Annotated in this window: 43 protein-coding genes and 2 pseudogenes (2 of these 45 cut by a window edge); 31 read left to right on the plus strand and 14 right to left on the minus strand. The window is 72.6% G+C overall.

Features of this window, described 5'->3' with window-relative positions:
* The 3 genes from ACZ4UB_RS26180 to ACZ4UB_RS26190 form a co-directional block, all read right to left on the minus strand.
* Positions 1–1,148, minus strand: the 5' portion of a protein-coding gene (locus ACZ4UB_RS26180; RefSeq protein WP_468073665.1) for a sensor histidine kinase. Its footprint begins 85 nt before the window's first position; the window shows 1,148 of its 1,233 coding nt (coding positions 1–1,148); the start codon lies at positions 1,146–1,148; the stop codon falls past the left edge of the window.
* Positions 1,149–1,153: 5 nt separating this feature from the next.
* Positions 1,154–3,031, minus strand: coding sequence for a sensor histidine kinase (locus ACZ4UB_RS26185; protein ID WP_468073667.1), 1,878 nt, complete (start codon positions 3,029–3,031; stop codon positions 1,154–1,156).
* Positions 3,032–3,391: 360 nt separating this feature from the next.
* Positions 3,392–4,021 (minus strand): response regulator transcription factor, encoded by a 630-nt coding sequence (locus tag ACZ4UB_RS26190; protein WP_468073669.1) that lies wholly within the window; start codon positions 4,019–4,021, stop codon positions 3,392–3,394.
* Between the two features lie 125 nt (positions 4,022–4,146).
* On the opposite strand from ACZ4UB_RS26190, the gene ACZ4UB_RS26195 reads away from it, so the two are divergent.
* On the plus strand, positions 4,147–4,788 hold the full coding sequence (locus ACZ4UB_RS26195; protein ID WP_468073807.1) for a response regulator: 642 nt from the start codon (positions 4,147–4,149) through the stop codon (positions 4,786–4,788).
* 51 nt (positions 4,789–4,839) lie between these two features.
* Here ACZ4UB_RS26195 and ACZ4UB_RS26200 read toward each other — a convergent pair.
* A pseudogene (locus tag ACZ4UB_RS26200) lies at positions 4,840–5,979 on the minus strand (sensor histidine kinase); the annotation flags it as partial.
* A gap of 523 nt (positions 5,980–6,502) precedes the next feature.
* Between ACZ4UB_RS26200 and ACZ4UB_RS26205 the strand changes: the two are divergent.
* The 4 genes from ACZ4UB_RS26205 (at position 6,503) to ACZ4UB_RS26220 (ending at position 10,812) form a co-directional block, all read left to right on the plus strand.
* A complete protein-coding gene (locus ACZ4UB_RS26205) occupies positions 6,503–7,123 on the plus strand; it encodes a peptidoglycan-binding domain-containing protein (protein WP_468073671.1) in 621 nt (206 codons plus the stop codon).
* Positions 7,124–7,232: 109 nt separating this feature from the next.
* A complete protein-coding gene (locus tag ACZ4UB_RS26210; protein WP_468073673.1) occupies positions 7,233–8,342 on the plus strand; it encodes an alpha/beta hydrolase in 1,110 nt (369 codons plus the stop codon).
* Positions 8,343–8,368: 26 nt separating this feature from the next.
* Positions 8,369–9,670 (plus strand): D-alanyl-D-alanine carboxypeptidase family protein, encoded by a 1,302-nt coding sequence (locus tag ACZ4UB_RS26215; RefSeq protein ID WP_468073809.1) that lies wholly within the window; start codon positions 8,369–8,371, stop codon positions 9,668–9,670.
* A 272-nt stretch (positions 9,671–9,942) separates the two neighbouring features.
* Entirely contained in the window at positions 9,943–10,812 is an 870-nt protein-coding gene (locus ACZ4UB_RS26220; protein ID WP_468073675.1) for a ParA family protein, read from the plus strand.
* Here the strand turns inward: ACZ4UB_RS26220 and ACZ4UB_RS26225 are convergent.
* From ACZ4UB_RS26225 to ACZ4UB_RS26255, 7 genes are all read right to left on the minus strand, one after another.
* The gene (locus tag ACZ4UB_RS26225; RefSeq protein ID WP_468073677.1) at positions 10,802–11,521 is read right to left on the minus strand and encodes a hypothetical protein; all 720 of its coding nucleotides are present in this window, start codon (positions 11,519–11,521) and stop codon (positions 10,802–10,804) included. The two genes, ACZ4UB_RS26220 and ACZ4UB_RS26225, sit on opposite strands and share 11 nt — an antisense overlap.
* A 162-nt stretch (positions 11,522–11,683) precedes the next feature.
* Positions 11,684–12,247 carry an ALF repeat-containing protein gene (locus ACZ4UB_RS26230; protein ID WP_468073679.1) on the minus strand — a complete coding sequence of 188 codons (564 nt, stop codon included), beginning with the start codon at positions 12,245–12,247 and terminating at the stop codon, positions 11,684–11,686.
* Between the two features lie 188 nt (positions 12,248–12,435).
* Complete coding sequence (locus ACZ4UB_RS26235) at positions 12,436–12,879, minus strand: roadblock/LC7 domain-containing protein (RefSeq protein WP_468073681.1); 444 nt, start codon at positions 12,877–12,879, stop codon at positions 12,436–12,438.
* Positions 12,880–12,947: 68 nt separating this feature from the next.
* Positions 12,948–13,583: a GTP-binding protein gene (locus ACZ4UB_RS26240; RefSeq protein WP_468073683.1), complete on the minus strand. Its 636-nt coding sequence runs from the start codon at positions 13,581–13,583 to the stop codon at positions 12,948–12,950.
* Positions 13,564–13,842, minus strand: coding sequence for a DUF742 domain-containing protein (locus tag ACZ4UB_RS26245; protein ID WP_468073685.1), 279 nt, complete (start codon positions 13,840–13,842; stop codon positions 13,564–13,566). The genes ACZ4UB_RS26240 and ACZ4UB_RS26245 overlap by 20 nt, the downstream gene beginning before the upstream one ends.
* A gap of 82 nt (positions 13,843–13,924) precedes the next feature.
* On the minus strand, positions 13,925–14,398 hold the full coding sequence (locus ACZ4UB_RS26250; RefSeq protein ID WP_468073687.1) for a roadblock/LC7 domain-containing protein: 474 nt from the start codon (positions 14,396–14,398) through the stop codon (positions 13,925–13,927).
* Positions 14,395–17,088 (minus strand): sensor histidine kinase, encoded by a 2,694-nt coding sequence (locus ACZ4UB_RS26255; RefSeq protein WP_468073689.1) that lies wholly within the window; start codon positions 17,086–17,088, stop codon positions 14,395–14,397. Before ACZ4UB_RS26255 ends, ACZ4UB_RS26250 begins: the two co-directional genes overlap by 4 nt.
* Before the next feature lie 284 nt (positions 17,089–17,372).
* On the opposite strand from ACZ4UB_RS26255, the gene ACZ4UB_RS26260 reads away from it, so the two are divergent.
* Positions 17,373–18,104, plus strand: a complete 732-nt coding sequence (locus ACZ4UB_RS26260; RefSeq protein ID WP_468073691.1) for a response regulator transcription factor — start codon at positions 17,373–17,375, stop codon at positions 18,102–18,104.
* A 42-nt stretch (positions 18,105–18,146) separates the two neighbouring features.
* Positions 18,147–18,842, plus strand: coding sequence for a peptidoglycan-binding domain-containing protein (locus ACZ4UB_RS26265; RefSeq protein WP_468073693.1), 696 nt, complete (start codon positions 18,147–18,149; stop codon positions 18,840–18,842).
* 35 nt (positions 18,843–18,877) lie between these two features.
* Here ACZ4UB_RS26265 and ACZ4UB_RS26270 read toward each other — a convergent pair whose 3' ends face one another.
* Positions 18,878–19,546, minus strand: a complete 669-nt coding sequence (locus ACZ4UB_RS26270) for a response regulator transcription factor (RefSeq protein WP_468073695.1) — start codon at positions 19,544–19,546, stop codon at positions 18,878–18,880.
* A 245-nt stretch (positions 19,547–19,791) separates the two neighbouring features.
* Here ACZ4UB_RS26270 and ACZ4UB_RS26275 point away from each other — a divergent pair, with 245 nt between their 5' ends.
* The 5 genes from ACZ4UB_RS26275 (at position 19,792) to ACZ4UB_RS26295 (ending at position 29,220) form a co-directional block, all read left to right on the plus strand.
* Entirely contained in the window at positions 19,792–21,150 is a 1,359-nt protein-coding gene (locus tag ACZ4UB_RS26275) for a choice-of-anchor A family protein (RefSeq protein ID WP_468073697.1), read from the plus strand.
* 138 nt (positions 21,151–21,288) lie between these two features.
* Complete coding sequence (locus ACZ4UB_RS26280; RefSeq protein ID WP_468073699.1) at positions 21,289–23,106, plus strand: chitinase; 1,818 nt, start codon at positions 21,289–21,291, stop codon at positions 23,104–23,106.
* A gap of 149 nt (positions 23,107–23,255) precedes the next feature.
* The gene (locus ACZ4UB_RS26285; RefSeq protein WP_468073701.1) at positions 23,256–23,447 is read left to right on the plus strand and encodes a PAAR domain-containing protein; all 192 of its coding nucleotides are present in this window, start codon (positions 23,256–23,258) and stop codon (positions 23,445–23,447) included.
* 178 nt (positions 23,448–23,625) lie between these two features.
* Complete coding sequence (locus tag ACZ4UB_RS26290) at positions 23,626–25,662, plus strand: ATP-binding protein (RefSeq protein WP_468073703.1); 2,037 nt, start codon at positions 23,626–23,628, stop codon at positions 25,660–25,662.
* 234 nt (positions 25,663–25,896) lie between these two features.
* Complete coding sequence (locus tag ACZ4UB_RS26295; protein WP_468073705.1) at positions 25,897–29,220, plus strand: alpha/beta hydrolase; 3,324 nt, start codon at positions 25,897–25,899, stop codon at positions 29,218–29,220.
* A gap of 164 nt (positions 29,221–29,384) precedes the next feature.
* Here the strand turns inward: ACZ4UB_RS26295 and lepB are convergent, their stop codons facing one another.
* On the minus strand, positions 29,385–30,092 hold the full coding sequence (lepB, locus tag ACZ4UB_RS26300) for a signal peptidase I (RefSeq protein ID WP_468073707.1): 708 nt from the start codon (positions 30,090–30,092) through the stop codon (positions 29,385–29,387).
* 316 nt (positions 30,093–30,408) lie between these two features.
* On the opposite strand from lepB, the gene ACZ4UB_RS26305 reads away from it, so the two are divergent.
* From ACZ4UB_RS26305 to ACZ4UB_RS26320, 4 genes are all read left to right on the plus strand, one after another.
* Positions 30,409–30,570: a hypothetical protein gene (locus ACZ4UB_RS26305; RefSeq protein WP_468073709.1), complete on the plus strand. Its 162-nt coding sequence runs from the start codon at positions 30,409–30,411 to the stop codon at positions 30,568–30,570.
* Positions 30,571–30,738: 168 nt separating this feature from the next.
* Positions 30,739–32,109: a fibronectin type III domain-containing protein gene (locus ACZ4UB_RS26310; RefSeq protein WP_468073711.1), complete on the plus strand. Its 1,371-nt coding sequence runs from the start codon at positions 30,739–30,741 to the stop codon at positions 32,107–32,109.
* Positions 32,110–32,182: 73 nt separating this feature from the next.
* The gene (locus ACZ4UB_RS26315; protein ID WP_468073713.1) at positions 32,183–32,932 is read left to right on the plus strand and encodes a lytic polysaccharide monooxygenase; all 750 of its coding nucleotides are present in this window, start codon (positions 32,183–32,185) and stop codon (positions 32,930–32,932) included.
* 232 nt (positions 32,933–33,164) lie between these two features.
* Entirely contained in the window at positions 33,165–34,790 is a 1,626-nt protein-coding gene (locus tag ACZ4UB_RS26320) for a hypothetical protein (RefSeq protein ID WP_468073715.1), read from the plus strand.
* Positions 34,791–34,830: 40 nt separating this feature from the next.
* Here the strand turns inward: ACZ4UB_RS26320 and ACZ4UB_RS26325 are convergent.
* Positions 34,831–37,017, minus strand: a pseudogene (locus ACZ4UB_RS26325) (ATP-dependent Clp protease ATP-binding subunit); the annotation flags it as partial.
* Between the two features lie 453 nt (positions 37,018–37,470).
* On the opposite strand from ACZ4UB_RS26325, the gene ACZ4UB_RS26330 reads away from it, so the two are divergent.
* From ACZ4UB_RS26330 to ACZ4UB_RS26400, 15 genes are all read left to right on the plus strand, one after another.
* Positions 37,471–39,084 (plus strand): phage tail sheath family protein, encoded by a 1,614-nt coding sequence (locus ACZ4UB_RS26330; protein ID WP_468073717.1) that lies wholly within the window; start codon positions 37,471–37,473, stop codon positions 39,082–39,084.
* 53 nt (positions 39,085–39,137) lie between these two features.
* On the plus strand, positions 39,138–39,539 hold the full coding sequence (locus ACZ4UB_RS26335) for a hypothetical protein (RefSeq protein ID WP_468073719.1): 402 nt from the start codon (positions 39,138–39,140) through the stop codon (positions 39,537–39,539).
* A gap of 188 nt (positions 39,540–39,727) precedes the next feature.
* A complete protein-coding gene (locus tag ACZ4UB_RS26340; protein WP_468073721.1) occupies positions 39,728–40,015 on the plus strand; it encodes a hypothetical protein in 288 nt (95 codons plus the stop codon).
* Positions 40,012–40,173 (plus strand): DUF6760 family protein, encoded by a 162-nt coding sequence (locus tag ACZ4UB_RS26345; protein ID WP_385776911.1) that lies wholly within the window; start codon positions 40,012–40,014, stop codon positions 40,171–40,173. Before ACZ4UB_RS26340 ends, ACZ4UB_RS26345 begins: the two co-directional genes overlap by 4 nt.
* Positions 40,174–44,903: 4,730 nt before the next feature.
* A complete protein-coding gene (locus tag ACZ4UB_RS26350; RefSeq protein WP_468073723.1) occupies positions 44,904–45,368 on the plus strand; it encodes a phage tail protein in 465 nt (154 codons plus the stop codon).
* Between the two features lie 10 nt (positions 45,369–45,378).
* Positions 45,379–45,885, plus strand: coding sequence for a CIS tube protein (locus tag ACZ4UB_RS26355; RefSeq protein WP_385776904.1), 507 nt, complete (start codon positions 45,379–45,381; stop codon positions 45,883–45,885).
* 71 nt (positions 45,886–45,956) lie between these two features.
* On the plus strand, positions 45,957–46,106 hold the full coding sequence (locus ACZ4UB_RS26360; RefSeq protein ID WP_468073726.1) for a LysM peptidoglycan-binding domain-containing protein: 150 nt from the start codon (positions 45,957–45,959) through the stop codon (positions 46,104–46,106).
* Positions 46,107–46,191: 85 nt separating this feature from the next.
* Positions 46,192–47,976, plus strand: coding sequence for a VgrG-related protein (locus tag ACZ4UB_RS26365; RefSeq protein WP_468073728.1), 1,785 nt, complete (start codon positions 46,192–46,194; stop codon positions 47,974–47,976).
* A gap of 185 nt (positions 47,977–48,161) precedes the next feature.
* The gene (locus ACZ4UB_RS26370) at positions 48,162–48,572 is read left to right on the plus strand and encodes a GPW/gp25 family protein (protein ID WP_468073730.1); all 411 of its coding nucleotides are present in this window, start codon (positions 48,162–48,164) and stop codon (positions 48,570–48,572) included.
* Between the two features lie 25 nt (positions 48,573–48,597).
* Positions 48,598–50,577, plus strand: coding sequence for a putative baseplate assembly protein (locus tag ACZ4UB_RS26375; protein ID WP_468073732.1), 1,980 nt, complete (start codon positions 48,598–48,600; stop codon positions 50,575–50,577).
* 26 nt (positions 50,578–50,603) lie between these two features.
* Positions 50,604–51,251 carry a hypothetical protein gene (locus ACZ4UB_RS26380; RefSeq protein WP_468073734.1) on the plus strand — a complete coding sequence of 216 codons (648 nt, stop codon included), beginning with the start codon at positions 50,604–50,606 and terminating at the stop codon, positions 51,249–51,251.
* A 35-nt stretch (positions 51,252–51,286) separates the two neighbouring features.
* Positions 51,287–52,897: an NADase-type glycan-binding domain-containing protein gene (locus ACZ4UB_RS26385; RefSeq protein ID WP_468073736.1), complete on the plus strand. Its 1,611-nt coding sequence runs from the start codon at positions 51,287–51,289 to the stop codon at positions 52,895–52,897.
* Entirely contained in the window at positions 52,894–54,207 is a 1,314-nt protein-coding gene (locus tag ACZ4UB_RS26390) for a COG1470 family protein (protein ID WP_468073738.1), read from the plus strand. Before ACZ4UB_RS26385 ends, ACZ4UB_RS26390 begins: the two co-directional genes overlap by 4 nt.
* Before the next feature lie 55 nt (positions 54,208–54,262).
* Complete coding sequence (locus ACZ4UB_RS26395) at positions 54,263–54,994, plus strand: Pvc16 family protein (RefSeq protein ID WP_468073740.1); 732 nt, start codon at positions 54,263–54,265, stop codon at positions 54,992–54,994.
* A 54-nt stretch (positions 54,995–55,048) separates the two neighbouring features.
* On the plus strand, positions 55,049–57,671 hold the 5' portion of the coding sequence (locus ACZ4UB_RS26400) for a lantibiotic dehydratase (protein ID WP_468073742.1). 422 nt of this gene lie beyond the right edge of the window; 2,623 of the gene's 3,045 nt are visible here — the first part of the coding sequence; its start codon is at positions 55,049–55,051; its stop codon lies off the right edge, out of view.

Raw genomic sequence — 57,671 nt, forward strand, 5'->3', positions numbered from 1 at the left:
ACCGGCCCCGCGTCGAAGGCGCCGCCGACCGCGACGAGCGCGTCGGTCAGCCCGCGCAGCCCCAGCCCGGCCGAGCCGTACCCGGCGCCCGGACCCGGGTGTTCGCAGGTCCGCCCGTTGACGACCTGGAGGGAGACGGTGCCGGGCCCGTACACCAGCCGGACCCGGACCGGCGCCCCCGGCGCGTACTTCGCCGCGTTGGTCAGGGCTTCCCGGCTGACCCGGTAGAGCAGGGACTCGCACCGCTGACCGAGGTCGCGCGGGCGGCCCTCGACCGCGTGCGAGGCGTCCATGCCGATGGCCCGCATGTTGCGGGTCAGGCCCTCCAGGAACTCGTTGCAGCTCAGGTGGCCGCGCAGCGGCTCGTCCGGATCGTCCGGCTCGCGCAGGACGTTGATCACCCCGCGCAACTCCTGCATCACGGTGATGGCGCCGTCCTGGATCGCCCCGAACTCCGCCGCCACCTCGGGCGTGAGCCCCTTGCGGCGCTGCGCGGCCCCCGCCCGCATCACCAAGTAGGTCGCGTGGTGGCCGACCGTGTCGTGGATCTCGAAGGCGAGCTGGGTGCGCTTCTCCAGGATGGCGAAGCGGGCCGCGCTGTCGATCGCGGACTCCGCGCTCGACAACCGCTCCCGCAGCCGCTCCCGCAACTCCCGCTGGCGGCGCACGAGGAGGCCCAGCATCGCCGGCACCACGAAGTTGACGACGGCGACGTACACCTGCCAGCGCGGGTCGTCCACGAAGTCCCCGATCAGCGGACGCGTGCCCAGGTAGCCGAGGACGGCCGCGCCGACGACGGCGCAGGGGCGGCGCCGCCCGTACGCCGCCGTCGCGTAGACGGCGGCGATCAGCGCGGTGCCCTCGTCCGACGCCAGGGTCGAGGCGAGGGCGACGGCCACGCACAGCTCGGGACGGGTGCGCCGCCACATCAGGCTCCCGGCCGCCACCAGCGCACAAGCCGCGCTGGCGGCGTACCCGAGGAGCAGGCCGGTCCCGTGGACGGTGGCCAGGGCCAGGCAGCTCGCCGCCCCCACCAAGACCGCCAGGACGGCGTCCTGGAGGACCCGCTGGCGCGGGGAGAGGGGCGTCTCGCAGCGGCCGAGCGCGCGCAGTTTCCGCTGGGCGAGGCGGTAGACGTGAGTGGGCATGCGGGTCACTCCAGGGGACGTTCTGCCGGTGCGGTCGCCGGCGGCCCGGCCGGCAGGTGGACGACTACGGTGGTGCCCCGCCACGACGAGTCGAGGCAGACGCGGGCGCCGAGGTGGGCGGCGAGCCTGCCGATGACGTGCAGCCCGATCTGCTCCGACTCCATCCAGTCGGCGGACGGGGCGCCCTGGAGCAGCACGTTGAGGGCGTCGAGCCGCTCGCGGGGGATGCCGGACCCCTCGTCGTGGACCCGGACGACGAGCTGCCGCTCGGGCAGCAGCTCGGCGGACACCTCGACCGGTCGCTCCGGCGGGGAGAAGCGGACGGCGTTGTCGATGACCTCGGCCAGCAGGTGCGTCAGCGCGCTGACGGCTTCGGCCGGGACGGTGACGGCGGGCACCGGCTGGCGCACGCCGGCCCGGGTGTACTCGTCGACCTCCGAGGCCGCCGCGCGCAGTACGTCGATCAGCGGCTCGGCGCGCGGGTGGGCGCGGGCCGGCGCGGCGCCGGTCAGCAGCAGCATGTTCTCCCCGTGCCGCCGCATCCGGTTGGCGAGGTGGTCGAGGCGGAAGAAGGAGTCCAGCGCGTCCGGGTCCGCCTCGGTCATCTGGAGCCGGCCGAGCAGGTCCAGCTGTTCGTGGACCAGTACGTGCGAGCGCAACGACATGGCGGCGAGCCGCTCGTGGACCACGGCGCGCAGCACCACCTGGCGACAGGTCTGCGTGACGGCCTCCCGCACCACGGCGTCGAAGGCCCGGGTCACGTCCCCGACCTCGTCGGTGGCGCCGAGGTCCACCGGGGTCACGTCGAGGGCCAGGCCCCCGGGGTCGGGGGCGCGCGACACCCGGGCGACGAGGGCGGGCAGTTCGTGCTGGGCCTTGAGCGCCGCCCGGCGCAGCCGCTGGAGGCGGCGCACCAGGCGCCGCGCGACGAACACCGCCACGCCCGCGGAGACCAGTACGGCGCAGGCCACCAGCGCCACGTGGGCGAGCAGCGCCTCCCAGGCGCGCGCCCGGGCGCTGGAGGCCGCGTGCAGCGACTGCTCCTGCAGGGACGAGGAGACCTCGTGCATCCGGTCCAGGACCCGGGTGGCGCAGCCGCCCCACTCGGCCCGGGCGGGCCGTTTGCCCGTGGCCGCGCGGGCGAGCGGCGCGGCCAGACAGCCGTCGTCGATCGCGGTGGCGTCCTGCCCGGGCGCGCCGAGCGCGTCGGCGGCGGCCCGGAACTCCCGCGCCGCGTAGCGCCGCTGCCCGTCCTGCTGGGCGAGGAAGGCGGTGTCCTTGTCGGACAGGGCCGTGCTGTCGGGTGCTACGTCGATCAGGGCGCGCTGCGCGGACAGCGCGGCGGTGCCCGCGGCCAGCGCGCGCACGGCCCGGGCCGTGTCGGTGGCGCGGGGGGCGGGGCCGGTGCCGGGGGCGAAGGAGAGGGCGCCGAGCGCCTCGATGGCGTCGTGGTAGGCGGACACCGCGGTCGGGAGGTCCCCGGAGCGGGTGAGGTCGGCCGCGCGGGCCCGGTCCAGCCCGTCCAGCGCGGTGCGCGCGCGGTCCAGGCGGGGCGCGAGGGCGGCGTCGGTGGCGCCGGGGCCGGCGTCCTCGCGGAACTTCCCGACGGCCCGGTCGGTCTCCAGTCGGCGCTGCTCGACCTGGTCGGTGACCTTGCCCCCGGCCAGGGCGAGCGCGCCCCGCTCGTTCTCCAGGCCGCGGGTGACGGCCGTGGCCGCCAGCGCGACGAACGCGCGGCGTTCGGTGACGACCGTGTCGTGGTGGTGCTCCGCCGCGTCCCGCACGACGGTCACCGCGAGCCCGAGCGCCAGGCAGAGCGGCAGCAGCAGGACGAGTCCGACCTGGGTGCCCAGCCGCCTGTGGTGCAGTGCGTAGGTGCTCATGGGTCCCAACGTCTTCCGGCGCGGGCTTGGTCCGGCCGTGGTGTGGTGCGGGGGCGCGTCCCACGGTGGCAGCCGATCGGACCGACGTCCGGCGCCGAACGGCGTCAACCCCGCTCCGATGGTGGACACTCCGGTGCGGTGGGAGTGAACTCCGTATCAGCGTATGCACCGCTGGATGGACCATCGGCCGACTAAAGGCCTAGGAGCCTCGGCCGAAGGTCGCGGGTCGGGGCGGGCGTGGCGGGCGTAAGGGGCGTGGGTGGTGGCCGGGCCTCACGGGCGGCCGAGCCTGATGGCCGACGCGTCACGGGTCACGGGTCACGGGCCATGGGTCACGCGCCATGGGTCACGGGTCACGGGTCACGGGAAGAGCATGCGGGCCGCCTCGACCCGGTTGTGCGCGCCGAGGCGGGTGAGGATCTCGCTGACGTGCGTCTTCACCGTGGCCACCCGCAGGTGCAGCCGGTCGGCGATCGCCGCGTTGGACAGACCGGTGGAGAGCAGCTCCAGCACCTCGCGCTGACGGTCGGTCAAGGCCTCCGACACGGCCGTCGACGGCCGCCGCGCCGCCCGCGGCCGGTGGGCGACGAGGGAGAGGACGTACGAGGTCACCTCCGCGGAGAAGAACGCCTGGCCCGCCGCCACGTACCGCACCGCCCGCCCGAGGTCCTTGCGCAGCGCGTCCACGGCCAGCACCCCCGACGCGCCGGCCGCCACCGCGTCCGCCACGATGCGCGGGCCCGGCGGGCCGACGAGCACCACCTCCGGCCCGCCCGGCCCCCGCCGCAACTCCCGGGTGAGGGCGAACCCGTCGACGCGCGCGTCGGCGTACACCACGACGACGTCCGGCAGCAGCACCCGGATCCGCTCGCGCGCGCTCGCCTCGTCCCAGGCCTCCCCGATCGGGTTGACGTCGGCGGCCCGGCGCAGCTCGTCGCGCAGCGCCGCGCGCAGTTCGTGATCGCCGCTGACCGGTAGGACCGTGATCATCGCGTGCTGCTCCGAACGGGGGGAGGGGCGGGGGAGGGGTGCGGGGAGGGGAGCCGGGACGAGCGGGCCGGAGGTTACGTTTGCCGTACGCCGTGACCGTCGGGAGCCCGCTGTTGCTGATCAAAGTGCTGGTCATCGAGGACAACGTCATCACCGCGGCGGGTCTGGAGCAGATCATCGGCTCCGCCGGGGACATGGAGGTGGTGGGAGTCGCCCGCGATGCGGCACAGGCCGTGGTCGAAGCGGCACGGACCCGGCCGGACGTCGCCCTCGTCGACCTGGTCCTGCCCGACGAGGACGGACTCGTGGTCGCCCGGAGGCTGCTGGAGGCGCCCCGGCCGCCGCGGGTGCTCGTCATGACGGCCTTCCACGACGAGTCCCGGGTGCGCGAGGCACTCGACCTCGGGGTCTCCGGCTTCCTGCTGAAGGACCTCGCGGTCGACGACCTGTTGGAAGCCGTCCGCGCGGCCCGCGCCGGGCACTCGGTGCTGCACCCGGTGGTCACCCGGAGCCTGCTCGACTCCCTGCGCGCGGACACCTCCGCCTCGGCCGAGGACCTCGACCTCCTCGCCACCCTCACCGACCGCGAGCGTTCCGTGCTGCGCCTGCTCGCGCTCGGGCTGACCAACGCGGCCATCGGCGAACGGCTCGGCGTCACCGAGGCGACGGTCAAGAACCACGTGGCCCAGCTCTTCGGCAAGCTCGGCCTGACCGGCCGGGTGCAGCTCGCCCGCTTCGTCAACCGGCTCGGGCCGCAGGAGATGTGAGCCCGCCGCCCCGGCCGGCGTCCGCGCCGCCGGGCGGTGCGGTACGGACGCGCTCACCGCGAAGCCGTCGCCGGCCGGCCCCGCCGTGAAGGTGCCGCCCAGCAACCGCAGCCGCTCGGCGAGCCCGGCCAGCCCGTTGCCACCGCCGGGCAGGGTACGGGCGGGCAGCCGCACGCCGCCGCTGTCGCGCACCTCGACCCGGATCCCCTCGACGTCACAGCCGACCCGGACCGTCACCGCCGCGCCCACCGCGTGCTTCGTCGCGTTCGTCAGCGACTCCTGGATCACGCGGTACGCCGCCAGCTGGAGCGGGGTGGGCAGCACTTCGGCGTGCCCCTCCTGATGCAGCGTCACGTCGAGGCCGCCCCGCCGGGCATGGGCGATCAGCTCGGGGATCCGCTCGGCCGGACAGGCCAGGTTGGCGGCCGTGACGAGGTGCAGCGCCTCGCGCAGCTCCTCCAGGGCCCGCTGCCCGCTCTCCCGGATCCGGTCGACGGTCCGCACGGCCACGGGGGGCAGGACGGAGCGGGAGGTGGCGTCGAGCGCGTTCGCGGCCAGCACGATGTCGCTGACCCGGTGGGCGACGATGTCGTGCAGGTCGCGGGCGACCCGGGACCGCTCCCGCGCCTCCGCCCGCTCCACCAGCCGGGCCTGGGCCCGCTCCAGCTCCGCGGTGCGCTCGCGGTCCGCCGCGGCGGCCCGCTCGCGCCGACCCCACGCGCGTCCCGCCCACAGCGGGCCCAGCGAGAGGGCGAGGGCCACGACGGCCTGCCGCGCGTCGAAGGAGCCGGGGTCGAGCGGGCCCGAGGAGCCGGAAGGAGGATGCCCGTAGACCGCGACGGCGACCGCGACCGCCACCAGGGAGCCCGTCGCGGCGAGGGCGGCCAGTACGCGTCGATCGCGGACCCGGACGCCGGCCGCGTACAGGGCCACGGCGAGGACCAGCGGGGTGTCGGCCAGCAGGTGCCCCAGCATGGCGAGCACGGCGTAGAGGACCGGGCGGGCCGCGTGGCGGACCATCGCGACGACGAGCAGGACGCACAGCACGACCACGACGGCAGGCCGGTCGGAGAGCACGAGCCCGCCGGGCATGTGGCCCAGCCAGTTCCATGCGCTCCAGAGGGCCACCGCGGGCGCTACGCACCGGCACGCGTGCGGCAGGGACCGTATTTCGGCCGGGCTCTTGAGCATTGTCAGAATTAGAGCAGACCGGACCTGTTCACAAAGGGGCCATTGGCCTCTTCAGGGCGGGACGAAAGTCCTTGAGGGGCGGTCTTTCGAGTTTCGCGCGCAGGGCCTACGGCTGCATCGGGAGATAGCCGAGGTGTTCTTCCCAGGTGAGCAGCAGCTCCCCGGGGGTGATCGAATCCATCGTGGGATCGCCCAGGTCAGCGACGGTCCGGTCGTACACGGGGGTGTCGCCCGGCCAGCTGGACGGGTAAGGACTGGCGGAATGAGAACGGCGCTGGTGTTCCACGGTGGGTGGCCCTCTCGTCTTCCCGGCGGCAGTGGAGTGACGGGAATTCACCCGCCGGGCCCGCACGGGCTGAAGCGTGTCTTCGGTCCGTACGATACCGCTGATTCGCCGGGCAAATGGCTGTTGCGGGTGGTCCGATATTGACATTCCGTCACATGTGCTTTTCCTGCCGTCGATTTAAGGAGTTTTAAGGTTCTATTCGATCACCGATAAGGGTGGGCCGGTGAGACTGGACGCATGGACAAAGGGGGCGCGGCCCGGGACCAACGGGCCGGGGAGACGACGCTGGTGCTCGACACCGTCCGACTGCGCAGCCGCCGGCGGCCCCCCGGGTCGCGGCTCCCGCGGCGGGCGCTCGCCCTCGCGGCCGCGGTCGTCGTGGCCCTCGTCCTCCTCGCGATCGCCGTCGGCAGCGACGGCTTCCGCGTGCTCACCGACCCGGCCCGCCCGGGCACCGGCGCCCCGCGCGCCGCCGCCGGGAGCGCGGAGAGCGCCGGGTCCGCGGCCCCGTCGTCCCCGCAGCCCGATCCCGCCGCGCACCCGGACCGGTCCGCCGCGCCGGCGCGCTCGCCCGGACCGGGAACGCCGCCGCCCTCCGGGGAGGCGTCCGCGGGTCCGGGCTCGGGAGCGGACACCCTCGGCCCGGGCGACGCGGGGGAGCCGGTGACGCGGATGCAGCGCATGCTCTACTCGATCGGCATGTACCACGGCCACCGGTTCGGGTCCTACGACGAGGACACCGCGGCGGCGGTGCGCGCGTTCCAGCGGTGGTCCACCGTCGCGGCGGCCGTCGCCGCCGATCCCCCTGGCCGCTACGGCCCGGCCACCCGCACCGCTTTGGAGCGGGTCGCGCCCTGACGAACCTCATGCCGCTTCGATGGAACCGATTTGTCGCTGTATCGATCTCTACCTGCGAGATCCGTTCGAGTCCGCGTTCGAGATCCTTCAGTCTGCACCGGAGATCCGAGTGAAACACCGTTCCGCCACGCTCTGCGCGGCCCTCGTCCTGTCCGCCGTCGCCGCGCTGTCCGGCTGCTCCAGCGACGGAGATCCCGTGTCCTTCGCCCCGAAGGAGTCGGCGGCGAAGCCGGGGGAGACCAAGGCCGCCAGCGACGTGCGGATGCCGACCAACCCGCGCGAGTGGACGACGCAGCGGGAACTGCCCGACGGGACCCGCGTGGTGCGCACCGACCTGACCGGGCCGAAGTCCGGCTTCACCGGTCGGGTGTGGGCCTGGGTGCCGAAGCAGTACGGCAAGCCCGAGTACAAGGACAGCGCCTTCCCGGTGCTGATGGCGCTGCCCGGCGCCGTGGGGTACCCGACGAACTACTTCTTCTCCAAGGAGTTCCGCCTCCAGGAGCGGATCGGGGAAGCCGCCGACAAGGGCGAGAGCCTGCCCTTCATCGTGGTCATGCCGGTGCTGAACGCCAACAAGGACACCTACTACGACGGCAGCGACATACCGGGGCAGCCCAAGATGGGCACCTGGATCTCGGACGACGTCCCGGACCTGGTGCGGGAGAACTTCCGCACCTACGCCGACCCCAAGGGCTGGGGCTTCTTCGGCTCCTCCTCCGGCGGCTACGTCGGCATGAAGATGGTGCTCCAGTACCCCGAGCGGTTCAGCGTGGCGATCGCAGGCGGGCCCGACGCGGCCCCCGACTCGCCGCTGTGGAACGGCCATCCGAAGGAGAAGCAGGAGAACAGCCCGGCCTGGCTGGCCGAGCAGCTGATCAAGAAGAGCGGCGGCGCGGGCGGCCCGTCGAGCAGCCCGTCGAGCAGCGCCAAGGCGGGCTCGAAGGCCAGCCCCAAGAGCACGCCCAAGAGCAGCCCCTCGCCCTCCGCCCCGGCGACCGGCCACAAGGTGTCGATCTCCTTCCTCATGGGCACGAAGGAGCCCAAGTCGGAGGTCGCGGCGCTCGACAAGCTCCGCGCGGACATCACCAAGGGCCCGATCGAGACCAAGGTGACGTCCTTCGAGGGCGGCCACGACGGCTACAAGTACACGGACACCCTGTTCACCGGTGACCTGAAGTGGATGAGCGACCGGATGCGCGGCCCGGTCGCCGCGAAGTGACCGTGCGCAGGGGAGGGGACGTGCCGATGCCGCCTACGACCACCATCACGGCCACGGCCACGGCCACGCCCACGCCCGTCGACCGGGGGTTCGTGAAGCCCCGGCGCGCCCTGGTGGCGCTGGCGGCGACCGCACTCGTCGCGTGCGCGGGCGTCGCCCCCGCGCACGCGAGCACCCCGCAGGCGCCGCGGACCCCCGCGCCGTCGACGACACCCACGCCCGGGGCATCCGGTGCACCCGGCGGGGCGGCGGCGCGCAAGGAGCCGCCGGCGCAGATGTCGAAGGTGGGCGGTGAGCGGCTCGGCAGTCCCGGGGACCAGGTGGGCGCGGGCGCCCCGAACCTGCCGGCAGGGCTCTCCGCGCTGTCCTGGGTGGTGGCCGACGCGGACACCGGCCAGGTGCTCGGGGCGCGCAACGCCCACTGGCAGCTCCCCCCGGCCAGCACCTTGAAGATGCTCTTCGCGGACACGGTGCTGCCGGCGGTGCCGCACACCGGCAGCCGCCTGGTGACGCCCGAGGACCTCAAGGGGATGGGCGACGGCAGCAGCGCGGTCGGCATCGTGCCCGGGGGCACCTACCAAGTGCCGGACCTGTGGCGCGGGGTGTTCCTGCGCTCGGGCAACGACGCCGTGCACGTGCTCGCGGCGATGAACGGCGGCGTCGAGAAGACCGTCGCCGACATGCAGCGGCGCGCCAAGGAACTGGGCGCCGGCGACACGACCGTGCGCAGCCCCGACGGTTACGACGCCCCGGGCCAGGTCTCCTCGGCGTACGACCTCACGCTCTTCCTGCGGCAGGGCCTGAAGGACAAGGACTTCAAGGAGTACTGCTCGACCGCCTCGGCGCAGTTCCCGGGCGGGCCCGCCGGGCCCGGCAAGGACAAGCCCTTCGGGATCAGCAACACCAACCGCATGCTGTCCGGCGCCGACGGCGTGGCCCCGTACCCGGGCCTGATCGGCGGCAAGAACGGCTACACCACGAACGCGGGGAACACCCTGGCCGAAGCGGCCCAGCGGGACGGGCACACGATCGTGGTGACCGTGATGAACCCCCAGGACAACAAGCGCGACCAGGTCTACACCGAGATGCGCGCCCTCCTGGACTGGGGCTTCGCGGCGGCCGGCAAGGCCACCCCGGTCGGCACCCTCGACCAGGCCGCGGCGGGCGGCGCCGCGGCGAAGGGCGGGGCGGCGGCCGCCGGCTCCGCCACCGGTTCCGGTTCCGGTCCGGGCGCGCTCGGTTGGGGCGCGATCGGGGTCGGGGCGGCGGCCGCGGCGGGGGGCGCGGGCTGGTTGCTGGTGCGCCGGCGCCGCCGCGCGCAGGGCTGACGGCATCGCTGACGGCATCGCTGACGGCATCGGGGAGTCAAGAGGAAAAGGGCCCGTCGGTGGCGCCCGCGGAAGAAGAGTGGCCATAAGGCCGATATTCCGTGTGATTCGTTCCAGCGGCGGGCCGCCCGGCCCCGTGTTTTCGTACGAATGCAGGGCGCTGGGCAGCGGAAAGAGGAATTCGAACCGGAAATCCGCCCTCCCCGATCATCGGAGGGTCGCTGTTATGGTCCTGCTTGACATTCCCGCGTCACGTACCCGAGGGCTCCGCTGTGAAGATCATTGCCATTGCGACGCAGAAGGGGGGCGTCGGCAAGACCAGTTCCACCGTCAACATCGGTGCCGCGCTGGCCTTGGCGGGGCAACGCGTGCTCGTCGTGGACCTGGACCCCCAGGCCCAGGCGGGGTCCGCGCTGGGGCTCAACCTCTCCAGCCAGGACCAACTCGCCCGCTCGCTCGGCTGGGTGATCCAGGCCGGGCTGCAGGGCATGCGCACGGACCTGCCGGCCGTCTGGTTCGACCGCAGCGAACTCGTCGCCGGTTTCGAGGGCGCCGGCACGCTGCACCTGCTGGCCAGCGAGGAATCGACGATGACCGCCGCCCAGGACCTGATCCACAAGGCCGGCTACCCGGCCACGCCGGTGCTCCGGCGGATGCTGATGGACGTGGCGGACGCCTTCGACTTCGTGGTCATCGACACCCCGCCCGCGGTGTCCTCCATGGCAGCGACCGCGCTGGCGGCGGCCGACTACGTGCTGACCGTGTGCGTGCCCGAGTACCCCGCGCTCAAGGGCGCGGCGGCCACGCGGGGCACGGTGCGCTACGTCAAGGGGCGCACCGACGGGGAGTGCGACCCCGTGTACCTCGGGGCGATCGTCAACCGGTCGAACCCGCCGTCCAAGTGGCGGGCCCAGGAGGTCGACACCCGCAACGGCATGCTGGACGCCGACCTCGCGCCCTTCCCGGCCGACATACGGCTGGACAACCGCATCAGCGACTCCTTCGCCTTCGGGGTCCCGGCGGTGCTCCGCTTCGCCGGCCACGCCCCGGGCCGCATGTACGGCGAGCTGATGTGCCAGGTCCTCACCCGCATGCGCCAGCCCCGGGCGGACTGGGACACCCCGGCGCGCATCAGGGCTTGAAGTCCATCGGGCGGAAGTTGAAGAGCTGGTTCCATCCGTTGTTCCACGGATAGACGATCATCTTCTCGTTGGTGCGACCGCCCGGGACGTCGAGGACCCCGTGGTGCTCGCCGGTGTGGGAGAAGTTGTCGACCACCCAGGCGCCCCAGCCGTTGCCCTGTTGGTACTTCAGGCTCCAACGGTCGCTGAACTTGTCGCACGTGGTGGCGACGAGGCCGTACTTGTCCGCGGCCCAATAGGAATTCAGGCACTTCCCCGCCTGCGAACCGGTGGTGATCGTCAAGAGGTACCGGTTCCCCTCGTCGGTGGGGAGGAACATCATCCCGTCCGGCCGCTGGTCCCGGTAGAGCCTCGACATCGGGTCGTAGCCGTTGAAGGCGACCGCGGGGCGATCGGCGGGCACGGGATTGCCCTGTACGTGGAGCGCGCCCTCGTGGCCCTGGGTCGGATCCACGTGGTAGGCCGGGGTGTTGACGAAATCGCAGCCCAGGCTCTTCGCCTCGGCGTAGAGGACGACGTACGCGAGGCTGCCGCCGAGGCTGGGATTGATCGGAAGCCCGATCCGGTCCATCGCCTTCTTCAAATAAGCGCAGCGCTCCGAATTCCCCGGGTTCTCCCGGGGTTGCGCCGCCGCCTGCGCGGTGCCGGCGAGGGGAACGGCGAGCGCGATCGCCGCCGCCGTCGCCAGGGACATGATGCCGTTCTTCATTGCGCCTCCGATTCGGTGCCTACCGAAAAGGCTATGGCGCGAATTTACCTGTCTCTTAGGGCCGCTGGTCCCGGTGTGCCCCTCCCACAGGTCCCGATGCCGGTGCCCGGGAGCCCCCCGAACGAGCGGCGGCCCCCGGTGCCGGGGGCCGCCGCAAGCGCGTCAGTGCTGGTACTGGCCGACGGTGATGAAGTACCGCAGCTCCTCCGGCGTGCCGCCCAGGGCCGTCTCGGCCGCGGCGCGCAGTCCGGCGCTGATGCCCGGTCGGGCCAGGATCCGCGCGACCGCGACGCGGTCGTCCTCGGCCCGTGCGAGGCGCAGGCCGGTCTTCAGGAAGGCGGCCCGGTCGGCGGGGGTGCCGTCCATGGCCTTGATGGCTTCGCGCTTGACGCCCTTGCCGCTGGTCGGGTCGGCGAGGAGCTTGGCGATGGCGACGCTGTTGTCCTCGTCCTGGGCCTTGGCGAGGCCGGTTTCCAGGAAGGCGGCCCGGTCGGCGGGGGTGCCGTCGAGGGCCTTGTTGGCTTCGCGCTTGACGCCCTTGCCGCTGGTCGGGTCGGCGAGGAGCTTGGCGATGGCGGCCGCGTTCTCGGTATCGGAGCCGACCACCGCGCTCGCGGAAGCCTGCGCGGTGACCGGCGCGGCAGCGGCGAGGGCCGGGGTGGCGAGCAGGAGGGCCGGAGCCAGGGCGGCGACGGACAGGGCGAGTGCGGGTCGAGTCAGTTTCATGGTTCCCCCAAAATCGGATGCCGCCGATGAGCTGGCGGCGTAGATGATCTTGGCGAGTCGATCCACTGCGCACAACTCCGAGATCCGGCAAGCAACCGGCCTCGAACGTGCCGAGGTCTGCACAATGCGCCGCACCGCGGTCCGGCGCTACGGAGCTGAGCGAGGGGGTGTACTCGCCCGGACGCGCCCTACCCCGGCAGCAGGAAGAAGCGGCCCAGGTGGTCGCGGGCGGTGTCGTCCAGGAGGGGGGCGACCTCGGCGGCCAGGACGGCGGTGGCGTAGGTGATCCGGCCGGTGTCGAGGGCGGCGTCGGCGAGGACCACCAGCGAGGTCTGCTCGTCGACCGGGGCCATGCAGAGGTGGTGGTCGCGCATGGTGATCACGGAGGCGGCCACCCAGCCGCTGTCGTAGGCGTGCGAGGCGGCCTTGGTCAGGGACATCAGGCTCGCGGCGAGGGCGGCGAGCCGCTCGGCGTCCGCCTTGTCGGTCGCCGCGTCCGTGCACAGCACGAGCCCGCCCGCGGACAGCAGCACGGCCCGCTCGACGCCGGGGGTGCCGGCACACCGCTCGTGGACGGCGCGGGTGATGGCGGCGGCCCGCTGGTCGGCCGACCGCACGGGAGGCGACTGCATGGGGGCTGGCTGCATGGGGGCTGACTGCATGGGAGGTGCTCCTGGAACGGGGAGGGTACGGGCGGTCGTCAGCCGGCGGCGGCCAGGGCGGGGGTCGCGGGGGTGGCGAGCCTGCGTTCCAGGGCGTGTTCCACCATCCGGATCAGCAGTTCCTTCACCGCGTCGCGTCGCCGCGCGTCGGTCAGCAGCACCGGCACGTCGTCGCGGATCCGCAGGGCCCCGCGCACCTGCGCCGGGCTGAAGGGCTGGTGCCCGCCGAAGCCGTTGAGCGCCACGATGAAGGGGACCCCGTTCTCCTCGAAGTAGTCCACCGCGGGGAAGGAGTCGGCCAGTCGACGGCTGTCGACCAGCACGATCGCCCCGATCGCGCCGGTCACCACGTCGTCCCACAGGAACCAGAACCGGTCCTGGCCGGGCGTGCCGAACAGGTACAGGGCGAGGGAGTCCTCCAGGGTGACCCGGCCGAAGTCCATGGCCACCGTGGTGGTCCGCTTGTCGGGGGCGCCGCTGAGGTCGTCCACGCCCTCCGAGGCGGCCGTCAGGACGGCCTCCGTGCGCAGCGGCACGATCTCGGAGATGCTGCCGATCAGGGTGGTCTTGCCGACGCCGAAGCCACCGGCCACGACGATCTTCGCGGACGACCGGGCGCCGGACGGGGCCGCCGTCGCGGGCGGCCGGTGCTGGTCAGATGCTGTGAAGTCCACTGAGGACCCTTTCGATCAACGTGGTGGACGGTGCGTCACCCGTGGGCTCGGTGACGGAGACCAGCCCCATGCCGGACAGGTCCGACACCAGGACGCGGGCCACCCCGATCGGCACGTGCAGCAGGGCGGACACCTCGGCCACCGAGGTGGGCCGGACGCACAGCGCCAGGATGCGGTCGTGCTCCGGGTGCCCGGTGCCCGGCCACGGGCTGGGCACGGTCTGCACCAGGGCCTCCAGCGGCAACGCCAGCAGGGTCACGGTCCGGCCCGCCGTGATGGCGTACGGGCGGGGGGCGATCGGCGCGGGAACGGGCGCCGGGGGAGCGGATGGTCTGAGGGGATCAGTCGGCGACGGCGGCATGGTCCCTCAAGGTGGAGCGGAGTTCGGGCGTCAGGACGTGGCCGACGCGGCGCACCAGACGGGTCATCTCGTAGCCGAGGACGGCGCGGTCGGTGCCCGCGTGGGCCGCCACCGCCAGCAGCGAACCGTCCGAGACGGTGACCACGGCCAGCACGCCGTGCTGCATCTCCAGCACGGTCCGGCTCACCGGCCCCGAGCCGTGCAGCCCCGACGCCGCGCCCGCGAGCGCGGCCAGCCCGCTGGCGATGGGCGCGACCAGCGCCGGAGCCGGCGACCGCACGGAGGTCGACCGGGCGAGCAGCAGCCCGTCGGCCGACACCACCGCGACGTCGAAGACACCGGGCAGGTCGCTCAGGAACTTCTGGAGCACCCACTGGAACTCCCGTACCCGCTCGGTGCCCGTGGGTGCGAGCAGGTCCCCGGCCGGGGCCGCCTCGATCGCGAACGGACTCATCTGTTCTCCTCCTGCTGCTGCGGACCGGCGTCGGCGGAACGCTCCGCCCCGGCCGGACCGGCGTGGGCGATGCCCTCGTACAGCCCGCTCATCCGGCGCCGGATCTCCTCCGGGTCGGGCAGCGAACCGGCGCCCGCGCCGCTGGTGCCCGCGGTGGCCGGGCGGGCGACCGGGGCGGGGACGGGGACCGGGTTGCCGGGCGCGGTGATGCTCCCGGCGCGCGGTCGGCGCTGGCGCACGGGCAGTCCCGCACTGGTCGACTCGTGGGCCGGACCGCCCTGCGCGCCGCGTTCCAGGTACTGGGCGGGTGAGGGGACCTGAGCCTGGGCCTGGGCCTGGTCCTGGGCCGGGTGGGCGGTCGTCGGCAGCGGACCGCCCACGCCCGGACCGCCCACTCCGGGGCCGCCCACCCCCGGACCGCCCAGCGCGCGGAACGTCAGGGTCGGGTGGTCGGTGCCCGGGCGCCGCACGTCGGCGGCCTTCGCGGCTCGGGCGCCGGACGGCCGGTTCGAGGACGGGGAGGGGGACGGAGACGGAGACGGGGCCTGGACCGGGGACGGGGGCGCGGGCACGGCCCGGCCGCGGATCACGGGTCGCGCGGCGGGTGCCTGCGCGGCGGGCGACGCCGGGGCGCGCCGCTGACCGGCGGGCAACCGCCCGGTGTGCGACCGGCCACCAGGGATCGGACCGGTCGGCAGCTGCCCGGTGTGCACCTGCCCGGTGTGCACCTGCCCGGGGGACGGCTGCGCCCCCGCCGGCTGGTCCTGTCGTACGAGCAGGGACTCGGGCAGCACCAGGGCGGCGACCAGCCCGGCCGGGGTGTTGGCGTACAGCCGGACGTCCACCGCGTGCTTGCGGGCCAGGGCGCCGACGACGTACAGGCCCATCGACTCGCTCAGGTTGTTCCGCCGGCCGGCCGGCTGGCGCAGCACGTCGTCCGCCGTGGCCAGCTGCTCGGGGCTCATGCCGATGCCCTGGTCGCGGATCTCCAGCAGCAGCCGGCCGTCGGGCATCCGCTGGCCGCTGACCACGACCCAGGTGTCGGGGCTGGAGAAGGAGGCCGCGTTGTCCAGCAGTTCGGCGACGAGGTGGACGAGGTCGTCGGCCGCGTAGCCGACCACGCCGAGCGGCGGGACCGCCCGGTAGGTCACCCGCTGGTACTCCTCGATCTCCGAGGCCGCGGTCCGTACGACGGCCAGCAGTTCGGTCGTCTCGCGCCGCTCGGCGGTGATCTCCGCGCCCGCGAGCACCAGCAGGTTCTCGCTGTTGCGGCGGATCTGGGTCGCCAGGTGGTCCAGGTGGAACAGCCGGGCCAGCCCGTCGGGGGAGTGCTCCGCGCCCTCCAGCTCGGTGATCACGGCCAGTTGCCGCTGGACCAGGCCCTGGTTGCGCCGGGAGAGGTTCTGGAAGAGCTGGTTGACCTCCTCGCGCATCGCGGCCTGCTGCCGGGCGAGGCCGACCGCCTCCAGGTAGACGCGGTCGAAGGCGCGGCCGACGTCACCGATCTCGTCGCGGGTCCGCGGCGCCAGCACCTTGCCCTCCAGGGCGGCCGGCAGCTCGCTGCCCGCGTTCAGGTGGCGGGTCACCTCCGGCAGGTGCTCGTCGGCCACCGAGACCGCGGAGCGGCGCAGCCAGCCCAGGCCGCGCACCAGGTGCCGGGAGGTGGCGAGCACCAGCAGGGTGGCCAGCAGCAGGACCACCACGGCGATCACGAGGTCGGTCACGACCTGGTCGTGCGCGGTGTCCTTCTGCGCCGACGCCTCCGCCAGCACCCGCTGCTCGACCTCGTCCTGGAGCTGCGTCAGCTCGTCGCTGATCCGGGTCAGGTCCTCGTACCAGGTCTTGGGCAGGGCCTTGGAGACGGTCATCTGGCCGGTCGCGGAGCTGCTGCTCAGCTTCTCCAGGGCGGCGGTCAGCGCGCGGGCCCGGTCCGTGCCGAGGACCTGCTGGAACGCGGCGGCCTCCGCCGGCTTCGCGTAGAGGCCGAACTCCATCCCGGTGATGTCGCGCACGAGCTGCGCGGCGACGATGTTGCCCTGCTGACCGGTGCTCAGCGCGCCGGCCTGCCCGGAGCTGGCCAGCACCGACCGCTGGCTGGTCGTCATCGCCTTGTTCAGGGCGATCGTGTAGAGGGTCCAGCCCGCGCCGCGGGCCTGCTCGCCGATCCCGCCGACCTGGTTGTAGAGGCTGGCGATCGAGACGATGACCCGGCCGTAGCCGTGTTCGACTTCGGCCGGGTCACTGGTGGACGCGTCGGCGAGCTTGCGCAGCGCCACCAGGGACTCGACGCCCGAGGCGGTCACCTTGCGCTGGCGTTCCATGCCGGAATGCGCGGGCAGCGCGTCGAGTTCCGCCAGGAACTGCCGGGCCCGGGCGTCGGTCTCGCCGCGCCCCTTCTCGTCCGCCTTGTCGCCGGCCGCGGCCGCTTTCGCCTGCGGGTCGACGGCCAGGTCCCGTTCGCGGGCGAGCGCCGTGATCAGGGAGGTGCCGGTGCGGCTGGTCTTCGCGATCCGCTCGGTGCCCGCGTACGTGTCGGCGACGTCGAGCGCGTCCTTGATGCGCAGCCCGGCGAAGCCCATGGCCGCCAGCAGCGGAACGAGGACGACGATCAGCATGCGGGTCGGGACGCGGAGGTCGGCGAGCACGCGCTTGCGCCAGGGCAGCGGCGGCCGGGTGCCTGCTGGGATCACGGGAGACCTGTCTTCGGAGTTCTGGATGCGGAGTTCGTGATGTCGGAGTGCGGCGCACGCGCGTCGTGTCGAGGCTTGCGCATGCAACGGCACAGAACACCTGCCTTTGGCCCCCTTGTCGAAGGACCAAAGTCCCCAATATGAAGAAAGTTGGAACCGATCTCCATTTCGAGTGATTCACCGATCATCATCAATTCGTGCCACCGAAAGCAATCTGACGAGGCTTAAGTCAATTTAAGAATTCGTTACGTCGATCCTAAGTCGTAACAGGTGACAATGTGATCATGAACTCGACGGCGGAACTTCACGCGGCACCGGTGGACGCAATGCAGGAGGAGAATCGACGAACCGTCCTCATCGCGGACGCCGAACCCGCCTTCCGCGCCGGGCTGCGCCGCGTCCTGGAAGAGGAACTGGGCCGCTACGAGGTGGTCGCCGAAGCCGGCACCCCGGCCGAAGTGGCGCGACTGCTGCGCAGCACCGAGCCCGAACTCGTCGTCATGGACCTCGCCCTGGCCCGCTCCCTGGGCCTGCGCGCGGACCGGCTCGGCGGACTCCTGCCGCGCCCGCCCAAGGTCGTCCTGCTCACCGGGGGCGGCCACGAGGGGCTCGACGAGGCGCTGGACGCGGGCGCTCGCGGCTTCGTCACGCGCGACCTGGACGCCGGGCTGCTGGGCGCGGTGCTGTGCCACGTCCTCGCCGACGGCTGCGCCATCGCCCCCGAGGTGTTCGGCGGGCTCATGGACCGACCGTCCGCCTGTCAGGCGCAGTTCGCCCGCGCCCACCACCGGGTCCGGCTGCTCAACGACAGCGAACGGCACGTACTGCGGCTGCTGGGCCACGGTTTCGAGAACGCGCAGATCGCCGAGGAACTCCACCTCTCCCGGGCCAGCGTGAAGACGTACGTCTCCCGACTGCTCGGCAAACTGCACCTGGACAACCGGACGCAGGCCGCCCTGGTGGCCAACGAGACCGGGTTGGCAGGGCGGTCGGAGTCCGCGAGTATCCTGTCCTAATAGCATGTATCCATATATGTAGGACAAGGGCGGTGGTGGGCGATGGCCGACCGGTCCGAGGAATCCGCGACGATGGTCCTGGACGTCGGCGGGCTCGCCAGTCGTCGACGCCGCTCCCGGGCGGCCCGCTGGCGCGCCCCGCTCTGCGCGGCCGGCGCCCTGGTGGTGCTCGGTGGCGGTGCGCTCTTCCTGGCGAGCGGGGGCGGCGGGCTGACGGCCTCGGCGGACCGGGGCGCGGGCGCCCCCGATGGACCCCTGCGCCAGGACCTGGGCCCCGCCGCCGCGACGGGATCGACCGGCGGCCGGAGCGCGGATTCCGCCTCCCCCGGCGCCGGTTCGCCCTCGACGGGACCCGACGGCAGCCCGGTCCCGCAGGGCAGTTCCGGCGCGGCGGGTGCATCCGGTGCATCCGGTTCCGTGTCGCCGCAGGGCCCGGGCCAGGACGGCCACCGCCCGGGCACCGACCCGGACCCGCACTCCCCGAACCCGCCCGTGCCGCCCGTACCGCCGCCCCCGTCACCCTCCGACGGCACCCTGCGCCCGGGCGACAGCGGCCCCGAGGTGCGCACGCTCCAGCAGCGGCTGTACGGCCAGGGGTTCACGTACGTCGGCGTCAACGGCGTGTACGACGACCAGACCCGGCGCGGTGTCGCACAGCTGCAGAGCGACCGCGGGCTGACGGGCGACCCGTCGGGCGTCTACGGGCCGCACACCAGGGCGGCGTTCGGCCTGGGCTGACGGCCGCCGCGCCGCACGCCACCCGCCCCGCGCCGTCACTCGCCCAGCAGGTCCAGCTCGTGCGCGAGGACCGCGGCCTGGGTGCGGTTGTCGAGCTCCAACTTCTGCAACAGGCGCGAGACGCGCGCCTTGATGCTGGAGACGGACAGGAAGAGCCGGTCCGCGATCTGAGCGTTGCTCAGGCCCGCCCCGACGAGCGTGAGGACGTGCTGCTCGGCGTCGTTCAGCCGGCCCAGCAGTTCCGCACGGCGCTGCGCGGGCACGGCCGCGCCAGTGCTCCGCGTCGCCTTGGTCATCAAGTAGCCGAGCAGGTCGGGCGAGACGAGCGTGCCGCCGTGCATGACCGAGTCCATGGCGCGGTGCAGCTCGCCGCGGCAGATGTCCTTGGTCACGAAGGCGCTCGCGCCCGCCTCCAACGCCTCCAACGCCTGGTCGTCCACGCCGAAGGTGGTCATGACGATGACCCGCGGCGGATTGTCCGCGCGCATCAGCCGCCGGGTCGCCTCCACGCCGTCGACCCGTGGCATGCGCAGGTCCACCAGGGCCAGCGCGACCTCGTGTTCGCGGGCCCGGGCGACCGCCTCCATGCCGTCCTCGGCCTCGGCCACGACCGTGTATCCCGGCAGGGAGTCGACGATGCAGGTGAGTCCCGACCGGGTGATCGGCTGATCGTCGACGATGAGGACGCCTACGTCTGGACCCATGGGAGCCGTTCCTTCTGTTGAGCGGATGTGTGGACATTCCGACCAACTGTTATCAGGCCGGGGCGTATTCGGCGAGACCAGTCAGTAATATCATGTGACCTCCGTCACGCTTTAGGTCCACTTAAGGAACTTAAGGACTGAAAGTCGGGAATGTCGGAAACGTACGCTTTTGACGTCAAGATCGCGTGTGATGGATGGTCGATCCGTCCCCCTCCCATGCCGCCCGTTCGAACGGGAGTTCCTTCATGCGCGCCTCCACCGCCCTCGCCACCGCCGTCGCCGCGGTCGCCACCGGCACCCTCGTCCTCCTCCCCGCCGCCACGGCCACCGCGGCCGTCGCGGCCCCACCGGTCTGTGCGCAGGGCGCCGCCGGACCGCTCGGAGTGGCGGGCACCTTCGCGGAGTTCGTCGAGGGCGACGCCGTCCGCTACGCCGACTCCGAGGGAGCCGTGGCCGTCGGCGGCAACGCCACCTTCGGCGACGCCGCGACCGGCCAGGGCTTCTCGGTGGGCGCCAAGCTCTCCGCCGCCGACCTGGCGGCCCTGCCCGGCGGCAAGTCCCTCGTCGTCGGCGGCGAACTGACGGCCAACCAGGTCGTCATCGGCAAGGGCGCGGGCGTCTACCGCTCGCTGAAGGACGCCAGCCGCCCGGGCGGCTTCGCCATCGACGGCAAGCACGCCAAGGGCTCCTCGCCCGTGGACTTCGGCAAGGCCTTCGCCCAGCTGCGCGCGGGCTCGACCTCCTGGGCGGCGCTGAAGGGGACCGGGTCGGTGACCCGGCCCGAGGGCTCCACGTCCCTGCTGCTGACCGGCGCGGACGCGAAGCTGAACGTCTTCAGCGTGGACGCCGCCGAGCTCCAGAAGGCCGACCGGATCGCCCTGAAGGTGCCCGCCGGATCGAGCACGATCGTCAACGTGCTCGGCGCCGGCTACGACATGTCGGCGGGCTCCCTGTACGGGGTCGAGCTGTGGGACCCGCAGGCCGGGAAGTTCGTCATGGACGACTACGCCGCCGGCTCCCAGCAGTTCAAGGACATCCGCTCCCGACTGCTGTGGAACTTCCCGCAGGCCACCTCGGTGAAGAAGAACCACACCTCCTGGCCCGGCACCATCCTGGCCCCGAACGCCGCCGTCCAGCTCGGCTCCAAAGGCTCCGGGGGCGCCGGGCAGACGGGCCCGGGCCACGTCAACGGCTCGGTCATCGCCAAGCGGCTCACCTCCGTCCCCGGCGCCGAGACGCACCAGATGACCTTCCGCGGCTGCCTGCCGGGCACGGGCGGCGGTGGCGGCGGCACCGGCCAGCCGATCCCGCCCGCCCCGAAGCCGAGCCCGACGAACACCACCCTGCCGCCCGCCCCCAAGCCGACCCCCTCCAAGCCCGCCACCACGAAGCCGGGCGCGGAGCCCTCCGCGAAGCCCTCGGGCGCCACCCCGTCCGGCTCCGCCTCGTCGTCGGCCCAGCCGTCCGGCAAGCCCGACGGCTCGCTCGCCACCACCGGCGGCGGCGTCGACTCCACGATCGTTTTCGGTGCGGTCGGCGCGCTCCTCGTCGGCGGCGCCTGCCTGACCACGGCCGCCCTGCGCCGCCGCGCGGGCCGCCGCTGACCCGGCAGACCCCCGGCCGGCCCCGAACCACCTCCCCCCCCACACCCCGGGTGCCCGCCCCCACGCACGGGCACCCGGGCCCGTACCCCCACGCGGGCCACACCCCCCCCACACACACATCCGAAAGCGAACCCGTCCATGCGCAAGCGCACCCTGATAGGCCTGGCCACCGGCGTTGCCGCCGCGGGACTCCTCGTCCCCGTGACCGTCTACGCCACCGACGCCTTCACCAACACCGCGTCCTCCGCCCAGGCGGTCAAGGTCGGTTACGAACCCACCAGCAACGCCTGGTGGCTCAGCGGCCACGTCACGATCCCCGTCACCGGGCCCGGCTGGACGCTGGAGTTCGAGGCCCCCGAGGGCCTGGCCCCGCAGGTCTACAACGGCAAGACCACCGTGACCGGTACCCACGTCAAGGTCGTCGCCGACGCCTACCAGGGCGGCGAGTTCACCTTCGGCGTCGACCTGGCCAACAAGCACACCTCCTACGAGCTGAAGGACTTCAAGCTCAACGGCGAGCGCATCGACGTACAGGGCGGCTCCTGGAAGCTCGGCGACGGCGGCTCCAAGCCGCCGGTCCCGCCCACCCCGACGCCGCCCACCCCCGGCCCCACCGATCCGACCAAGCCGCCGACGCCGCCCACCCCGGACCCGGGCGGCGAGCTGAAGCCCGGCGAGAGCTCGGTCTCGGACAAGGCGCTGAAGCTGAGCGCCGAGTTCAAGGACTGGGGCACCTCCGGCCAGCTCGACTTCACGATCACCAACACCGGGACCAAGGACATCGCCTCCTGGTCCGCCCTCTACGGCCTGGAGGCGTGGCTGCTGCCGGGCGACTCGTGGGGCGACGGGAACGTCGCCGTCCAGAAGGAGCTGAAGCGGCTCCAGATCACCGGCAAGGGCGCCCTGAAGGCCGGCGCCTCGGCGAAGATCTCCGTGGCCACCAGCCAGCCCGGCCCCGACGGTCGCCCCCCGGTCGACGCGGGCAAGCCCGCCGCCGCCTGGCGCGGCGCGAGCCCCTTCATCGACGCCGCCGCCTACCCGGTGCCCGACCTCGCGCAGATCTCCAAGGACACCGGCGTCAAGCAGTTCGTCCTCGGCTTCATCGTGGGCGACAGCCAGGGCAAGGGGCTGCCGCGCTGGGGCAGCGACGCGATCACCCCGAGCCAGCACCTGGCCAAGTCGATCGCCGAACTGCGCGCCGCGGGCGGCGACGTGGCGATCTCCTTCGGCGGCGAGAACGGCCACGAGCTCGCGGTGGACCACAAGTCCGCCCAGGAGCTCGCCAAGACCTACCAGGGCGTCATCGACCGCTACCGCATCAACAAGATCGACTTCGACGTCGAGGGTTCGATCCAGACCAACGCGGCCGCCAACAAGCGGCGCGCCGAGGCGCTGAAGATCCTCCAGGACAACGCCCGCAAGAAGGGCGCCCCGCTGCACGTGTCGCTGACGCTGCCGAGCCTGGCGACCGGACTGGTCCAGGACGGCAAGAACGTCCTGAAGTCCTTCACGGACGCCGGCGCGCAGCCCGACGTGGTCAACGTGATGGCCATGATGATGGGTCAGTCCGTACCCGACATGGGCAAGTACGGCGACGCCGTCATCACGGCCGGCGAGGGCCTGCACAAGCAGCTGAAGGAGTTCTTCCCGAACAAGTCCGAGGCCGAGCTGTGGCGGATGGTCGGCATCACGCCGAACATCGGCAAGAACAACGGCGACGGCGGCCAGGGCGTCGGGGACAAGGGCGTCGTCACGGTCGCCGACATGAACAAGATCCAGAAGTTCGCCGCCGAGAAGAACATCGGCATGCTCTCGATGTGGTCCGTCGGCCGCGACCAGCAGTGCGCGAACGGCGCCGTCCAGTTCGACAGCGGGTGCAGCGGAGCCAAGCAGCAGAAGTACGACTTCTCCAAGGCCGTCTCCCAGTACAAGAAGGAGTGGCAGATCGGCAAGTGAGCACCTGCCGCGGCGGGCCGGCTGTCACCCATCGATGACAGCCGGTCCACCGAGGTCCACGGCGGCGCCCCCCGGCCCGCCGTACGGTCGCCCTGAAGCCCCCTCAGGAAGGAGCCGACCCAAGCCCTCCCGCAGCGCGGGTGGGTGACATGCACACCTGCCCCATGCAGTCGCCCGCCGTACCGCCCGTCCCGCACGTGGGCGGCCCGATCATGCCGCCGGGCGCGCCGAACGTGCTCGTCGGCGGGGTGCCCGCCGCCGTGCTGGGCGCCCTGTGCACCTGCGTGGGCCCGCCCGACTCCATCGCCAAGGGCAGCGCGACCGTGCTCATCGGCGGCTGACCGGGGGGACGGTGCGCGGAGTCAACCTTCGCCGCCCACCGTCCACCCGCGCCGACAGCCCGGGCGCCCGGCACCTTCCTAGGGTCGAACCCGGGCCGGGTGCCGGCCCGTGGCTCCGGCGGCGGTACTCCCACCGCCCCGCGGGCCGCGCCCCGCGCAGCGAAGGAAACACCCCCGCATGACGCCGACGTCCACGCCCGTGTCCACGCCCAGGCCCCTCTTCGCGGAGCGCCTCGACGTCGTGGAGGAGCGGCTGCGCCGGCTCTACATGCGCCACGAATCCGGCTTTCCGTCCGCCGAGGACGAGGACCCGGACGAGCTGGACGACCTGGACGGTCCGGACGCCGAGGACGGTCCGGACGGCGCCGCGGAGTCCGACGAAGGCCCCGGGTCGAACGGCGGCCGGCGCCGCGCGCGCTCCGCCGTCGCGTGGCCCGACGCCGGACGGCTGGCGGAGCTCGGCCACGGCGGCGACCGACTGGCCCGACTGATCGGCGAGTTCGGCCTCTCCGAGCGCGAGACCGACATCCTGCTCACCTGCCTGCTCCCGGAGCTCAACCCGGTCTGCGGCAGCGCCTTCCGCTTCCTGACCGGGCTGCCCTCCTCCCGCCCCACCGTGTCCGTGGCCCTCTCCGCCCACGGCATCACGGTGACCGAAGCCCTCGGCACCGGACTGCTGCGGCCCGGCTCGACCCTGCTCACCGCCGGGCTGCTGGCCTACGAGGACCCCACCGCGGCCTTCCCCGACCGGCTGCTCCGCGTCCCCGGCCGCCTGGTCGACTTCCTCGCCGGCCGTGAGGGCGGCCCCGGGGCGGGCGGCGTCCCCTGGCTGCGCCCCCTGCCCCCGCACGCACCGGCCGCGCACGAGGCCGCCCCCGGGGCCACCGCCGAGCTGCACCTCGCGCTCGACGCCGACCCGGGCCGCACCCGGTACCTGCGCCAGGGCATCCGCGGCGAAGCCCTCCCCGCGGCCCGCGAGGCGCTGGCCGCGCTGGGGCTCGTACCCCTGCTCCTCGACCCGGACGCGCTCGCCACCACCGACGCCCCGCCCGCCCGGCTCGCCGAACAGGCCGCGCTGGAGGCCCGGTTGCTCGGCGCCGCCGTCCTGCTGCCGATGCCGCCGCCCGGCACCGCCACGCCCGAGCGCGTCGACCTACTGCGCCAGCTGGCCACCCGGCTCGACGAGGCCCCGCCGCTCCTGCTGCTCTACGGCGCGCAGCCCTGGTCCGCCTACGAGTGGGACGCCCCGCTGCCCGTCGAGAGCGACCTGCGCTCCGCCGCGGCCCGCGCGCCGCGCGACCAGCTCGGCGCCGCCGCCTCCGCGGCCGTGGAACGCGTCCACCGGGCCTGCGCCCTGCGCGCGCAGACGCCCTCGATGCCCGAGGTGCGGGCCGCCGCCCGACTGCGGTCGGCCGCCGAACTCGGCTCCCTGGCACGGCACATCGAGCCCGTCGTCAACTGGCAGGACCTGGTGCTGCCCGACTCCGTACGCCACCGCCTCGACATGCTGGTCGCCCGGGTCCGCCACCGCGAGGAGGTCTTCCAGGACTGGGGCATGCGCCGGGGCGGCGGCCGCGGCCGCGGCACCGCGGCCCTCTTCGCGGGGGAGTCCGGCACCGGCAAGACCATGGCGGCCGAGGCGCTGGCGCACGAGCTGGGCCTCGACCTGTACGTCATCAGCCTGCCGTCGATCGTCTCCAAGTACATCGGCGAGACCGAGAAGAACCTCGAACGGGTCTTCTCCGCGGCCGAGACCCTGGAGGCCGTCGTCCTCTTCGACGAGGCCGACTCGATGTTCGCCAAACGCGGCGAGGTCAAGGGCTCCAACGACCGGCACGCCAACATGCAGAGCGGCTACCTCCTGCAACGCCTCGAAGCCTTCAACGGCCTCGCGATCCTCACCACCAACCTCCGCTCCAACATCGACTCCGCCTTCACCCGCCGCTTCGACGAGGTCGTCCACTTCGAGAGCCCCGGCCCCGACGTCCGCGCCCAGCTGTGGCGCGGCCTGCTCGGCGAAGCGGCCCCCGGGGACCTCCCCGTCGACGCCCTGGCCCAGGCCTACGACCTGGCCGGCGGCAGCATCCGCGCCTGCGTGGAGAGCGCGGCCTTCGAAGCGGTGGCGGCGGGCCGCCGCGTGACCGGCGAGGACCTCCTCGCCGGCATCCAGACGGAGTACACCAAACTCGGCCGCCTCTTCAGCCGCCCCCGCTGACGAGCTGTCCTCCTTTGCGCGGCGGCGTCGTCCTTGGGGGACCCGGCCGCGCACCGGGGCGCTGGTTGGGTGGAGGTGGGGCTGGGGGTGTTCCTGCTCAACGCCGTCCGCAGCACCGCGGTCGGTACGTGCTGTGGTGAAAGAGAGTTCGTCGTGAGCGACATGGGTGGCCTTGAACGCAAGCCGGTGCCCGGAAGGACGTGGCAAGGGGCCCCGCCCGCCCCGGTGTCGACCGTGCTGCCGAGCACTCAGCTCGGCCCGGATTGGGACCCGACCGACTCGCGATGGATCCCGAACTGGCTCCTGGACGGCCCGCAGAACGCGCAGGGCGGGGGCGCGGGTCCCGTGGGGGGCGCGGGCCCCGTGGCCACCGCGGTCCACGCACCCCCCACCGCGCCGCCGGACCCCGACGCCACGCCGATTCCCGCGGACGCGCTGGAGGACAAGTTCCTGGTGGACGACGAGAAGAACCGCATACAGGTCAGGCGGGACGCGACGGCCAAGGAGAAGCCGGTCCGGAAGAACGCCCAGATCGTCAAGGAGGTCCTGGAGGACAAGGCGAACAAGAACGCCTCGCTCCTGATCTACGAAGGGGGCTTCAAGAACGGCATCGGGCGTGCGGCCGTGGCCGTGGGCAACATCGAGGCCGCCGATTACGTGGCCGTGCTGGTACCGGGCATGGGCAGCTCCCTCAACACCCTCGCCGAGCTGGTCCGCAGGGCGAACAACCTGCGCGAGCAGTGCGTGGAGACGGCGCCCGGCGCCCGGGTCGCGGTCGTGGCCTGGGTCGGCTACAAGGCCCCGGGACTCTTCAAGGTCGTGTACGAGAAGCCGGCCGCGAAGGGCGCGCGGCTCCTCCTGCGCGATCTGGACCGCTGGCGCGGGCACTGGAGCAAGAGCGCCACCCGCGCGCGGCGTCACCTGCCGACGATGCCCTCGCTGACGGTCAGCGGGCTGAGCTACGGAAGCGTGGTCACCGGTCACGCCGGAGCGGGTGCCGGGAACGACTACGAGGGCAATCCCCTCATCCCCAAACAGGCCCACCTCGGCAGCCCCGGCAGCGGGTTGCGCGCCAACCACCTCGGTGGCTCCGAGATCTACTCCGCTTCGACCCCCAGCGACCCGGTCAGCTGGCTCAGCCGCTTCGGCAGCGACCCCACGCACAAGAGGTACGCGGAGAAGTACCCGGTCCATCGGATGAAGGTCAAGTACCACTGGACCGTGGCCAAGGACATCAACCCCTTCGCCTTCGCCTCCCACCAGAGCTACTACGACAAGGGCAGCGAATCCCTCGCCAACCTCTCGCGCGTCGTGGTCGACAAACAGGACGAGATCACCCTGACGGCCCCCCGCGACGGCGCCCTCGCCGGCCACAGGTGGGTCTCCCCGTACCTCGACAAGCCGGCGCCCGCCGAGCCCGCACCGGTCGAGGGGGGTGCCAAGAGCCGCAATCGGCGCCATCTCATGGCCTGGCAGTTCATGACGGGCAACGGCGACCAGGCGGCGAAGATGTCCTCGGAGCTGATGGAGAACCTCTTCCAGGCCCACATGCAGGTGGACCGGGTCCCCGCCAGCTTCTGGGCCGTGCCCTACGGGCAGGCCCTGGGCGAGCGCCCCCGCGGCGAGGCCGGCACCATGCGGGCCGGGCAGAAGCTCATGAGCGACATCGCGAGCTACTACGGCCCGTCGCTGCCCTCGCAGTACGGATCCGGTCCCGAGCGCTCCGACACCCCTGCCTGGGCCGGTCCCGTCGCCGCCTACCTCAGCTATCCGAGCACCGAATTCGGCGCCCACGACGCGCCGGCCTCGGTGCAGGACCTGAAGGACAAGGGCAAGGCGGTCCTCGACCTGATGAAGCACCCGAACCCGGCGCAGTTCAAGTCGACCGCCAAGGCCCTGCGGCCCGGTCCGGACTTCTTCATCTACCTGGCCGCCCTCGCCCTCGACCCGGCGTTCGACGCCAACACCAAGCTGGTGGAGAGCCTCCAGAAGAAGACCGGCAAGAGCGACGGCTTCGGCCCCGAGGACTTCTACAACGAGGTCGGCGCGAAGAGCTACCGGGAGCTGAAGGCCGAGGGGCACCTCAAGCAGAGCGAACTCAGCAGCATCCAGTCCGTGATCCAGGACGTGCCCGGAGCCCCCCTCCTCACCTACGCGCTCAACCGGGTCTCGGGGTCGGTCTACGAGGCCGTCGAGATGCTCACCGAGCCCATCGCCTACACGTGCATCAAATGGCGTGCGTGGTTCGACGCGAACCTGAACAGCGGGACCACCAGCGGGCGCGTGGAGACCTACCGCACCTACCTCAAGTTCATGATGTCGCTGTACCAGGTCCCCGACGCCTACGACCACTTGCTGGCGATCACCGACCCGCACTCGAGGGAGGGCAAGGAGCTCAAGAGCCTCGTCGAGGAGATGAAGAGCGTCACCAACAAGGTCAAGCGGGCCCAGGACGAGGCCAAGACGGCGTCGGACAACCGCCAGCAGCAGGCGTCGCAACAGCCGTTCGCCTTCGCGGAGGAGGGTGCGCAGAGCACCCGTGAGTGGTTCATGGGCAAGCTGAAGACGCTGACCGGCGGAGTCTTCCAGGACATCACCCCGATGACCCTCCCCGTGTACCACGAGCGGGTCCTCGACGAGCAGTTGGTGGCGGTCGCCGCCATGCGGTACTTCCCCGAAGCGCGTCAGCGCGCCATCCAGAAGTACCTGACGAGGAAGAACAAGGGGCACATCGTCTCGATGCTGGCCGCCCTTCCGGCAGCCTGGGCCGGCAGGGCCTTCCAGAAGGGCAACTTCGCGGACATGGACGCCCTGCTGGTCAGTTTCGTGAGCTGGGCGGAGGCCCAGTGGAGCTATCTGAATGCCAAGACCCAGACGGAGAAGAACCGGCACCAGGTCGTTCCCCCGTCCACTGTCCGACTCTCGACCTACAACTACGAGTTCCACGTCCGTGACATCGCGGTACGGGTCGCCAACGGCATCTGGGACTCGGACGAGGTGCAGAAGCGTCGTCGGGGCCCCGCGCCGCAGACCCGGCCGCAGCCCGAAGTCCGCCCGTCCGCACCGGTGCTCGAGCCGGCTCCGCAGCGTCCCGCACCGTTCCAGGGCCCCGACCTGGCGCAGTACGCGGGGTCCCACAACATCCGGTTCACCACGGACACGATCCTGGAGTCGTATCCGACCGTCGCCAATGCCACCTGGCAGAAGAGGATCGAAATGGGAAGGACCGAGCCCTACGGCAGCGTGTCCAACCTGGTGCCCGGCCTCGATCTGAACACCGTCGTCCAGATTCCCCCGGGTGGCGCGGGCGTCACCGCGACCCTGTCCGCCCGGCGTTTGCCGAGCGGTCGGCTCGGCGACATCGAGTTCTCGTACATACCCGGTAGCACCGGGGGCGACTACGCCTGCACGCTGCCCGCCGGCATGCGACTGGAGGTGGGCTACCGAGGAAGCGCGAAGACGACTGTCACGGGCCCGAAGAACGGCCACATCCTGAACGTCCCGCGGCAGGGCACCGGCGGGGTTCTGGAGGTGGACTTCAGGCTGGCCGGCAGCTGACCACGCACCCGTGGCCGCGGGCCCGTGCGCGGCCGCGGGCCGGGGGCGGGCCCCTCGGGTCGGAGGCGGGCCGGGTCGTGGAGGGCCCGGGCCAGCAGGAGGCGGACGTAGGTCTCCTGCTGGACTCCGCCGCCGTCGCGGTTGCCGCGGGCGTGCCGTGCGTGTCAGAGCCAGCCCCATCGGCCGAAGGGCCAGGCGATGACGAAGGCACGCCCGATGACGTCCTCCTGCGACACCGTGCCCTGACCCTTGTCGCCCAGGTGATAGCGGGAGTCCGCAGAGCGCTCCCGATGGTCCCCCATGACCCAGATGCGGCCCCGGGGGACCGTCAGGGGGCCGAACGGCTTGTCGCCGCACGGCCTGTTCATCGGATAGAGGTACGGCTCGTCCAACGCGTGGCCGTTGACCGTGACCGGGCCGCCCTTCTTGCATTCGACGACGTCTCCGCCGACCGCGATGACCCGTTTGATGACGTGCTGGCCATTGCTCGGTGGACGCAATCCGAGAAATGCGAGACTCTCGCTGAAGAGCTTTACCGCACCGGAATCCCGTGCCGTTTCCTCTGGCGGCACCCAGTCGCCGGGATCCCGGAAGACCACCACTTCGCCTCGAACGGGTTTGGCGGCGAACCACGGCGTCAACTTGTCGACGAGAACGACGTCGCCGATCTCCAGGGTGTGCTGCATCGATTCGGAGGGAATCGAGAAGGTCTGGACGAGGAAGGTCTTCACACCCAGGGCGATGAGCAGCGCGGTGCACAGCAGGACCAGAGCGTCGAGGACGACTGAACGGCGTCTGCGCGCGGAGATCTTCCTGCGGATCCGGCGGCGTGCGTTGCGCCCGTCGATCCGCCGCCCCGCAGGGCGCTCCATGGGCCGACCGGACTTCTTGCGCCGACCTCTGCTACCCATGGACCCGACGGGGCTTTTTCATGTCCACTCGACCTTTCGACGCGATTACCCTACCGCTCCGGCACAGGACGATCGCACGCGTGTCCGTTCTCTCCATGTGCGGCGCCACGCCGAACGCGGAGAGAGATGACGTGCCATATCTGCCCGTGGGGTTGTGTCGCCCGATGGGTTGTGCCGCATTGGCGGACTTGGGGAAATCGCCAATTGTGAGTCATTCTCGGTGTGGGCCCAATTCGAGCGACCTCGTCGCGGGTGATCAGGGCCGCGAAGGAGGACCATGGCCGACCACGCCCGCCGGCGCGCGAGCCACCGCAGTTCCGCCCCCGCCTCGCGCGGTGGCCGTGGCTCCCGGCGTCTGCCCAACCCCGGGCGGCAGCTGGTGGTCCTCCTGGCCCTGCTCGTCGTCATGGTGTGGTGCGCCCGCCTCGGCAACGGCTGAAGGGCGCGCGGCGCCAACCGCCCCCGCCCTAAAGCCGCCTGAGCGCATCCTTAACAAGCTCATAAGAAATGCCCCTAACTGCGGTTTTATGTGCTCTTGGTCCCTTTGCGGCCCTATGGTCAATGGCATCCCCTCCCCCCGCACGCCACGTCCCGACGCGAGGTCTCGATGTCCCGAAAGCCCAAGTCCCGCAAGCGAGTTGTCCTCACCAGCGCTGCCGTCGTCCTCGGCCTCGGCGCCCTGGCCGTCCCGATCGCGGCCAACGCCGGCACGGACACGGGCGACCAGCTGCGCACGACCTGCGGGGTCGCCGAGGGCGGCTCGAAGTGGTGGGCGTCGGGCCGGATGGCCCTCAGCAACCCGGGCACGGACGAGGTCAAGGACTGGAAGCTGGAGTTCGAGGTGTCGCGGGGCCTCGCCACCATCAACGACCCGGGGACCTACGAGCTGAAGCAGACCGGCAAGAAGGTCACCGTGACGCCCAAGAAGGGCCAGGGCGGCGTCCCGGCCCGGGGCGAGCGCGTCGTGCTCGTCGGCATCAACCCGGGGGGCGAGGCGGCCCCGGAGATCACCGGCTGCACGGTCAACGGCTCGGACGGCGGTGCGCACGACCGCGACAAGCCCACGGCCCCCCAGGACATGGGCTCCAAGGTCATCGACCACCAGACGGTCCACGTGATGTGGAAGCCGTCCACCGGCTTCGGCTCGAAGATCGAGAGGTACGAGGTCTTCCAGGACGGCAAGCTCGTCAAGACGGTGGGCGGCGACATCACGATGACCAACATCGAGAAGCTCACCCCGGAGACCACCTACCGCTACACGGTGCGCGCCGTCAGCAAGGCGGGCGGTTCCCCCTTCAGCAAGGAGATACCGCTCCGTACGGAGAAGGCCCCGGATCCGGACCGTCCGGCGCCGACCCCGCCCAAGAAGCTCGAAGGCAAGGCGAACGGTCCCCACCAGGTGGACCTGGCCTGGCAGCCCGGCAAGGACGGCGACGGCTCGCCGGACGGGGTGCGCGGCTACCGCGTCTACCAGGACGGGAAGAAGGTCCTCGACGTGGACGGCGCCGCGACCAGGGCCGCGGCGCAGGGACTGCTCGCGGACAAGGAGTACGCGTTCAAGGTCACCGCGGTGAACTCCGCGGGCAAGGAGTCCGCCCCCACCGACGAGATCCGCGTCCGCACCGACAAGGGCGACGGCGGGGGCGGCGGCGGGCACGCGCCCGGCAACCTGACGGCCTCGGCGAGCAGCAAGCAGAACGGCGGCGTCAAGGAGCACTACCTCGACCTGGCCTGGTCCGTCCCGCAGGGACAGGGCACCATCGGCACCTACCAGGTCCACATCGACGGCAAGCTCGCGCAGACCTTCATGTGGGGCACCGGCGACGCCGTGATGCCGATCCCGTCCGGCACCGCGAAGCGCGAGGTCGCGGTCGGTGCCCAGCCGGGCAAGACCTTCAAGGTGAAGATCCGGGCGAAGCTCGCGGACGGCACCTGGAGCGGCTTCTCGCAGGAGAAGACCGTCACGACCGGCAGCTGACCCGGCCTTTCCCGCCCGTCTTCTCTTCCCCACCGAGCCTGTACCGGCCCCCACCGGCCCGAGGAGCCCCCACATGACCAGCACCGCCCCTTCCACCCCGTCCACCCGCCCCGCCGCGCGCGGTGCCGTCCGGTCCCGCGCCGCGGTGTTCGGCTCCGCCGCCGGGGCCGGCGTCCTCGCACTGGCGGTGACGGCCGCCGGCATCACCCCCGCCGCCGCGCACGGAGCCACCGGCGATCCGGTCAGCCGGTCCGTCGCCTGTTCCAAGGACGGTTGGAGCCCGAAGAACTCGGCCTGCGCGGCGGCGAAGGGCGTCAGTACGGGCCAGCTCGGCGACTGGATGTCGATCGTCCAGGGCCAGGCCATGGACCACTCGACGCCGACCTCCTCACCGCAGCACCGCGGGGTGATCCCGGACGGCAAGCTGTGCAGCGCCAACAGGCCCGAGTTCGCGGGGTTGGACCTGCCCCGGAGCGACTTCCCGTCGACGGATCTGCCCAGCGGCGCGGAGTACACGCTGAAGTACGACATCAGCGCGCTGCACAACCCGTACCGGATGGAGATGTACGTCACCAAGGACGGCTACGACCCGAAGAAGCCGCTGAAGTGGGACGACCTGGAGCCCACTCCCTTCCTGAGCGCCGACAACACCGCGGCCACCTCGAAGCCGAACAACGGCAAGGAGTTCAAGTTCCTCGCGCAACTGCCGCAGAAGAAGGGCCAGCACCTGATCTACACGATCTGGCACGGGCTGAAGAAGCCCGACGGTTCCGTGCAGAGTTCGGAGGCCTTCTACTCCTGCTCGGACGTCGCCTTCAAGTGAGCTGAGGGGGAGCGCCCCCGGGCGGGCCGGCCGCCGTCACGACAGCCCGCGACTGCCGGTCGCGGGCTGTTCGGCGTTCCCCCTCCGGACGAAGGGGTACAACCCCGTGGCCCCGACGCCGTCAGGACCTTCGCCCCTGCCGCTCGACGCCTCCCGGGTAGATGATCTTCGAGAAGCGCATTCGCGGACCGGTCCGGTACCGAACCCGCCGGGCGATCAGGAGACACGAGCCATGTCCGAACACCTCGATGCCCAACTGCCCGCCGCACGACGGCGCGAGCGCGTCGCCGGACCCGGCCGTGTGACGGACGCTCAGGACCGCGCGACCTTGGGGCGTCTGGCCCGGGAGCCGTGGGGAGGGCCGCCGGAGCACGTCGGTCCAGGCACCGCCGGACTCATGCTCGCCCTCGGACCACGGTCGCCCGGGAGTGGCTGCTCCGAGGGCGCGCGACAGCAGGGCGTGCTGCTGGACGCGGCCGTGCGGTGGGAGGACCTCAGCGCCTTCCGGGCCTCCGCCCGGAGCTACGCCGACCAGCTCACGCGGGAGGCCGCGCGCCGGGACGCGGACAAGACCCTGCGGGAGCGGCTGCCCCTCTGGGCCCATTCGCGAGACACCCGCGCGCTGCGGGACCGGCGCAAGAGGGAGGTGGCGCAGAAGACCGACGGCGCCAGGAACCTCCGCGCCGCGGTCGGGCGTACCCATGTCCTGAACGACGCCGAACTCGCCTACCTGAAGGCCAAACCGGTCGCGGATGTCGCGCGGGCCGCCGTCGACGCGGGCGATGCGGTGCCCGATCTCAGCCGGTTCGCGCCCGAAGCGGTCGCCACGGCGCACCGGCTGCTCAGGGCCGCGCCGACGGCGGGCGGTGCCATGTGGCGCGATCCGTTCCACCTCAAGGACGCCCTGGCCCGGGCGCGGAACGTCACGGCCGTCACCAACTCCGTCGAGGCATGGCTCGCGAAGGCGGCCGCGGACGGGGAAAGGGCGGCCGAGGCCGAACGGCGCGCGGCCACGCTCTCCTTCGAAGCCGGGCTGTGGGGTGCGGACGAGGAACGGCTCGCCGGCCTGCTCGCCGGGCCGGGCACGGGCGACGGGCCCCTTTCCGGGCAGTCGCGCGCACTCGTCGTGGAGCACCTGGCCGTCATGGGCGCGGCCCGCGCCGGTGGCGCCGTGGCCTACCTGGACGGCATGCGCGCGCAAGAGGCGGCGATCGAGCGGGCCAAGCACACGGGCCTCGACAAGTGGCTCCGTCAGGGGTACGTCTACGGAAAGAAGGGCATCCGCCGGTTGCAGGCGGCCGAGGACCTGGTCACGCGCCGCGCCGAGGACATCGAGGTGATGAGGGTGCTCCTCGCCTACGGCCTGATCCGCCCCACCACCGGGCGGACCAATACCTCGGTACCGGTCCTGCTGGGCCTGACCACGCCCCAACTGGCCAAGCTCCGCGGCCTCCTGGAGCCCAAGCTCGCGCTGGCCCGGCCCGGCCCCGGCCGCGACGCGCTGGCCGGCATGGTCCGCCAGATCGACACGATCCCCGACGCGCGGAGCATGCTCAAGGCGGTGCACGACCACGGCACCGGTTACCTGGAGGCCCGGCACAAGACCGTGGCCGACACGCTGGAGGGCCTGCGCCGCGGGATCGAGGAGCTGCAACGGTCCGGGAAGGACCGGCGGGACGGGGAACCCAGCGAGGGTCGCGAGACGATCGCCACCGGAAAGGCGCTGGTGGCCGAAGCCGTGTCGGTCCTCGCGGCGCTCGACCGCCAGATCGCGCTCCAGCACTCCCCGGCCTACGCCGCCCTGGTGCGACTCACGGCTCCGACCTCCCCGACGCCCCGGCACCAGGTGCCGGCCTGAACCGGATCGGCCGGCCGTACCGAGGCGCGGCGGAAGCCGTTCAGTCCTGCGGCGTCCGCGCTTCGCTCCGCACGCCCACCCCCATCAACAGGCGCTCGTCGTCGGCGTCGACACGGACGGTGTCGCCGTCGCGGACTTCGCCGGAGAGGATCTCCTTGGCGAGCCGGTCACCGATGGCGGTCTGGATCAGGCGGCGCAGCGGGCGGGCGCCGTAGGCCGGGTCGTTGCCGTTCTCGGCGAGCCAGGCCAGGGCGGCCGGGGTCACGTCCAGGGTCAGGCGGCGGTCGGCCAGGCGCCCGGCGAGACTGCCGATCTGGAGCTCGGCGATGTGCGCGAGCTCGTCCTCGGTCAGCGCCGAGAAGACCACCTGGTCGTCGAGGCGGTTCAGGAACTCCGGCCGGAACGAGCCGCGGACCGCCTCCAGCACCCGCGCCCTCTTGTCGCCGGCACTGGTCGCCGGGTCCATCAGGTGCTGGCTGCCCAGGTTCGAGGTCAGGATCAGGATGGTGTTGCGGAAGTCCACCGTCCGCCCCTGACCGTCCGTGAGGCGCCCGTCGTCCAGGACCTGGAGCAGGATGTCGAAGATCTCCGGGTGGGCCTTCTCCACCTCGTCGAGGAGCACCACGCTGTACGGGCGCCGGCGCGCGGCCTCGGTGAGCTGGCCGCCCTCCTCGTAGCCGACGTAGCCGGGCGGGGCGCCGACCAGGCGAGCCACGCTGTGCTTCTCGCTGTACTCCGACATGTCGATGCGGATCATGGCCCGCTCGTCGTCGAAGAGGAAGTCGGCGAGGGCCTTCGCCAGCTCGGTCTTGCCCACGCCCGTCGGTCCCAGGAAGAGGAACGAGCCCGTCGGCCGGTCCGGGTCCGCGATCCCGGCCCGCGTGCGGCGTACGGCGTCCGACACGGCGCGGACGGCCTCGCCCTGGCCGATCAGGCGACGGCCGAGCTCCTCCTCCATCCGCAGCAGCTTCTGCGTCTCGCCCTCCAGCAGCCGCCCGGCCGGGATCCCGGTCCAGGCGCCCACCACGTCCGCGATGTCGTCCGGACCGACCTCCTCCTTGACCATCTGGTCGGCGGGGTCGCGCAACAGGGCGGCCTCGTGCTCGGCTTCGGCCGCGACCTCGACCTCCTCCTCCAGCGCGGGTATCTCGGCGTAGAGCAGCCGGGACGCGGTGTCGAAGTCGCCGTCGCGCTGGGCCCGTTCGGCCTGGCCGCGCAGGTCGTCCAGGCGCTCCTTCAGCTCACCGACCCGGTTCAGGGACCGCTTCTCCTTCTCCCACCGCACGTTCAGGCCGCGCAGCTCCTCGTCCTTGTCGGCCAGGTCCTTGCGCAGCTTGGCCAGCCGTTCCCGTGAGGCGGGGTCGGACTCGTTCTTCAGCGCGAGCTCCTCCATCCGCAGCCGGTCCACGGAGCGCTGGAGTTCGTCGATCTCCACCGGAGAGGAGTCGATCTCCATCCGCAGCCGCGACGCCGCCTCGTCGACGAGGTCGATCGCCTTGTCGGGGAGGAACCGGGAGGTGATGTAGCGGTCCGAGAGGGTCGCGGCCGCCACCAGCGCGCTGTCGTTGATGACCACCTTGTGGTGCGCCTCGTACCGCCCCTTGAGCCCGCGCAGGATCGCCACGGCATCGTCCACCGAGGGCTCCGGGACGAGGACCTGCTGGAAACGCCGTTCCAGCGCGGGATCCTTCTCGATCCGCTCGCGGTATTCGTCCAGCGTCGTCGCGCCGACCATGTGCAATTCGCCGCGGGCCAGCATCGGCTTGAGCATGTTGCCCGCGTCCATGGCGGAATCGCCGATGGCGCCGGCGCCGACGACGGTGTGCAGCTCGTCGATGAAGGTGACGATCTGTCCGTCGCTGGCCTTGATCTCCGCCAGGACGGCCTTCATGCGTTCCTCGAACTCGCCGCGGAACTTGGCGCCCGCGATCATCGCGCCCAGATCGAGCGAGATCAGCCGCTTGTTCTTCAGCGACTCCGGGACATCACCTTTGACGATGCGCTGCGCGAGGCCCTCGACCACCGCCGTCTTGCCCACGCCGGGCTCGCCGATCAGCACCGGATTGTTCTTCGTGCGGCGCGAGAGGACCTGCACCACCCGGCGGATCTCCTGGTCCCGACCGATCACCGGATCGAGCTTGCCGTCACGGGCCGCCGCCGTGAAATCGGTACCGAACTTCTCCAGCGCCTCGCACTGGACCTCCGAGTCGGGAGTGCTCACTCGCCGGTTCTCCTCACATGGGTCGTCTCCCGTGCCCGGCTGCGCGCGACCACAGGTGGGTCCAGTGTCCGAGATCCGGAGGTCCCGTGGGAAAGGAGAAAGTTGACTCCCTGGCCCCGCTGGTTGATCGTCGCCAGTTCAACAGAATTCGGCCCGGCAAACCCTTCCCCGTAGGTCAAAGGTTGATCCGCCGCAGACCTCCGATGACAAATGCCCGGTGAACTGCCCTATCTATTGCTTTCGTTTGACACGGCGTCGAACCGTTGGCCATGATCCTGAACAGAATCCACGGACTCGAAACCGGCGATGGCCAGGCGGTACGGCATAACCACCGCCACATCCGGCCCCGGAGATCGAGCAGACCTTTCCATTCCCCCACGACGGAAAGTGCGTTCCGCTCAGGATTCGCCCTCACCCCAGGAACAACCCTCGGGACAACTCACCTAGAAGGAGTGCTGGATGGCAACCTACCTGGCCCCTGGCGTATTCGTTGAAGAATCCGTCGGCGGTTCGCGTCCCGTGGAGGGCGTCGGAACGTCAGTGGCGGCCTTCGTCGGATTCGCCGAGCAGGGCCCGCTGAACGAGCCGGTCCGCATCACCAACTGGGGTCAGTTCACCAAGACCTTCGGCGAGTTCATCGAGGGCTCCTACCTCGCGCACTCCGTCTACGGCTACTTCACCAACGGCGGCGGCACCTGCTACGTCGTCCGCGTCGGCGGGTCCGGCAAGGACGCGGTGGAGGGCGGCACCCAGTCCGTCGGCACCGCACCGGCCCAGGTGCTCGGCGGCTTCCGCGTCGCCGCGCTGCCGGTCGCCGCGGGCCGCGACATCGCCGTCGACGTGCAGAAGAAGCCGGTCGACCCGAAGGCCAAGCGCCCGGCCGCCGGCGCCACCGCGAAGGCGGGCGGCAAGGACGGCGACGCCGCTCCCGAGGGTGACACCTTCACCTTCACCGTGAAGGTGGACGGCTCCGCCACCGAGTCCTTCGACGTCAGCGTCGACAAGGCCTCCCCGGCCTACGTGGTGACGCAGGTCAAGGAGCGCTCCCAGTACGTCATGGTGGAGGAGGCCCCGGCATCCACCGGCACGGCGCTCGCCCTGCCCGACTCCTCCTCGCTCGCCCTCCCGGCCGCGCCGAAGGGCAACGCCGCGGGCGGCCAGGTCGTGGCCAAGGACGTCGTCGGCAACTACGTCGGCAAGGTCAACGACCGCTCCGGTCTGTCCGGCCTGGAGGCCATCGACGACATCACCATGGTGATGGCCCCGGACCTGATGGCCGCCTACCAGGCGGGCAACGTCAGCCGCGAGCAGGTCAAGGCCATCCAGATGGCCATGATCAACCACTGCGAGAACATGGCCAACCGCATGGCCATCCTCGACCCGCTCCCGGACATGGGCCCCACCGAGGTCTACGACTGGCGGCAGAACGAGGCGGGCTTCGACTCGAAGTACGCCGCGCTCTACTACCCCTGGATCCAGGTCGCGGACCCGTCCACGGGCGAGGGCTTCCTCATGCCGCCGTCGGGCCACGTCGCCGGCCTGTGGGCGCGCAACGACGAGGAGCGCGGAGTCCACAAGGCCCCGGCCAACGAGGTGCTGCGCGGTGCGCTCGACCTCGGCATCCAGGTCACGAAGGGCGAGCAGGAGCAGCTGAACCCGGCGGGCATCAACTGCATCCGCAGCTTCCCGGGCCGCGGCATCCGCATCTGGGGCGCCCGCACGCTCTCCAGCGACCCGGCCTGGCGCTACCTGAACGTCCGACGCCTCTTCAACTACCTGGAGGAGTCGATCTACCTGGGCTCGCAGTGGGCCGTCTTCGAGCCCAACGACGAGCACCTCTGGTCCAAGATCCGCCGCAACATCTCCGCGTTCCTCACGAACGAATGGCGCGACGGTGCCCTCTTCGGCTCGACGCCGGGTGAGGCCTTCTACGTCCGGTGCGACGCGAGCACGAACCCGCCCGAGGTCATCGACGCGGGCCGGGTCGTCTGCGAGATCGGTGTCGCACCGGTCAAGCCGGCCGAGTTCGTCGTCTTCCGGATCGCCCAGGATTCGATGTCGGGCGAAGCCTGATCCTCGCCCGACATCGAAATTCCGTACCCAGATAAATCTAGAAAGAGAGAATAATGTCCGACCCTGGATATGGCTACACCGGTACGTTCGATGGAGTCACACTTTCTTCCATCGTGCAGAACGATAGCTTCAATATGCCTATGCCGGAATATGAAGTAATCAGCAAGGAGGTGCGAAACCCCAGTGGTGTCCTCGCGCTGGAGACCCACAAGGTCTTCAAGCCGAAGACCCACGAGATCGAGCTCGAATTCACTGACCCTGAGGCCAAGACCTTTCCTGCCCTGCAAAAGTTGCTCCCCAAGGTGGAGTCGGGAAATGGCACGCTCAAGCAGGTCAAGAACGGTACGGTGCAGACTGAGGTCACCTACGAGCAGGTGCACGTGACCGGCCTCTCGAAGAACGAAAGCGGTGGCGGCACCGTCAAGCTCACCGTCGTTCCGGTGCCGCCCAAGTGAGAAGGGGGCGCCTGCCGGAGGGCAGTTCTGTTTCTGAAGGTGGACCGGCTGCCTCTTTGCTCGCGCCTCCGAGCGGATCGGTCGCTGCGGGGGGTCAGGTTCCCCCCGCGGCGGATCCGACCGAATTCCCGTTCGTTCTTCCTCGTGGGTACGTGGACCAGCGCGGGAAGACGCACAAGGCGGGCGTCATGCGGCTCGCCACCGCGCGCGACGAGCTCACTTCGCTGTCCGACGTCCGGGTCAGGCAGAACCCCGCCTACATCTCGGTGGTCCTCCTCAGCAAGATAATCACCCGCCTGGGCACGGTCGAGGAGATCGACCCCGAAGTGGTGGGGGGGCTCTACGCGGTCGACTTGGCTTTTCTGCAGAAGTTCTACGAAAAGATCAACGTGGACGGCACTCCGGTCGCGTCGACCACATGTCCGAACTGTCAGCACGAATTCGATGTGGACATGGGGAGCCGCCTGGGGGGATGAAGGTGTACGCGGCGGCGGACCTGCGTTCCGAGATCGCGTACATCGCTTACCACTTCCATTGGTCCCACAGCGAAATCCTCGACATGGACCACGTCCAGCGGCGTGCGTACATCCAGAGCATCGCGGACATCAATCAGCTTCTCGACGACAGGAAATAGCCCATGCACCCGACCACCGGAGACAGTGGCGCCACGCCGTCTTCCGCGGCCGGGGACGTGGAGTCGGCTCGCCGGGTGCCGGTGGTCCTGCCGCAGCCCGTCCGCCCGATCGGCACGCACGTCCAGCTCGTCACCGACGGGTGGCGAGCGGGGCACGTGCCGGTGTCGTTCCGGGACCACAGGATCATGGGCGCGCTGGTCACACAGGTCGACGTCGAAGCCCCGCTGGTCTTCCGGTTCGATCTGGACGGGCCCGCGTGGCAGTTCGCGGTGGGCGCCCCGACCCAGCGTGCCGTGGCGCCGTTCCACTGGCGGTCGCCGGTCGCCGTCGACGGCGACCCGGTCGTCACCGACCTGTTGGGGAACGTGACCGTCCCCCGCGTGGAAGCCGGCCCGGCGGCACCCCATGTGACGCCTGATCAGGAGTCATCTGCTGCGGCCACCGCGGCCACCGCGGCCTCCGGTCAAGGTGCGGCGCCGCGCCTCCCGTCGCTCCCGTTGTCCGGTCGTCTCGGGCAGGCGTGGGCCGCGTCCCGTGCCGCCCTGCGCGTCCGGCGGGTCGCTCGGGACGCGGCTCGTACGGCGGGCCGGCAGGAGCCAGGTGACGGGCCCGACCCGCACCGCCCGCAGCCGGCGCCGGCACCGTCCCCGTCACCGACGGCACCGCGTCCGGACCGGGCCAGCGGCGCGCCGGCCACCCCGCCCTCGGAGCCGACCGCGGCGCACGCGCGTGCCACGACGGAGGCACGGCCCGCTCCCGTACGCCGTCCGGCTCCCGCGCCGGGGCCCGGCGCCGGCACGGACCCCGCACCGGGCTCCGCCCACGGGGAAGCGGCACACACGGCGCGGCCCTCCCGGACAGCGGCCGGTGCGCAGGACGGCACCGCTCGCGGTGTGGCGGAGGATCCGCGCACGGCACCGCCCGTCGCCGCGTCCCCTCCCGTCAACTCCGCTGCCACGACCGCCGGACAGACCACCCCCGCTACCGGCGCACCCACCGAACGCGTACCGGCCGAACGCGGAGCCACCACAGGGCGGTACGGCACGGGCACGACCCGCCCGACGCCCGCCAGCCCCGATATCCGACCCGCCGGTGCCGTCCCCGTGCCCGCCACAGGCGTCCCGGGCACGCCGCCCCCCGGTCCCGAGCGGTCCGCCGCCCGGGTGTCCGCGCAGCCGGAGCCGTCGGAGCCGGAGGCCGCCGAGCCCGCCGCGGCCCGGGTCGTACCCGCGGTCGTACCCGCGGCCGTGCCCATCGGGGAGACCCGCCGTACGACCCCGGACGGGCGGGAATCCGCGACTTCGGAGCCCCAGGCCCCGGAGGCGCGGACAGCGGACACCGTCGCGGCCGACCCCGTGGCCCTGCCCGTCCCCGAGGTCCCGGACGCCCCGTCACAGGGTCCGCTCACCCCTTCCGTGCCCGAGGGCGTACTCGCGCCCGCGTCGGCGCCCGTCGGCCAGTCGGCCACGTACACCGGGGCCGAGGAGGTGTCGACCGAGACGGCCGACCGTGGCCACCCGCACGGGCTCCGCTCCTTCCGGTGGCTCTCGCGGACCGGGACGGCCGTGCGGCGACGCCTTCGCGGTACGGCGCACCGCGCGCCCGAGGACACCGCGCCCCTCCACGCTCCGACCCCGGCGACCACCGGGCCGTCCACCGTCGTGGGGGCACAGCGGGACACCGGCGCGGATACGGGTACGGGTACGGGCGCGGCCCCGGGCGGAGTGTCCGACCCGACGCCCGTCGACGACCAGGCTCCCCGACCCGGCACGGTTGCTTCGCAGAGCCGGCCGCCCCGGACGGCGACGGACAGCACCGCAGCCGCGCGGCCGGGCAACGCCGTGGCACCCGTGACGGCTTCGACCACCCACTCCTCCGTTCCGGAACCGACCCCGGACGGCGGGGTCGCCGCGGCTGTCCGCGCGGACGTCACCCCCCTCGCCAGCACCAGCGCCCCCGTGTCGGCCGCGAGTGCGGAGCCCGAGCGGCTCTCCGGGGCGGGCGCCGACCTCAGGACTCCGGTCGACGACACCACCCCGGCACGGACACCCGACCGGATATCCGCCGCCCCCGCACCGCAGGCCGCGCTCCGAGTGCGGACCGGTGTCGAGGCGGACCCCCGTTCCCCGGTGCCGGGTCCGGTGGTTCCCCGCCGGGCCGAGCTCCGTACCGCGGGCGCCCCGGCTCCCTCGCCCCGTCCGGCGCCGCGCGCCGAACGGCATGACGAGACGCCGCTGCATGCCGGAGCCCCCGGCGACGCCCCGCGCGCGACAGCCCCGACACCTGCTCCGGCGCCCCTCCGAGCGCGCGCGGAAGCAGGGCTCCAGCCGGACCGTCAGCCCGAGCCCGGGATCCGTACTTCCGCGCCTGACGGCCCCACGGCCGCGGAACGACCCGTCGCAGCGGACGCCCCCTCCACTCTTGAGGCCGGTCCCAGGCCGGACCGCACACCCGAGCCCCGTACCGCCACGGCTGCGGAGCGACCCGTCACCCCCGGACCCACCCTCCGACCCGTTGCAGCGGACGCCCCCTCCACCGCCGGGACCGGATCCGCGCCGGACCGTACGCCCGAGCCCCGTACCGCCACGGCCCGTGGCCCCCTGGCCGCCGAACGACCCACCACCGCCGGATCGCCCCTCCGACCCGTTGCAGCGGACGCCCCCTCCACCCCCGGGACCGGTCCCAGGCCGGACCGTACGCCCGAGCCTCGTACCGCCACGGCCCGTGGCCCCCTGGCCGCCGAACGACCCACCACCGCCGGCCCGGCTGCGCGGCCCGTCGCAGCGGATGCCCCCGCCACCGCCGGGACCGGATCCGCGCCGGACCGTACACCCGGATTCCGGACCGCCACGGCTGACACCGAGACGGCCCACAGCCCCACGTTCGCGCAGCGAGCCGTTAGCGCAGGGACCGGATCCACGCCGGACCGTACGCCCGAGCCCCGTACCGCCACGGCCCTTGACCCCCTGGCCGCAGAACGACCCGTCACCCCCGGCCCGACCCGCCGGCCCGCCACAACGGACGACCCCTCCGCCTCCCGGGCCGTGACGAAGCCGACCCCGCACCGATCCGGTGACGCTCCGGCAACCGCTGCGGCCGTCACCGGCGTCACGGCAACGCGGGCCGCGCAGGACCTCCCGTCCCGCACCGGCGCGTACGACGGCCAGGCGCCGGAGCACGGAACGAGTGGGCCCGCCCGGGCAGCGGCCGAGGAGGAGCCGCTCGCTCGCGACCACTTCGACTCCCGCGACGCCCGTACACCGCTCACCGCTGCCGCAGCGTCCCCGGCACCGCTCGCCGCCACCACGCCTGACGGCAACCCGGTCGTACTCGGCGCGGCCGAGCCCGCCGAGCGGTCCGCTCTGCCCGCGCCACGCCGCCGCGGAGCCACCGCGTCCCTCCCCGCAGAGGGCGGGAGCAGGCACGCGTCATCCGCCGCACCGGTGCGGGACGCAGCCGTCCTGGCGGCCCGGGGAGACGCCGAGGCCGCGCCGGCCGCACCGCACCGTCCGGTGTCCGCGGAGGGGAACGCGTCGCGCAGCCGGGAGGGCGGTGCCACGAGCCGCACCGAGCATGCCCGGGCCCGTGCCCAGAGCGACGACGCACCGCGTTCCCGGTCCGCCGCGACGAGCGACCGTCCCGCGCGCCCCGACACCGCGCCCGACGCCGGCGCCCCGGCCCCGCCCGGCGGGCACGGAGCCGCCGGAGTTCCGGAGGGTTCGGCCCCGGCCGGACACGAGACCCGTGACCGAGCTTCGGTCGAGGGTGACGCGGGCGGTCGGTCCACCGCCCCGTCCGACCCGTCCGCCCAGCCGGAGCACCCGCACCGGGCGTCGCATCCGGCACCGCAGGAGAAGGCCAAGGCCAAGGCCAAGCCGGACACGGCCCCGCGCGAGCGGTCCGAGGCCGGGACCGGTGCCGGGACCGGGCCGTCGGCCCCTTCGCGGCCGTCCGGCCAGCGCAGCCGGGCATCCGCCGCCCCGAGTACAGGCACAAGCACGGCCACGGGCACGTCCGAGGCGGTCCCGCTCCGCTTCGCCGCGACGAGCGCCCCGACCTCGACCCGCACCGCCACCCACGGCTTCCGTGCCCACCGGCCCACCGGTACGACCACTGTGCCCGCGTATGTGCTCCGGCAGGACCTTCCGGGGCACCCCACCGGGACGCCCGTTCCGGTGACGGGCGCCGCACCCGCAGCGTTCCGGGTGGCCCCGGCCCCCTCCGCCCGCCTCCGGTTCCCGCCGGCGACAGGCGAAGCCCTGCCTCACTCGTGGGCCCTCGCGCCCTTCGACCCTGCGGGGCTTCCCGAGCCTCCCCGGCTGCTTCCGGGAGCGATGGCGGCCCCCGAAGCAGCGACGAGATCGGCCCCTGTCACGAGGCCGGCCATGCACCGGGGCTCGGCCCGAGATCCGCTCACGGAGGCCCCTGACAGGACCCCGGTCCGGCCGGTCACCGGCACGCGGGGCGCCCCACCGCCACGACCGCCGTCCCGATCCGCCGACGGGCGGGCCGTGTTCGAGCCGATCTCCGGACCGTGCTCGTCGTGGCGGCCGCGATCGACCGGCGGGCAGGCCGTCTTCCGACCGATCGCACCACCGGTGGCGCAGGAACCCTCGTACGGGGCCGGCGGCGGATCGGCGGGAGAGACCCCGGCGCCCGTGCAGGCTGCGTCGTCCGTCGTATGGGGCATTCCGCCAGGCATCACCGATTTCAACGAGGAGGCAAAGTAGTGGCAGGCACTCTAGAGGTCGCGTCGTCCGGAAGTTTCGCCCTGACGTTCCCGGACGCGAAGACCGAGGACCCCGTCTGGCGGTTCACCGGGCTCGATGGCCTCTCCTTGTGGATGGAGGGCGATGAACTCCATGCGGGTGGCGACAACGAGTCCTCGCACTATCTGCCCACTCGCATGAAGTACAAGCCCCTCGTGCTCTCCCGCCCGAGCGGTGAGGACACACCGGCCATGTGCCAGTGGGTCATCGACAACATGAAGAACCCCACACCTCGCACGGGTCAGGTCTCCGTCTACTCCAAAGACCCGAATTCTCCGATGTTCGTGATCGAGTTCTACGACCTCGTACCGGTCGCCTGGCGGGGACCGACGCTGAGCACGGACAGCATCCTCATAGCCAGCGAAGAGATCGAATTCGTCCACCGCGGCTTCAAGTTCGTGCCGAAGAAGCCGAAGACCGACTGAGGAGGACACGATGGAGAAGGCCGTTCTGACCGCGTACAAACCGCCCATCGGGAAGCTGGAGAAGCCCGGCAAGAAGGATGAGCTGGACCGTCTGACGTTCCGTTACAACCCCACGCACCTGACTCTGGTCAAGGAGACCCAGTGGGCGCGGCACTCCGCCCGGCTGGCGCCGCACGCCTCCGTGCCGGAGTTCCTCGGCAGCCAGCCGAAGGTCCTGACGATGCCGGTGGTGTTGGAGGAGCCTGCCAACAGGCGGGCCAAAGAAGAGGGCCCCACGAACTCCGCCGTCGTCGACCAGGAGATCAAGACCCTCCTCGCATGGTGCGAGCCCAACCGGGCTGCGTTGGATGCCAACGAGTCCTCACCGCCCTGGCTCGAGCTCGGCTGGGGAGAGGTCTCGTCGGTCACGTTCTGGATGGTCCTGAAGAAGGTTTCGGTGCAGTACACCCGATTTTCCGAGGACGGCCGTGTCCTGCGGGCGCAGTGCGAGCTCGTCATGGAGGAGGTCGGCGTATGACGGGACATCTGACGGATCCACAGTTCACGAGGGCGCCGGGATCGCCCTCGGCTCGGCGAGTCTGTGTGGTGGTGCGCGGCGACTCCTTGCAGTCGATCGCCGCGCGGCACAGCGGCCGCGCCGCCGACTGGCGGCGCATCGCCGAACTGAACGGGATCGACGATCCGTCCAAGCTGCGGCCGGGGCGCACTCTCCTGCTGCCGGGCCCCGCCGAGTACTGAGGCCGCGGCGCGTCCCGAGCGCAGTGCGCGCCCCGCGCATCCGCCACTCCCGTATCCGTCACTCCCCACACGTAAGGACAGGCACATGACCGGGCGTCACACCGCCGGGCTGGACATCATGGTGGACAACGCGTCCATCCTGCCCGAGATCGCCAACACCCTGGCATGGGTCTCCGTGGAGGAGGACGGGCGCACCTCGGCGAAGGCCGAGATCGGCTTCCGCGACCCGCGCAACGCGTCGCTGTTCAAGGAGTCCGGCATCGAGCTGGGCAGCCGGATCGAAGTGGTCGCGATCGCGGCTTCGGGTCCCGTGCCCCTCTTCGACGGCGAGGTCACCGAGTGCGAGGCCAGGGCCTCCGCCGACACCTCGGGCCCGGCCGGGCACACCGGGGGCCTGCTGACCGTGATCCGGGCGCGGGACCTCTCCCACCGGCTGCGGCTGGGCCGACGGACGGCCGCCTACGAGGGCAGGACGGCGGGCGAGATCGTCAAAGCGGTCGCCAGGCGGGCCGGGGTGAACGCGCTGGAGGTCGAGGACACCTCGTTCCCGTACGAGTACCTCAGCCAGCCCGGCATGTGCGACTGGGACTTCCTCGGCCACCTGGCCCGGGAGAACGGACGCGATCTGTACGTCCGCGCGGGGAAGCTGCACTTCAAGAAGCGGGTGCCGGCCGGAGGTGGTGCGGCTGCGGTCCTCCAGTTCGGGGACAACCTGATCAGCGTGCAGACGGCCGCGTCGCTGGCCCACCAGGTCCCGAAGGTGGAGGTGCGCGGCTGGGACCGGGAGAAGAAGGAGCCGGTCACGTCCGAGCAGAAGCCCTCCGGGCCCGGGGCGTGGGGGCGGCAGGCCAAGGATTCCGCCGCCCACTACGCGCCCATGGTGCTGACGGGCCTGCCCCGCGCGACGCGCGGAGAGGCCGCCGCCGTGGCCGAGAGCATGGCCGAAGAGGTGGGGGCGGGTCTGATGCGGCTGCACGCCGTGACCCGGGGGGAGCCCAAGCTGCGGCTGCGCTCCGCAGTGAAGTTGAAGGGCCTCGGCAAGCAGTTCGAGGGGCAGTTCACCGTGACCAAGGTGCGCCACCACTTCCACCCGGTCCAGGGCTACCGGACCGAGTTGACCGTTGACGAGGACACCGACCGTTTGGTGGTCGGACAGCCCGGCAACGCGGAGGAGGGGCTGCGTCGCATCCCGGGGTTCGTGCGGGGCAAGGTCGTCGACATCAACGATCCGAAGAAGCGCGGCCGGGTGCGCGTGAAGCTGGATTGCCTGGACGAGACGTACGAGACCACCTGGGCCGAGACCGTGCAGTTGAGCGGCAGCCTCGGCCACGGCGTGGTCCTGCCGGAAGTGGGCGACGTGGTCGCGGTCGTCTTCGAGCAGGGCTGCCTGGACAGCCCTCTCGTGGTCGGCGCCGTTGACGACCCGATCGACGAGGTCGACCACACGGTGCCGCTCGTCGACGGCGGTCGGGGCGGCAAGGGACAGACGAACATCCGGACCTTCGCGTCGAAGGACGGCCACCGGCTGGAGCTCATCGACAAGAACGGCCGCGGCATGGGAGCCACCCTGATCACCGGCGACGGGGGCGACCTGAAGATCCAGCTCGACGCGAGCAAGACCGTCATCTCGGTCGACAGCAAGGGGAAGGTCGAGATCAAGGGGGCCAAGGGGGTGTCCGTGGACGCCGGTACGGGGCCGCTCAAGCTGTCTGGCAACGCGGTGGACATCGACGCCAAGGGAAAGCTTTCGATCCAGGCGGCGAACGTCGACATGAGCTCGAAATCGCTGCTCAAGGTGCAAGGCACCAACGTCGAGCTCAAGGGTTCCCTCATGGCGGAGCTCAAGGCCCCGATGGTCAAGATCAACTGATGTCCGGCGCGACTCCGCACCCCGCCGGGCCCGCGTCCCCGCCCGCCCGCGCGTCCGGGCGCCGCCGGCCCCGGCACCCGTCCCTGTTCCGTTTTCCGAAGGGAGAAGACTCCGTGTCCGCAGAAGTCCGCACGGGCGACCCCGAGTCGTCGCCCGTCTCCGGCCCGAAGGCCGGTGGCTGAGCCGTGACCAATCTCTTCCTCGGCCGCGGCTGGTCCTTCCCCCTGGGCGTGAGCCCCTCCGGCGGGATCGCCGTGGCGGCCGGCCCCACGGACGTCGAGCAGTCCATCCGGCTGATCCTGAACACCGAGCCGGGCGAGCGGCCCATGCGACCGGAGTTCGGCTGTGCGGTCCGCGACTACGTCTTCGCCTCGTTCAACTCCTCCACTTGCGCCGCGCTCGCGCAAGAGGTGAGCAGGGCACTGGAGCGGTGGGAGCCGCGGATCGTCGTGGACGACGTGTCCGTGGTGCGGATCGCGCACCAGCAGGAAGTGGTCGAGATCCACATCACCTACCACCTCTCCGGGACGAACAACCCCCACAACCTGGTCCACCCCTTCTATCTGATTCCCACTCGCGACACCGCGGGTCAGTAGACCGAGCCACAGAGGAGGGACAGCGATGTCTCTGCCTAGCCCCCATCTCGACGACCGCCGCTTCGAGGACCTCGTCGACGACGCGATGCGCTTCATCCAGCGCCGCTGCCCCGAGTGGACCGACCACAACGTGTCCGACCCCGGTGTGGCGCTGGTCGAGGCCTTCGCGCAGATGGTCGACCAGCTCTCGTACCGGGTCAACCGGATACCCGACAAGGTCCAACTCGGCTTCCTCGACCTGCTCGGCATGCAACTGACGGCCCCTCAAGCAGCCACGACAGAGGTGACGTTCACCCTTTCCGCACCGCAGCCGGCGGCGGTCGTCATCGAGGCCGGGACGGAGGTGGCGAGCGTACGGACCGGCAGCACCCCCGCGCGGGTGTTCACCGCGGACCGGGAGCTCACGATCGTCCCCACCGCCCTGACCCACATCGGGTCCGCGGGGGCCGGGCAGCCGCCCGAGCTGGTGACCGAGCGGTTCCTGTCGGGGGAGCCCGTCACCTGCTTCTCCACCCCGCCCGTCCCGGGCGACGCCCTGCTCGTGGGCCTGGACAACGCGGCCCCGCGCTGCACCGTGACGCTGCGCGTGGACTGCCGGATGGACGGCGTCGGCGTGGACCCGCGGCGCCCCCCGCGGGTGTGGGAGGCGTGGTGCGGGGAGGGCTGGGTGCCCTGTGAGGTGGAGAGCGACGGCACCGGCGGTCTCAACCGGCCGGGTGACATCGTGCTGCACCTGCCCGACGGACACACCGCCTCGCTCCTCGGGCGCCGCAAGGCCGGCTGGCTGCGCTGCCGGATCGTCGACGCGGCCCCGGGCCAACCGCCGTACTCCTCCTCCCCGAAGGTGTCGGCCCTGGAGGCCTACACCGTGGGCGGGACGACCGGTGCGGTGGAGGGCGAGGGCGTCCCGCGCGACGAACTGGGCGTCTCCGACGGCACCCCCGGGCAGTCCTTCACCGTGCACCGCACTCCGGTGGTCGCCGGTTCGCTGCGCGCGGTGGCGGTGGAGACCGCCGCGGGCCGACGGGTGTGGAAGGCGGTGCCCTCGTTCGCCGAGTCCGGGCCGCGCGACCGGCACGTCACCGTCGACGAGGTGAGCGGCACCGTCCGCTTCGGTCCGGCCGTGCGCCAGCCGGACGGCACGGTCCGCCAGTACGGCGCCGTGCCCGAGATCGGCGCCCGGATCACCGCGGGCGGCTACCGGCGCGGCGGCGGCCGCAGCGGCAACGTGGCGGCGTCCACGCTGACCGTGCTGCGCACGCCGGTCTCGCTGGTGTCCCGGGTGGAGAACCGGATCCCCGCGACCGGCGGGGTGGACGTGGAATCGGTGGAGGGCCTCAAGCAGCGCGCCGGACACTGGCTGCGCACCCAGGACCGGGCCGTGACCGCGAAGGACTACGAGGCGATCGCGAAGGCGGCCTGTCGGGACGCGGGCCGCGTCGAGTGCGTGGCCGAGCCGGAGGGCTCCGAACGCGCGGGCCTCGTACGGGTGTTGCTCGTTCCCCGGGTACGGGACGTGCGCGAGGAGGACAGCTGGCGCGAGCTGGTGCCCTCCGAGCAGATGTTGGCCGCCGCCGCGCGCGCCGTGGAGGCGGCCCGGCCGCTGGGCGTGCTCGTGTCCGTCAGCGGGCCCGCCTACCAGGGCGTGACGGTCGTCGCCGAGGTGGAGGCGGCCAAGGGCGCGGACCGGGCCGAGGTCAAGGAGCGGGTACTGCGCTCGCTCTACGAGTGCCTGAGCCCCCTGCCCGCCGCCGCGGACTCCGACGGCAACGCCGCCGGCGCGGGCAGCCGGTCGGGCTGGCCGCTGGGCCGCGCGCTGCGGCTGAGCGACCTGTACGCGGTGGCCGCGCGCTGCGAGGACGTCGAGTCGGTGGTGAAGCTGGAGATGTACCCCGCCGACATCGGCACGGGCGAGCGGATGCCCGCGTCCGACCGGATCGAGATCGGCCCCGCGACGCTCTTCCTCTCCTTCCGCCACCAGGTCGCCGTGAAGAACGCCCGCTAGCCGAAGCAAGGGAGGGGACTGAACCCATGGAGAGACTGCCCTCAGGGGCACCACTGCACCCGGCGGTCACACAGGCCGTCGCCGAGGTGCCGCCGCTGGTGCACGGCAGCAGGTCGCTGCGGGCGATCCTGCCGGAGAGCTACCGGCAGGGCGACTTCGCCGACCGGTACCTGGCCGGGTTCGACGACGCGCTCGCACCGCTGATCACCGCGCTGGACTGCCTGGACGCGTACTTCGACCCGCGCACCGCACCCGACACCTTCGTGACCTGGATGCTGGACTGGAGCCTGACCGCCCTGCCCGCCTGCGTGGGCTCGCAGGGGCGGCGCAACGCGCTGCTGCTGGGCCACCGGTTGCACGGGCTGCGCGGCACCGGGGCCGGCCTCGACCTGCTGGTGCGCTACGTGCTGGGCGGGCGGCTGGAGCTGACGGAATCGGGCGGCACGCACTGCGCCGCCGGGCCCGACGACCCGTCGATCCCGGTACCGGGCACGGCCCGTGCGCGACTGCGCGTGCTGCTGCCGTACGGGACCTCGCTGGACCGGCCCGGGGTCGCCGAGGACGTGGCGGAGCTGGTCCGGGAGTGGATCCCGGCGCACGTCACGGCCGACGTCGTGGTCGAGGACGACGAGGACCCGCTGCTGGTGCGGGGCGCGGCAGGGGGCTCGTACTGATGGGGGCGGCCCAGTCGGGTCGGCGCGGGTGGCACGTGCAGACCGAACAGGACGTCTGCCCCGGCTGCGGGGTCGTCGCCTACCCGGGCGAGATGTTCTGCGTGTCCTGCGGGGCGTACATGGGGTGGGACGTCACCGGGAGCAACCGGGTGGTGGACCCGAGCCCCGCTCCGGAGCCGCCGGCCGCCGGTGCGGGTGCCGGTCCCGGGCGGGGCTCGCACCGGGGTCCGCAGACGGAGACCGGCCCGAAGGCCGGCCCGGTCCCGCCCCGGACCGGCCCGTCCCACGCGGCCGCGCCCGGAGCCGGCCCCGGATACCTCGCCGGGGGAGCCGGACAGGCGTCCGCCGTACCGACCGCCGCGCCCATACCCGCGTCGGTGCCGATACCGGTGCCGACCCAGATGCCCGCGCCCGGGCCCATGCCCGCGCCCGCGGCCACGCCCTGGGACACGAACGCGAACGCTTACGGGACCGGGCCCGGGGCGGGGACCGGACCCCAGGCCCCGTACCAGCCCGCGCCGACCGGGCAGGGCGGCTGGCCGCAAGGGCTGCGCGAGAACCGCGCCGGCCGGGCCACCGACCTCACCGGGGAGCTGTTCCGCCCCGACCCGCTGTTCGCGCAGGCGCCCACCGCGCCCGCGCCGCCGACCGCCCGCCCGCAGCCGGCCCGGCCCCAAGCCGCCCGCAACCCGTCGGAGTTCACCGCGGCGGCCGCTTCGGGCGCCGCGCCCGTCGGGTACGCGGCCGCGCCGGTCGGGTACGCGGCGGCCCCGGTCGGGTACGTCACCCCCGCGGCCGAGTCCGCCGCCGAGCGGACCCAGGTGATCAGCGGCCAGGTGGTGCTGCGCACCGCCCTGCCCGACCCGCCCCCGACCGCCCCCGGCGACGCCGCGACCCCCGCCGCCGGCATCCCGCACCTGCTGCTCTGCCCCGAGTGCCGGCAGCCCAACGCGGAGAACCGTTCGTACTGCCACCCCTGCGGGGCGCTGCTGCGGCCCGAGCCCGAGCCGCCGGAGCCCACCCGCTGGCAGCGGATCAAGCAGGACTACCTGGAGCGCCCGGACGTGTGGCACTGGGACCGGCGTTGGGGCGTGGTGGCCGTGGCCCTGCCGGTGTGCATGGCGGCGGGCATGTCGGTGGGCAGTGCGGCGGCCTCCGCGCAGCGGGCCGTGCCGCTGGTCAAGGACCGCTTCCTGTCGCAGTACCAGGTGCCGCCGGACAAGGTGTCCGCGTCGAGCGCCGCCAAGGGCTTCGAGGCGAACCTGGCCGCTGACGGCGTGGACAACAAGGCGTGGGCGCCGAAGGGCACCGGCCAGAAGGCGGTGGGGCAGTACTGGACCGCCGACTTCAACGCACCCTTCCGGCTGACGTCCCTGCTCATCATCAACGGCGCGTCCAAGAGCCCGGGACAGTTCTGGCAGACCGGGCGCCCCACCAAGATCACGGTGACGGCGACCACCACGGACCAGGGTCTGGTGGAGAAGGAGATCACGCTCGGCGGCCAGCCCGGTCCCCAGCGCTTCGACCTGGGCATCGACAACGTGGTGGCGGTCCAGGTGAAGATCGAGGCCGTGAACCCGGGGCTGAAGCCGAACATGCCGGTCGCCATGGCCGAGATCCAGTTCTTCAGCAGGCAGGCGACATGAGCCTGCGCGCCGAACTCACCGTCCCCGACGCCGTCATCATCCCGGGGGAGGCCCTCACCGCGCACCTGCGGGTGTGGAACGAGAGCCGGATCGTGGACGCGTACCAGCTGCGGCTGGTCGGACCGCCCGCGTGGTGGCCGGACGCCGAGCCCGATCTCGGGCAGCTGCCGGTGTACCCCGGCAACCACGAGAAGATCAACATCCCGATCTCGCTGCCCCGGGACAGCGAGCTGGCCCCCGGCCCGCTCACCTTCGCCGTCCGCGTGGCCTCGGTGGAGGACCCGGACGCGGTGGCGGTCCCCGAAGCGGACATCCAGGTCGGCGAGTTCCACGACGCCGAGGTCGAGGCGGACCGGCCGCGGGTCGCCGGGGCGTTGTGGAGCAGCAACCTGGTCCTGGTGGAGAACACCGGCAACGCGACGGCGACGGTGCGGCTGCGCGTCGCGCCGGAGTCCAAGGAAGCTCCGCTGGCCGTGTCGCTGCGCCGCTCCCGGCTGGTGCTGAAGCCGGGGGAGCAGGCCCGGGTGGCCCTGATGACGCGGGTGCGGAACCCGATGTTCACCGGGACGGCCGCCAACTGGCCGATCGTGATCCACATCGAGCAGGAACACGCCGAGGACGGCTCCGCCTCCTTCACCCACCGGCAGCGCCCGCTGCTGCCCAAGCCGGTGCTCAAGGCGCTGATCGCGGTGGTGACCGCGCTGGTCGCCTTCGCGGTGCTGTGGCTCTCGCCGGTGGGCGGCAAGAAGCCGAAGGTCGCGACCGAGTCCGCCAAGGGCCCCACCCAGATGGAGGCGGTCCAACAGGAGCAGAAGAAGGAGGAGGACGCGAAGAAGCAGGAGGAGGAGAAGGCGGAGCAGAAGGCCGAGCAGGACAAGAAGGACAAGGAGGGCGCGGGGGCCCTGAAGAAGAAGCCGGCCAACGCCTCGCTCGTGGTCAGCAGTCGGCCCGGCGGCAAGCTGGAGGACAGCTACGTCGTGCCCGACGGCTACCGCCTCTCCTTCAAGGCCGTGCAGCTGACCGGCAGCGGGACGGGCACCCTCTTCGTGCTGGTCAAGGGCTCCCAGCTGAGCAGCGGGCCCGTGACCAATCCCAAGGACGTCCCCATTCCGGAGACGCTGTCGCCGAAGGAGAAGGAGAAGGTCACCCTTCGGTTGGTCTGTGACGTCCCCCAGGCCGGCAGCCCGTCCCCCAGCCCCGGACCGTCGCCCTCCGTCGGCCCGACCACCTGCGACGCCACCGCGGTGATCGACGGCGAGCTGATCCCGCTGAAGGGCCCCGACGCCGTAGAGATCAAGCCGCCGTCGTGACCGGTCGCCCCCTGCGCCCCACCCCCACCCCACCCATCGAGGAGCCGACCGTCCCATGAGCATCGTGCAGCACGTAGACGACACCCTGGAGCGCGAGCTGCGCGCGGGCCCGCTGCGCGGGGTGAACGCGGAGATCGCCTTCGAGACGCCCAACTCCGACTGGGCGGCCCGGCGCTCTGGGCTGTGCCTGAACCTCTTCCTCCACACCATCGAGGAGGACATGGCCAGGCGGCAGGCGGGCGACACCAACGTCATCGACGAGAACGGCGTCGTCATCGGCCGCAGCAAGCCGCCCCGGTCCTTCCGGCTCGGGTACGCCATGACCGTGTGGGGCCACAGCCCGCGCGACGAGCACCGGCTCCTGGGCACCCTGCTGGAGTGGTGCGTCGCCACCGAGCAGCTGACCCCCGCCCCGTCCCCGTACGGCGGCACCTCCCTGGTGGACCGGCCGACGCTCCACCTGCGCGAAGTCCCCGAGGGGGCCGAATCCCCCGCGTCGAAGCTCTGGTCGGGTCTGGGCACCCCGGCCCGGCCGGTCCTGGACCTGCTGGTGACCGTGCCCGTCAGCCCGCCGGGCACGAAGGTGACCACCGAACCGATCCGGGAGTTCGGCCTGCGGGCCGCCACGCTCGACCCGCCGATCGTGCCGCCGCAGCCGCGTCCCCGCGCGCCCCGGCCCCGCGGGACGGCCCGGCCGCGGCGCAACGTGGAGGAGCTCGGCGTGAAGTCCTCCAGCGGATACACACCGTCATCTTCTGCCCCGCACCAGGAGGAATCCGGCGCCTAGATTGAATCCCGGCACCTTCGGGATTCTCGGACCACAGGCGAGGCGGGCAGGACAGTGCGGCAGTTCGGCGGGGCGGCGCGACGGTTCACCGGACCGGCGGCGACGCCGGGCAACGGGCCGGGAGGAGATCCGGGACTCTGGGTCGCGCCGACGTTCGTGGTGCGGACCGCCGGGGTGCCGGCCGAGGAACTGGCCGCGCTGCGCGCGACCCGTACCTGGGCGGCCGTCGACTCCCTCGTGCCGGCGCACCGCTGGCTGACCGAGGAGGGGCAGCGACTCTCCGCGCTGCTGGCCCGGCCGACGAGCCGCGCCCGCACGGGCCCGTCCGCCCGTGCGGGTTCGACCGTCGGCCCGACCGCTGCGACCGCGACCGCGACCGCGATCGTCGGGCTGCGGCCCGCCGTCGCGGCCGTCCGCTCGGCCCTCGCCGCTCTGGTGCCGCCCGCCGACTGGGTGTGGGCGCAGCAGGTGTGGGACGCGTTCCCCGACGAGGTGTGCGAACGCGTCGAGCGTTGGCTCGGCGAGCTGGAGCGCTACCGGCTCTGCGCCGCCGAACTCGCCGGGATCCACGCCGCCGAGACCCCCGCCACCACGGCCGCGCTGCGCGCCGCCGTCGGCGGCTGCACCTTCCGGCGCGGCCTGGTGCAGGGCAGCCCCGAGGTCTTCGCCCAGCTGGAGCGCTGGCTCCAGGACCCGGCCGCGCAGCCCTCGGACTCCGTACTGCGGCTGCTGGCCCGGCAGGTGGCCCGGGCCGCCACCCGGCCCAGTCGGTACGCGACCTTCACCGTGACCGCCGACGGCTCCTTCCGGCACGGCCCGCACCCGGCCGACGACGGGGCCGACGACGGGGCCGTCGACCGGGCCGACGAACGAGCCGTCGACCGGGCCGTGCGAGCGGTCGGCCCCCTCGCCATCAGCCCCCTGCCCGTCGGTGACCCCGTACCCGTCGGCCCGGATGACCGCGGGGATCACGCCGGAGCCGACCGCGCGCCCGAGGACGTACCCCGCGGTGTCGTGGAACCCAGTGCCTGGATGCTCCAGCAGCTCGCCTGGCAGCTCGCCACCCGCCCCGAGCTGGCCCGACGCCTCGCCGTACGGGTCAACCCGAGCGCCGTCGAGGAGGAGGGGCACCTGTGGTTCCTCGGCGCGCAGTCCGGTGAGCCCGTCGCCCGCACCCCCGCGGACGATGCCGTACGGACCTGTCTGCGGCTGGTCCGCGAGGCCCCCGGCGGGGCCACCTTGGGCGGGCTGCGCGCCGATCTCCTCGCCCTGGGCGGGCGCACCCCGCGACAGGCCGACGCGCTCGTCGACGCCCTGGCCGGCGTCGGCCTGCTGGAGCTGTGCCTGCCCTTCGCCGACCAGGCCCGGGACCCGCTGGGCGAACTCCTGGCCTGGGTCGAGCCGTCGCAGTCCATTGCCCCGGCCCTCCCGCCCGGCACCGCCCCCGCCCCCGGCACCCGGAGCGTCGCGGCTCCGCTGCGCGAACTGCGGCGGCTGCTGCGGGCGTACGAGGAGAGTGACGGCCCCGGCGAGCGGGCCGTGGCCCGGGCCGACGCACGGACCGCGCTGCGCGCGCCCGCGCTGACGCCCGCCCCCGGTGCCCGCGCCCGGGTCCCCGCCCGGGTGCGGGCCCGGACCCGGACGCGGGCGGCCGCGCGCACCCCCTTCCACGAGAACCTCCTGTCGGACGCCGCCGTGGGACAGTCCTGGGAGCGGTGGGCACCGGTCTGCGCGGACCTCCAGACCGTGCGCCGCCTCGCCGGGCTCTTCGACGCCGACCTGCCGCTCAAGCTGGCGCTGGCCTCGGTGCTGCGCGACCGCTTCCCCGACGGGCTCCCGCTGCTGTCGTTCTACCGCTACGTCCAACAGTCCGCGCAGGCCATGCACGCCCCGGCGCCCGGCCGGATCGGCGCCGCCGAGCTGCACGCCCTGCTCGCGGGGCCGGGCGCGGCGGACGACGGCGCGCTCGCGGCCAGCGCGCTCGGCCCGCTGCGCGCGCTCGCCGCGCTGCGCGCCCGCGCCCTGGACCTGCTGGGCGACGGACCACGGGAGGAGGGCGGGCCGTACGGCGCCGTCCGGGTCGAGGCGGACCAGCTCCACGCACTGCTGGACGCGCTGCCCGCCCACGTCCGCGCGCCGGAGTCGCTGACCTGCTTCGTACAGCCGCTGGACGACGGCGCCGGGCCGGCGGACGGTCCGGACGACGGTCCGCAGCGGGCCGTCCTCGCGGGCCTCGGCACCGGATTCGGCGCGGGCCGGGCCCGGTACGACCGGCTGCGCGACCAGGACGCGAGCCGCCGGGGCGCCGACCCGGCCGGCGCGCCCCGGCCCCGGTACGCCGCCACCGCGCCGGGCCGGATCTACGCGGAGACCGACGGGGCCTTCGGCTCGAACCTCAACCTGCGCGCCGCCGGCGTGGACCACCGCATCGACTACCCCTTCACCACCACCGACCCCGACCGCACGCCGGAGCAGCGGGTCCAGCTCGCCGACCTGCGGGTGGCCCTCGACCCGACCACCGGGCTGCCGGAGCTGCGTTCGGCGCGGCTGGACGCGGTCGTGGTCCCGCTGCACCTGGGCAGCATGGCGCTGCCGCTGCTGCCCCCCGCGCTGCGCTTCCTGGTCCGCGGCTTCGGGGTGCACGCGGCGCCGGACCGGCTGCCCTGGGACGTACCGG

Source organism: Streptomyces sp. NPDC028419 (assembly GCF_055565515.1).

Coding starts and splice junctions, on each gene's coding strand:
- ACZ4UB_RS26355 (WP_385776904.1), top strand. CDS start 45,379: ATGGAGAAGGCCGTTCTGACCGCGTACAAACCGCCCATCGGGAAGCTG.
- ACZ4UB_RS26250 (WP_468073687.1), bottom strand. CDS start 14,398: ATGAGTCCGTTCGCGATCGAGGCGGCCCCGGCCGGGGACCTGCTCGCA.
- ACZ4UB_RS26230 (WP_468073679.1), bottom strand. CDS start 12,247: ATGAAACTGACTCGACCCGCACTCGCCCTGTCCGTCGCCGCCCTGGCT.
- ACZ4UB_RS26310 (WP_468073711.1), top strand. CDS start 30,739: ATGTCCCGAAAGCCCAAGTCCCGCAAGCGAGTTGTCCTCACCAGCGCT.
- ACZ4UB_RS26315 (WP_468073713.1), top strand. CDS start 32,183: ATGACCAGCACCGCCCCTTCCACCCCGTCCACCCGCCCCGCCGCGCGC.
- ACZ4UB_RS26215 (WP_468073809.1), top strand. CDS start 8,369: ATGCCGCCTACGACCACCATCACGGCCACGGCCACGGCCACGCCCACG.
- ACZ4UB_RS26305 (WP_468073709.1), top strand. CDS start 30,409: ATGGCCGACCACGCCCGCCGGCGCGCGAGCCACCGCAGTTCCGCCCCC.
- ACZ4UB_RS26235 (WP_468073681.1), bottom strand. CDS start 12,879: ATGCAGTCGCCTCCCGTGCGGTCGGCCGACCAGCGGGCCGCCGCCATC.
- ACZ4UB_RS26185 (WP_468073667.1), bottom strand. CDS start 3,031: ATGAGCACCTACGCACTGCACCACAGGCGGCTGGGCACCCAGGTCGGA.
- ACZ4UB_RS26260 (WP_468073691.1), top strand. CDS start 17,373: ATGAACTCGACGGCGGAACTTCACGCGGCACCGGTGGACGCAATGCAG.
- ACZ4UB_RS26340 (WP_468073721.1), top strand. CDS start 39,728: ATGCGGCTCGCCACCGCGCGCGACGAGCTCACTTCGCTGTCCGACGTC.
- ACZ4UB_RS26345 (WP_385776911.1), top strand. CDS start 40,012: ATGAAGGTGTACGCGGCGGCGGACCTGCGTTCCGAGATCGCGTACATC.
- ACZ4UB_RS26395 (WP_468073740.1), top strand. CDS start 54,263: ATGAGCATCGTGCAGCACGTAGACGACACCCTGGAGCGCGAGCTGCGC.
- ACZ4UB_RS26335 (WP_468073719.1), top strand. CDS start 39,138: ATGTCCGACCCTGGATATGGCTACACCGGTACGTTCGATGGAGTCACA.
- ACZ4UB_RS26270 (WP_468073695.1), bottom strand. CDS start 19,546: ATGGGTCCAGACGTAGGCGTCCTCATCGTCGACGATCAGCCGATCACC.
- ACZ4UB_RS26190 (WP_468073669.1), bottom strand. CDS start 4,021: ATGATCACGGTCCTACCGGTCAGCGGCGATCACGAACTGCGCGCGGCG.
- ACZ4UB_RS26280 (WP_468073699.1), top strand. CDS start 21,289: ATGCGCAAGCGCACCCTGATAGGCCTGGCCACCGGCGTTGCCGCCGCG.
- ACZ4UB_RS26320 (WP_468073715.1), top strand. CDS start 33,165: ATGTCCGAACACCTCGATGCCCAACTGCCCGCCGCACGACGGCGCGAG.
- lepB (WP_468073707.1), bottom strand. CDS start 30,092: ATGGAGCGCCCTGCGGGGCGGCGGATCGACGGGCGCAACGCACGCCGC.
- ACZ4UB_RS26375 (WP_468073732.1), top strand. CDS start 48,598: ATGTCTCTGCCTAGCCCCCATCTCGACGACCGCCGCTTCGAGGACCTC.
- ACZ4UB_RS26365 (WP_468073728.1), top strand. CDS start 46,192: ATGACCGGGCGTCACACCGCCGGGCTGGACATCATGGTGGACAACGCG.
- ACZ4UB_RS26265 (WP_468073693.1), top strand. CDS start 18,147: ATGGCCGACCGGTCCGAGGAATCCGCGACGATGGTCCTGGACGTCGGC.
- ACZ4UB_RS26290 (WP_468073703.1), top strand. CDS start 23,626: ATGACGCCGACGTCCACGCCCGTGTCCACGCCCAGGCCCCTCTTCGCG.
- ACZ4UB_RS26205 (WP_468073671.1), top strand. CDS start 6,503: ATGGACAAAGGGGGCGCGGCCCGGGACCAACGGGCCGGGGAGACGACG.
- ACZ4UB_RS26285 (WP_468073701.1), top strand. CDS start 23,256: ATGCACACCTGCCCCATGCAGTCGCCCGCCGTACCGCCCGTCCCGCAC.
- ACZ4UB_RS26225 (WP_468073677.1), bottom strand. CDS start 11,521: ATGAAGAACGGCATCATGTCCCTGGCGACGGCGGCGGCGATCGCGCTC.
- ACZ4UB_RS26275 (WP_468073697.1), top strand. CDS start 19,792: ATGCGCGCCTCCACCGCCCTCGCCACCGCCGTCGCCGCGGTCGCCACC.
- ACZ4UB_RS26330 (WP_468073717.1), top strand. CDS start 37,471: ATGGCAACCTACCTGGCCCCTGGCGTATTCGTTGAAGAATCCGTCGGC.
- ACZ4UB_RS26390 (WP_468073738.1), top strand. CDS start 52,894: ATGAGCCTGCGCGCCGAACTCACCGTCCCCGACGCCGTCATCATCCCG.
- ACZ4UB_RS26380 (WP_468073734.1), top strand. CDS start 50,604: ATGGAGAGACTGCCCTCAGGGGCACCACTGCACCCGGCGGTCACACAG.